Origin of the sequence: Chroococcidiopsis cubana SAG 39.79 (assembly GCF_003991895.1) — a bacterium.
Lineage (GTDB): Bacteria > Cyanobacteriota > Cyanobacteriia > Cyanobacteriales > Chroococcidiopsidaceae > Chroococcidiopsis > Chroococcidiopsis thermalis.
This window is the reverse complement of record NZ_RSCK01000018.1, coordinates 1-57,671: the sequence shown is the minus strand read 5'-3', so window position 1 is coordinate 57,671 and position 57,671 is coordinate 1. Positions and strand designations below refer to the sequence as shown.

Genomic DNA, 57,671 nt, shown 5'->3' with positions numbered 1-57,671 from the left:
GATGACTTGTGGCAACGGGATAAATTAGAGCATCACGTCAATCATCTCGCTAATTCTACAGAAGTTGGAGTTAGTTTCAGCCGTTCTGCTTTTATCGACGAAGCAGGTAAATTTTTAGGCTCGTATCAAACACCGAAACTTAAGGGAATTACCCCCTCATATCTAATGCGGTGTAATCCTGTAGGCAACGGTTCGGCTGCTGTCGTCAGACGGGAAGTCTTTGCCGCGATCGCATTTTCACCTCGCCAATATTCAGACAACCGACACGACACGCTAGACTGCTACTTTGACGAACAATTTCGTTATTCTGGCGGCGATGTCGATCTGTGGTTGCGAATCTTATTGCAAACCAAATGGCAAATTGAAGGAATTCCCGAAGCTTTAACTTTATATCGCGTTCACTCTAGCGGACTCTCAGCTCAATTAGATCGACAATTGGCAGCAGGAGAACAATTAATTGCCAAATTTCATACTTACGCAACCCAACTAGATAGGAATTGGGAGGCGGTGATGAGAGCGTATCACTTACGCTATCTAGCTCGGAGTGCGATTCGCTGGAAATCCGACGCGATCGCGATTCAATTGATGCATCAAGCCATAGCTTCCTATTGGCGGATCGTTCTAGAATCACCACGCCAAACTGTGATGACACTTATTGCGGCTTACCTGTTGTTACTCATTCCCCGCCGCTTGCGCGCTCATTTTGAGGTCATAGTCGGACAGCCAACAACAATTTTCCAAAAAGTAAGGACTAGGATAAGAATTCAGAATTAAGCGCTTGCTTGTAAGTTGTAAGTCGGAATTCCACTATCTCTAACTACTCTTTAGATAGAGAAACTCTTATTCTTATGGAGGTAGTGGCAATGTTGTGATTGGGTGTAATCTTTATTCTGTATTCAAACAGAAATACAGAGCCGTCCTATGTTTCCAGAATTCTCGCCACAACCTCGAATCCTGACTAGTCAAAAGCAACATTTACAAACTTGCTTTAATTTACCAACACATGATGAGCGCGTCGAACGAGTTTTTCGCGAAGTGAATAACTTGTTTGCTAGTCAAGAAATTCAGCAACGCTTATTAGAAAAAAGACAACGAGTCGAGCAAAAGAAAAGCCGTGGTTGATGCCAGACAACTTGGGGCTCGATCGAGAGATATAAAAGCGCTCGCGCCTACGAGAAGAACGATTAACGCGACTTGTGGCTAAATCTTCTCATGCCCAAAGCGAGCGCGCCTAAAAATAACATTCCCATTCCACCAGCGAGAGGATTGCGATCGATACCAGTTAACCATTCTGGGACGCGATCGTTATATTGCACCATTTGCCCAACATTAATTGCGTAATAAACCCAAATTAACCCAGCATGAAGACCAATTGGTAAACCCAAACGACCTTTGCCACAGCGTCTTGCCCATACAAGAGTTAAGCCTAACAACACCAAAGCTGGAAATTGCAGCAGGGTTCGCCGAATTTCTGCTAGTGGTTTAATAAAGTGCAGTGCGGCAAATATGCAAGCATTCGCCCAGAGTGCTGTCCGAGGATGGTAATCTCGCTGTAACTCATCTAACAGCCATCCCCGGAAAAGTAACTCTTCCGCAAAACCATAAGCTAGAGCAACGATTAACCCTTCAACGACAAATCTCCATAAAAAAGTAGAGGGTTGTCGCCACCATAGCAAACCCAACCAGCTTTCTAGCAAAAATAAGCTTAAAACACTAGCGACCCCAAGCCCCAAACCTATCAGTAGCTCTTGCCTATTCTGCCTAGTTGTAACCAAACCATATTCTTGTAACACGTGTGGCTGACGATAGATAGACTTTCCCCACAGCCGCAACAGGATAATAAATATCCCATATAGGAACGGCAAGGTGAGAATATTCACTAAGTTTTTGTCATCCACCCACCAATGAATCGGTGCAGCTACAGGCAACCATAGTAGCAGCAGTACTAAGATAAAAATGACCAGCCTCAAGGGAACTGGGTAGAGGGCTATTCTGGCAAAATTGAATTTTAACAATTAGCAAGTAGTGAGTAGTGAGCGGGGAGTAGTAAGTGGTAAAAGATTCTACACTTATGACTTCCTATTTACTCATCTGGCTCAATCGTACTGGTCAAACCATGATTTTTGAGGGTTTCACAGTAAAACTCAGCGTGTTCTTGAGCGCAGGTAATGACTAAAGCGATGCCATTTGTATGGGCTTCCATCATAATATCTACTGCTTGTGGCTGGGTGAGGCTGGGTACAGTCTGCATCAATACCTGCACCACATGCTCCATAGGATTAAAGTCATCATTATGAAGCAACACGCGATACCGAGGTGCGAGTTTACGAACTGTTGAACGCTGCTCCAGGGTTTCGACGGACACTGCTTACTCCTCTTGTTCTGACTAACGACTTTTGGTTTAAATCTCGATTGAAACTGATTAACTTATTAAATATTTATAGCATCGAAATCCAACGACCGTAGCGATCGCACATGACTGAAGAACTGGAGGCGAGCTGTGACGAACTCTTTATGTGACTTTCAACCGCGACAAATCGTTTGTACAACCCATCAAGCTACTCACCTATATGCTGAAGTCATTCAAGTAGTGGAATCGCGCCAAATTGGGTGGTTTCGACCTTTACTACTCGTGGAATTTTTTGACGATGAGCAGCTATCGATCTCACCAACACTACTCGACCTCCGTTCTGGAGCCGATCTTCTCTGTCCTCCCTCTTTATTCCGTCCGGCAATTGATACTGAGGTCATACCGTTGCTGATGCAATTGTCAGCTTGGGAACCGCCATTAGAGCACGATCCGGTTGCCTTCAAACGATTGCATCAATTCATTCAACAGGCTTTGCTGCTTGACGAGAAGTGAAGAGGTTGTTAGTTATTGGTTGTTGGAAACCGATCGCTGGTTGCCACTCGTTGCCTGCTGCTCAAAAACTTCTGATATTTCCATTTGAATTTCTGATGCAATCTATAGTAATTTCTAACGATTGATGGGAACTTGGTTGCTATCGTTAATTTCTCATGGCTTAGAATTGGCGATCGGCTGTTGCATAAGTCTTTTGCAAATCAGATCGAATTATCAGAATGCGATCTTTACGGTTAATAACATTCAGAATTCTGATGCTTCAGGATCGGAATTATCAAAAATTAATATGTATTTGAGGAACAAATTGTCTTGTTTTTCGGTCGCGGGGATTTAACCTTCAGACTAGTATCTACTGACAATTGACCGTTATGGATCTCAAGCTATCTATCTAGTGAGTTAGACTCAACTGTATACTCAGTCACACAAACTAGAAAAATCAAGTCAAACTGCTTGCTCTTCTCGGTTTCTACCATCTGGTAGATGTTGATGTATCATGCCAGTAGCGTAGAATCTAGAAATCATTTAACCTGGCTATGTACGAGAGATTGACCTCAATAAAAAGTCAGCAAAAGTTAGTCCTACTGCACGAGATCGCTTGGCAAAAGATTGTTTTCCACGTGAAATTGGTCGATCGGTAGGATGATTCCGCTGAGTGGTATTCTATTGGTACAAATTTCAATCGCTAATTTGAATCAATCGAGTACTATGTAAATAATTGATGAAGATGTTCTCGTTGGTATAGTTAAATACTTTTCTTTTAGAATAAACGCTGGTAGCTTGGAATCACAATGAATGATTTAATAAATATTTAAGATTTAAGTAACTAAAGAGCTAAATAGAAAAAGCAAGACAAAAGGAAAAATACTTCATATCATAGACCCATTTGATTTCATTAAATTTCGATTTCATCCTATTCAATTTAACCCCATTCGATTTCACCAATTTGCACGGAAGCGTTAATGATGCAAACAATGACTGCTCCTAGAGCTACAGTAATTCGCCCTAACGGTCACTTTAATGCAGCGAATGCCGCTGACTTTCAGCAATACCTGACCGCAGAAGTTACACAGGCAACACACGACTGTGTGGTCGTCAACCTAGAACAAGTAGAGTCGATGGATAGTGCCGGTTTGATGGTATTAGTTCATGGATTGAGAGTGGCACAATCGCTCGGAAAAAGTTTCCACCTTTGCTCTGTTGCACCTTCAATTCGGATTATCTTTGAGTTGACTCAACTAGATAGCGTATTTGAAATTTTAGATACACCTATAGAGGTTACAGCAGCTTAGCGGGAAGCTAGGTGTGAGCAATTTATGACTATTTGATATATGACTGTCTGATGTTTCGCAGCAGCAGGTACTGTTCTTCCAGCCGCGATCGCCGATTGATGCTAGCTTTAGAGTGATAAGTCAGGGATTGGCACGAGAGGCGCAAAGTGGCAGTTGCAGTAGAAACATTACTAACGGCTGAGATTCAACGTCCAGCTCGCTATTTAGGTAACGAGCTGGGAGCTATACGGAAGAATTGGCAATCGGCAGATGTACGCTGGGTACTGACATATCCTGAGTTGTATGAAGTTGGTGCATCTAATCTAGGGCACGTCATTCTATACAATATTTTGAATGCACAGCCCAGCCAAATGTGCGATCGCGCCTACCTCCCAGCGCCCGACCTAGCAGCAAAGCTACGCGAGACGCACACCCCCTTATTTGCTGTTGAATCGAGAAGATCGTTAACAGAATTTGATATTTTAGGCTTCAGCCTCAGTTACGAGTTAGGAGCTACCAATATTTTAGAAATGTTGGATTTAGCTGGTATTCCTCTAACTTGGCGTGAAAGAGCTGAGGGAGCTAAGAGAGATAAGAAAGCTGGGGGAGCTGAGGGAGAAAAACCAAGCGCCACTCACCACTCAAATACCAACTACCAATTACCAACTACCAATTACCAACTACCAATTACCAATTATCCACTCATTTTTGCAGGCGGGCAGACGGCAACATCAAACCCCGAACCCTATGCTGATTTTTTCGATTTTATTGCTTTAGGTGACGGGGAAGAACTGTTACCGGAAATTGGTTTAGTCGTTGCAGAAGGCAAGGCAGCAGGGTTAAATCGAGAAGAACTCTTACTAGATTTGGCGCAAATCCCAGGGGTCTACGTGCCGCGATTTTACGATCTGGCAGGGGACGGCTCCATTCACCCTAATCGTTCAGACGTTCCAGAGAAGATAATTCGGCGCGTTGCTACGCCCATCCCAGCGTATTCTACAGGCTTGGTTCCTTACGTCGAGACAGTCCACGATCGCCTCACGATCGAAATTCGGCGCGGTTGCACTCGCGGCTGTCGCTTTTGCCAACCAGGAATGCTCACCCGTCCCGCACGGGACGTAGAACCGGAGCAGGTTGTCGAGGCGATCGAAACGGGCATGAGGGCAACGGGATACAATGAATTTTCTCTGCTTTCCCTCAGTTGTTCCGACTATTTATCTCTTCCTGCCGTAGGAATGGAGATTAAAAACCGCCTGCAAAACGAAAATATTTCCCTTTCGCTTCCTAGTCAGCGAGTAGACCGTTTCGATGAAAATATCGCAAATATTTTGGGGGGTTATCGCCAAAGTGGGTTGACCTTTGCTCCAGAAGCTGGAACCCAACGGATGCGAGATATCGTAAATAAGGGCTTGACGAATGAAGAATTATTGCGAGGCGTAAAAACAGCTTGGGAACAAGGCTGGGACAAAATCAAGCTCTACTTCATGATTGGATTGCCTGGGGAAACAGATGTCGATGTGTTGGGGATCGCGGAAACCGTCGCATGGCTACAAAGGGAATGTCGCGCTCAAGGTAGAAAACCTTTGGCATTCAATTTAACAATTTCCAACTTTACACCTAAACCCCACACCCCGTTTCAATGGCATTCTGTTTCTACAGGCGAATTCCAGCGCAAGCAAGACTTATTACGCCAAGAGTTTCGGCGCATGAGAGGAGTCAAAGTTAATTTTACCGACGTGCGAATCTCGGCAATGGAAGACTTCATCGGACGAGGCGATCGCCGTTTATCTGCTGTATTACGTCGCGCTTGGGAACTGGGTGCGGGAATGGACTCGTGGTACGACAGCGTAGAGAGAGCGTATAACGCTTGGGGACAAGCGATCGCTGAATCCGGCTTAACCTGGAAGTATCGCCAAGTCGAGCAGGGTGAGTGGAATTTGATGCAAGGGAGAAGGGAGCAGGGTAAGAGAGCTGAGGGAGTTGAGGGGGCTGAGGGAGACGAGGAAACTATTCTAGTCACCAGCCACCAGCCACCAGCCACTTTCTTTCCCGACTCCCTAGATCGTCCTTTACCTTGGGATCGGATCGACACGGGGATCGAGAAAAAGTGGCTCAAGGAAGATCTGCAACGCGCTATGGAGGCTGCAACCGTCCCCGATTGCTCTTTTGATGGTTGTTCTCACTGCGGCGTTTGTGGAATCGATTTCGGTCACAACATTGTCATCGAACCACCACCAATTCCCCAATTTGCCGGACAGTACGTTCCTAACAATACCAAAGTTCAAAGACTGCGACTCCGGTTTGGCAAGCTGGGAGATATGGCGCTAGTGAGCCATCTCGACTTGATGCGCCTGTTCGATCGCGCCGTCCGACGAGCCGCATTGCCCGTATCCTTTACAGCCGGATTTAGCCCCAGCCCGAGGATTTCTGTAGCGCTGGCTCTGCCTTTAGGCGTAACGAGTAGTGGAGAGATTGTCGATTTTGAACTAACTCAAATCGTCGAGCCAGCAGTTTTTCGGCAACAACTGAGCAGTCAGTTACCAATAGACATACCTATATACGATGCGATCGCGCTCGATTTAAAAGCACCTGCGGCAATGAAGACTCTAACGGGAGCAGAGTACATCCTGACAATAACGGCAACTCAAACGACAACACCGACACAACGGCAGGAATGGATAGAAACTATTAAGAATTCAACCGAAATTTGGTGGGAGCAGACAACAAAATCTAAGAAAACTTATCAGGTGAACTTGCGCGATCGCCTATTTGAATTAGAATTAGTTCCACCACACAACCCAGATACAGGAGAACCAGACAATACCTTTAACTTGCGCTATACGGGTAGTTGCTCTCAAGACGGCAATCACCTGAAACCAGAACACGTCACGTTCATGCTAGAGCAAGTTGCCCGCCAAGAAATCCAACTGCTTCATATCCATCGCCAGCAACTCATTTTACAGTGACCAGTGAGCAGTAACCAGTGACCAGTTATCAGGGAGCAGGGAACAGGGAACAGTTCCTTACGAATTACGACTTACAACTTACGACTTCTCTAATTAATTGCTTTTTCTCAAGCATGAGTTAAAATTGAGCTAACAGAAGTTTTCTAGCGCTGCATTGGATTTCCGATTCGCTCTCCCAAATGGGACACTAGCGAGAATTATTGAGAAGCATCCACGATTCTTTTGCATAGCACTTGAAGCGGAGTGGTCGTCTCATTAGTCGCTAAGAGCGTTTCTTGAAGCCAATGACAGGCAAAACAGGCTTTTTAGGTGTCTGTGAATTAGGTGTCTGCGAACTAATATTGTGTTCCTGCCCGCAAATCAAGGATGGGAAACAAGATTAAAACTACAAAACATGCTCGGTTCTCAGAGCAGACTTATGTATGCAGCAGTTTTGAAAACATTTTGTTATGCTTTTAAACTGCCAGCATCTTTAGATTTAGTTGCGATCGAGCGTGGTGAGCGCCACTATTATTTCCAGCAGCGCCTACCTTCAGTCAATCGAAGCGAGAGAGGAGACCTCAAAGCTTCTGATGCTGCGAATTTTTGAGGGAATTGAATGCCAAAACAAATTATCATAGCAGAGCAGCATCACATTGCTGCTGTTTTTTCAGAAGATCAAATTCAAGAACTCGTCGTTGCTACCGGACGACATCAAGTTGGTGATATTTACCTCGGTGTCGTAGAAAACGTTTTACCAGGTATAGATGCAGCTTTCGTAAACATTGGCGATTCAGAACGAAACGGTTTTATCCACGTTACCGATCTCGGACCGTTAAAGCTAAAACGGACTGCGGCAGCCATTACAGAACTACTCGCACCGCAGCAAAAAGTCTTAGTCCAGGTTATGAAAGAGCCGACGGGCAATAAAGGACCCAGGCTCACGGGTAATATCACTTTACCCAGTCGCTACGTAGTTTTGATGCCGTTTGGACGGGGAGTTAACTTATCGCAACGGATCAGAAATGAAAACGAGCGCAACCGCTTGCGGGCTTTAGCAATTTTAATTAAACCTGCTGGCATGGGCTTGTTAATTCGTACCGAAGCCGAAGGCAAGCCAGAAGAAGCAATTATTGAAGACCTAGAGGCGATCCAAAAACAGTGGGAAGAGGTGTTATTGAAAGCGCAATCTACCCGCGCTCCCTCTTTACTTAACCGCGATGACGATTTTATTCAGCGCGTCTTGCGAGATATGTATGGCTCGGACGTAAATCGCATCGTGGTAGACTCTGCTACCGGACTCAAGCGGGTCAAGCAATACTTGATGAACTGGGGTGGCGGACAGCCGCCTCAAGGGTTGTTGATCGACCACCATCGCGATCGCATTCCCATTTTGGAATATTTCCGCATCAATGCCGCAATTCGCGAAGCCCTCAAACCGCGAGTTGAGTTGCCTTCTGGCGGTTATATCATTATTCAACCGACGGAAGCATTAACGGTCATTGACGTAAACTCTGGTTCCTTCACTCGTTCCGCTACAGCAAGAGAAACCGTACTGTGGACAAACTGCGAAGCGGCAACAGAAATTGCCCGACAGTTGCGCTTGCGTAACCTGGCAGGGGTGATCGTGGTAGATTTCATTGATATGGAATCGCGCCGCGACCAGTTACAAGTCTTAGAGCATTTTAATAAAGCCTTAAGAGCGGACAAAGCCAGACCGCAAATTGCCCAACTGTCAGAATTGGGTTTAGTCGAACTGACCCGCAAACGCCAAGGTCAAAATATTTACGAACTCTTTGGGCGCACCTGTCCTACATGCGGCGGCTTAGGACATGTCGTACACCTGCCAGGAGAATCGGAAGAACGAGAAGTATCAATGCCATCAGCAGCACGAGAACCCGAGTGGTCAGCCCCACAGCCAGCGCGGGACTCATACCGCGTCATGCCTAACCCTCGGTCAGTAGAACCCCGCGAAAGCAGTACTAGTAGTAGTAGTTGGGGATTGGAAGCAGAAAGTTTTAGTAACGATTTCGATAGCGATCGCCAAGACTTAATGCCGATCAACCATCCTAATTATCAAGAAATTGGCGACGCGGGAAATAATCGGCGGCGGCGGCGGCGGCGCATCGGCGAGGGGGGCTATAAAGAAGAAAATCCACGGGCAGCGACTAATTCGCTTACCCTGCTCAACGACCGAGATACAGAACCAGATGTAGAATCGGAAGGGGCAATTGCCACTGAAGTTTCCTATGGCGATCGCCGCGATGCTGCAGGCGGAACGCTAAGTCGCGACCATCGTGGCTGGGTAGAAAAACCAGAGCGGTCTAAACCCATAAAGCCGGAACCCGTCAAACTCGCGATCGATCCACCAGAAACAATTGTGGTGGAAATGACACCCGAGGAACAGGAAATTTACGCCGTCATGGGCGTATCGCCCCTAGTACGCTTAGACAGGGAAGTGAAAAATCCCAAATCTGCGATCGTGCAAGTCGTTTTGCCCGGGCAAGCACCTCCTTTGCCTCAAAGTGAAAATGGCACAACGTCCGATTCAGAAGTATCTACCATTAACACTGACAGCGTGGCTGCTGCCGATCCTCCGGTTATAGCTGCAATTTCTGAAAACACTGAATCGGAACTACCAGCGCTAGAAGACAGCGAAACCGATCGCAAAACTCCAGTCCGTCGCCGTCGCCGTCGTTCTTCGGCAGATGGTGACGAGTAGATTCTGTGTAAAGATCTCTCCAACCCCTCTTAAAAAGGGGGCTTGTGTATAGTGTAGGGTGGGCGATGCCCACCTACTTTTTTTGATTGACTATTATGCCTGAGTCATCGTCCATTCAAAAGCTGAAATCTAAAGTTCAAAAATCTAAAATTCAAAATGGCATTACCCAGGACTTTGACTCAGGGTTAAGCGATCGATACTCTATCCTCATAGCTGGAGTGGATGAAGTAGGCAGAGGTGCTTTATTTGGTCCAGTGGTAGCAGCGGCAGTAGTTTTACCTCCATCAGCCTTGAAGGAATTAGTAGCAGCCCAGATTAGAGATAGCAAAAAACTATCGCGCGATCGCCGTTTGAAATTAGCAGCCCATATTTGTCAGGTAGCACTTGATTGGCGGATTGGTTTTGCTACCTCTGCCGAAATCGATCGCATTAATATCTTGCAAGCATCGTTACTAGCCATGAAACGGGCAGTCCTGAAACTAAAAATTCAGCCCGAACTATGCTTAGTCGATGGCAGACAACCCATTAAAGATTTATTGATCCCGCAACAGGCGATCGTGAAAGGAGACGAGCAATCTTTGGCGATCGCTTCTGCTAGTATCGTCGCTAAAGTGTGGCGCGATGCCCTAATTACTCGCCTTGCAGTCAAATATCCCCAGTACGATTTAGTCACAAATAAAGGATACGGCACTCAGCGACACATCGAGGGATTGCAACAACACGGTCCCTGTCGCTTGCATCGGCTGACTTTTCGTCCCTGCCAACTGAAGAAAGTCGGGAGTCGGGAGCAGGGGAACAGAGGAGCAGAGGAGCAATTCACGCATTAGTTCCGAATTCCGAATTCCGAATTCCGAATTCTCCCCACGCACCACTCGCTTTAAGCCTCGCTTACTGGTAACTGGTAACTGGTGACTGGTAACTGATTCTGATTGTCGTTGACCCAGCTGCGATAGTCGGTTAAAAGTTGATGTAGCAATCGTTGCTTAATCGTCACCAACACGCTTTTGAGTAAGCCATTGCCAGTAGTCTCTACGATTGGTTGGGGTGTCATATTCAAAGGAAAGGGCAGTTCAACCTTTACCTCTAAATCTGCCTTACCTTTCAGTAGGGTAATATTCTGATGTTGATATGGAGATAAATGACCTTGAAGATTTAATTCAAAACGTTGGTTGATGTAATCTAATCCTAAAATTTCACAAGCAACCGATCGCAAATTCACCGTACCGTTCGGTTCCGTCCACACTTTCAAGTCTGCGGTTGGTTGAATGTTCAGGGTCATAAATGAGAGCGGACGGATCTTCAACCGAAAGCTTTCACAATCTAACTGCTCGATCCGGCTGGGGTCTACCAGAGCTTTTACCAAACGTTGGGGTTGACGCAGGTAGTGTTGGATCGGTACGGGTTGTTCTGGGACAACAATTTCTACAGACTGAGAGGCGGTGAACCGAGTATACATGGGTTGCAATGTTGCCTATAGAGAGAATTTATAGTTTCTTTAAGCCCATGAGTTCATCCTACTGGAATTCAGTCCAAAAGATGAACGAATCATGAAGGTAATCTTTACACTTGTTAATGATTATAAAGTACTATGAAGTTCTTTGCTCAAATCAGTTGTCAGTTATCAGTGGTGCGTGGTCACTGGTCACTGGTCACTGGTCACTGGTCACTGATAGCTGCTCCCTTACTCCCTGCTATATTGAGTTATGACTTTTAGCGGCGCTAGCAGGCGAACATGACCGTATCGATCGCCCATTTGGGACCCAGTGGCACTTATTCCGAACAAGCTGCGATCGCCTATCGCGATCGATTGCAACAGGAAGGACAAGAGACAGTCTTGCATCCCTACCCCAGCATTCCTCAAACTCTCAAGGCTGTGGCGCAAGGAGAAGCACAGATTGCTGTCGTACCAGTCGAGAATTCGATTGAGGGCAGTGTTGCCGTCACTTTAGATATGATGTGGCTGTTGGATACTCTACAAATTCAACTAGCTTTAGTCTTGCCAATTGCCCATGTTTTGCTTTCCCACGCTCAAAGTCTGGATACGCTGCAAGTCGTCTATTCTCATCCTCAAGCACTGGCACAGTGTCAGTTGTGGTTCACGCAATTTTTGCCACATGTCCAATTGATTCCGACAAATTCTACAACTGAGGCATTACAGCACTTAGAGCGGGAGAAAACTGCGGGGGCAATATCTTCTCTACGGGCAGCAAAACTTTATAACTTACCCGTGTTAGCTAGTGGTATCTCTGACTATCCCGATAATTGCACGCGGTTTTGGGTACTCAGTCGTCAGTCCTCAACCGTAGGCAGTCACACGTCTCTAGCTTTTAGTTTACCCGCCAACGTTCCAGGTGCATTGGTGAAACCGCTTCAGGTATTTGCCCAAAGAAATATCAATCTCAGCCGGATTGAGTCTCGTCCGACTAAGCGATCGCTAGGAGAATATCTCTATTTTATTGACTTGGAAGGTGACTCTCATAACAGTGCTGTGGAGTCAGCTTTAACAGAATTAACGGCACATACAGAAATCTTAAAGAATTTTGGCAGCTACAAAGTCGTGCTGCTCAACCAAAACAACTAGGCAGGATGAATAGAGAATAGCAATTTTTCACAAGTATGGCGATCGCTTTCATATTTGTGGCGATCGTATTGCAATACTTAGAAACATTAGCACTAGCGATCCACTGATATGAGATCCTAAAAAATAGAAAACGCGATTAATAATGATTTAAGAAAATGGCACAACAGCAATCGACCGTTGTTATTACAGGAACTTCTTCGGGTGTTGGTTTGTATGCAGCAAAAGCCTTCGCTAAACGAGGTTGGTATGTCGTTATGGGATGTCGGGATATACCCAAAACAAAAGCTGCGGCTCAGAGTGTCAGCATACCGGAAGATAGCTATACGGTCATCCATCTGGACTTAGCTAGTTTAGAGAGCGTGCGACAGTTTGTCAAAGACTTTCGGGCAACAGGCAGACGCCTAGATGCTCTGGTGTGCAATGCAGCAATCTATATGCCCTTACTCAAGGAGCCATTACGCAGCCCAGAAGGATATGAGTTAAACGTTGCCACCAATCACCTCGGTCATTTTCTCCTATGCAACCTCATGTTAGAGGATTTGAAGAATTCGCCAGCTACGGATAAAAGGCTCGTCATTTTGGGAACCGTAACCCACAATCCAGACGAACTGGGTGGGAAGATTCCACCGCGTCCAGATTTAGGGAATTTAGATGGTTTTGCAGCTGGATTTAAAGCACCAATTTCGATGATTGACGGCAAGAAATTTGAACCCGTCAAAGCTTACAAAGATAGTAAAGTGTGTAACGTGTTGACAATGCGGGAACTACACCGTCGCTATCATGACTCTACAGGAATTACTTTTACGTCTCTTTATCCTGGTTGTGTTGCCGATACACCACTGTTCCGCAACCACTATCCGCTGTTTCAAAAACTCTTCCCATTGTTTCAAAAACACATCACGGGAGGATATGTATCTCAGGAGTTGGCTGGCGAACGGGTAGCTGCTGTAGTTATCGATCCTGAGTACAAGCAATCTGGTGCTTATTGGAGTTGGGGAAATCGTCAGAAGAAAGAGGGCAAGTCATTCGTACAAAAAGTTTCGCCCCAAGCCCGCGATGATGAAAAGGCAAGAAAAATGTGGGATTTGAGCGAGAAACTAGTAGGAATTGGGGTTCCGGTGTAGGCTATAGCTTTCTAAAATTGAGCTAAATTTTAAATGCGATCGCCTGTCTTTTTTAGGATGGGCGATCGCATTTGCCACTAAACGAAGCATTAAAAGTGGCAGCTTTACGCTACAAGCTAATAAAGTAGCGATTACAGGTTTAGATTAGGATGAGGGGTATTGAAGATTTAATATGTCAACCACCATCCAAGAAATTTATACTCAAGTTATTCGCACTTTGTCACCAGCAGAGCGGTTACGCTTGGCAACACTGATTTTAAACGATCTCGTACAACACGATGCCGAGCTTGTTGACCAAAGCGATACATGGATAGAGCAAGATCGACTTGATTTAGTGGCTTTTTCCATGCAGTATGCTGAAACGAGCTATCCTGAAAGCGAGGAGTTAGCCTAGTGACATTCGATCCAGGTGATGTTGTCACTGTTGATTTTCCTGGTGTCACAGGTGTTAAACGTCGCCCTGCTGTCGTTTTGTCTTCAGCAACGTATCATGCAAATCGTCCTGATATAATAATTGGGCTGATTACAACACAAACGACTGGGATAGGTGTAACCGATTATGTACTTCAGGATTGGCAAGTAGCAGGTTTACGGGTTGCATCTATTTTTCGGAGTTTCATTGTGACGTTGCCTTCCTCTGCTAACTTAGTTTGTATCAGGCATTTATCACAGCGCGACTGGCAAGGCGTTCGAGCTTGTGTAAATATAGCTCTTGCAGAATTAGACAATTCAAATCTCTCGTCAGAGTCATAACCGTGAGTTTTGTTGTTACGGTCGCCTAAACTCAAAATTAAAGAAATTTAGAATATGCGATCGCTTTACCCAATATTTTGATTCAGTCTAATCCAGTAAATATAAGTTTTTTTGTTTGGTAAGAATAGTGCTTAAGACGGATCGCGTCTTGTACTTGTTCGAGCAGCTTTTTCGGACGCTGTTCCATAGGATGTTATACAGAAAAATTCCGTTTAAGACTCGCGATCGGGATGTTATACAGAAAAATTCTGTGTCACACCAAGAGATATACGGAAAAATTCTAGATAATCCTCTCGTGAAGGGTAGTTATACGGAAGAATTCGGTATAATCCTCGAATAGGGATGTAAAAAAGAAATTGTCCATATATTCAAACAAAAAGTAGCTGTAATGCTTGATATATCTCGATCTAGAAAAAGATTATATGGAAACTTTCCGTATAATCAATAGTTATGCGGCTTCGTTTCTGGGTTAGGGCGTAGCCGAAACTTGTCTGCGGGGTAGCTAAAATCAAGTGCTGCTAAGTTGATTACCGCAGCCTCAAACCCCATCGCTCATAATTCTGCTGTTATGCGGCGTGGAGATCGGATGCGAAATATCTGGGCGTTTGCTTGGGGAGCTTTAGTTGGGGTTCTTGGTGGACTCATTGGTTTGGGCGGTGCTGAATTTCGCCTTCCTGTTCTAGTAAGCATTTTCAACTACCGAACCCTACAAGCAATTATTATCAATCTCATTGTTAGCCTGGTCACAGTGACATTTTCATTTATATTTCGGAGCGGTGTTGTCGGTCTGGAAAATGTTGCTACAAACTGGGAAGTCATCATCAATATTTTGGCAGGCTCCCTGATCGGCTCGTATGTCGGCGTTCATTATGCAACTCGAATCAATGAGCGAGTACTAAATCGAGTGGTCGTAGTTTTTCTAACTTTTCTCAGCATTGTACTGATAGGGCATAATCTCATCTTTAGTCTAGGCAGTTTTCAACTGCCGAGCCTTGTGAAAATCAGCGTTGGATTCTTGGCGGGAATCATCATTGGTATCTTCAGTAGTATGTTGGGTGTGGCAGGTGGTGAATTAATCATCCCAACAATCATTTTGTTGTTTGCAGTAGATATTAAGTTGGCAGGAAGTTTAAGCCTTGCGATCAGCATTCCAACAATTGTGATGGGTCTATTCAAATACAGAAGCCAGCAAAGACTGAAGGAGGTTAAATCAGAGCAAGGTTTTATCGGGTCAATGGCATTCGGCTCAATTCTGGGTGCGTTTATCGGTAGTAGTCTTTTAAGGTATGTATCCAGTTCTTTGTTGTACTTAATCTTGGGTTTAATTTTGTTGTTGTCGGCGCTGAAGTTAGCGAAGCACAAGACAGCCGCATAACAACCCCCTTGGAGCAGACGGTCGAAAACTGTCGGTGCTGAGTTTGAGGTTACTTACCGCTGCTGAAGGGGAACGTTAAATCACTGAATTATCGATGAGAAAATGACGAAAGATTATCTATGAAATACGATCGCACCCCCAGTTTTAAAACAGAATGCGATCGCACTTATTATGAATAAGAAAAATACAGTTGAGCGACTTCACTAACTTCTGATGCGCTACACTTGATGTATCTTCAGGAGTGGTAACTTGTCAACGCAGAAATAGTTAGAAATTACAGTATTCCTTTGTCAGGTGCTTTCTAATTTCTACCAGCCAATTCAAGTTTTTCGTTACGATCGAAAGTTAAAAACGCTTTACATCCAGGCTGGAAGGACTGATGAAATTACGCTGATAATATAAGAGGATGGAAACTGGAATTTTGTACCATGATGCCAGACTTATACCAAACGACAAATGCTGAACTAAAGCAATATATTTCTGTACAATGAAGATGAAGCATTTCGAGCTGCTTTGGAAGTTTTAATGAGCCGTCGTAACCCTGCAAATCTTCAGCCTTATCCCTTTGACCTGCCCGATCCTGAAGCTGAAGTCACGGCTATTTTAATAGAGAAATTGAAACAGGCTGAGTAGAACAGTAATATAGTGCGATCGCCTCTCCTCACAAAAACAAGCGATCGCGCCATGCAATACAAGTTGCGTCGCTGACTGTAGCGATCGAAGATAAATATTTAGGTAGTGCGATCGCACCTCATGGCTCGATAGGATGTTATTGGAACCTATTGCCTGTTTTGATGTCAATGACCGAGCAACGCGATCGCGAATTGCCCTCGTCCGACCGAATCACACATGAGACAGTTAAAGAGTCTCAGAGTGACGGGATTCATGCTGTCTGGAACCAAACAACAGCAAAGATAATGCAACTTCTGCCTGTAGATCGAGCAGCACAAACGATAGTCAACTGGTTCAGCGTCAGCGATGAACGAGTAGCGGAGATTTTAGCAACGGTACGCGCCGAACTACCCACGACAGAAGCTTTACTCATTGGCAAACCCCAGGCGGGAAAAAGTTCGATCGTGCGCGGCTTAACCGGAGTTTCAGCCGAAATTGTCGGACAAGGATTTCGCCCTCATACGCAACATACCCAACGCTATGCCTATCCGACTAACGATCTGCCGCTACTCATTTTTACCGATACAGTGGGATTGGGAGATGTAAATCGAGAGACGCAAGCGATCGCCCAAGAACTGATTGGCGATCTGCAACAAGCTAGCCATTGCGCTAGAGTCTTGATTCTCACGGTAAAAATTAACGATTTTGCTACCGATAGCTTAAAACAAATTGCACAAACGTTGCGCCAGAAATATCCAGATATACCCTGCTTGCTAGCTGTCAGTTGCTTGCATGAAGTTTATCCTACAGGGACAGCGGATCACCCAGACTATCCACCTCAATTTGATGTCGTGACTCGCGCCTTTAGTGCCATTCAACAGAACTTTAGCGGCTTATACGATCGCGCCGTTCTTATCGACTTTACCTTAGAAGAAGATGACTATAACCCAGTGTTTTATGGTTTAGAAGCCTTGAGAGATACGTTAGCCGATTTGCTCCCAGAAGCCGAAGCCAGGGCAATCTATCAGTTATTGGATGAAAAAACAGGTCAGCAACTTGGCAACCTCTATCGGGACGTGGGACGGCGCTACATGCTTGCCTTTGCGATCGCCGCCGCTACTCTAGCAGCCGTACCTTTACCCTTTGCTACCATGCCCGTACTCACAGCCGTACAGGTGTCGATGGTCAGTCTCTTAGGGAAATTATACGGACAGACATTAACCCCGTCGCAAGCAGGGGGCGTAGTCAGCGCGATCGCAGGGGGTTTCTTGGCACAGGCAATCGGGCGAGAATTGATTAAATTCATTCCTGGCTTTGGTAGCGTCATCGCTGCTTCCTGGGCTGCTGCATATACATGGGCGCTAGGAGAGGGGGCTTGTGTCTACTTTGGTGACTTGATGGGAGGTAAAAAGCCCGATCCGCAGCAAATTCAAGCCGTGATGCGATCGGCGTTTCAATCAGCACAAGAACGATTTAAAGGAATTAAACGTTAAGAAACCAAAAATATTGCTAATTCTTCAGTAGAGCGGATGTTTGATGTACCGGTTCGGTGCAGCATAGATAGTATTATGCAATGCAGTAGTCTTTGAGGCAGAAGAGGATGGTATCTACTTTAAATGAAGCCCTAGAATTTATCGCAAATTACGTGCCACCGAAATCTCCCGATGGTCGTGTTGCTTATCCAATATTGGAAGACGGTCTGAGTTACGCAGAAATTAGGCAAAAGCTGAAAGATTTACCCTTTGACTTACCCACAGAAGTTTACGAATTATATCAATGGAGTGATGGCGGCTTTTTGGGCAACTTACCATATCCAAATCGAAGCGATCGCAGCGAATACGCTAAAATTGACAAATTTATCTCTTTAGGGAGAGCTGTATCCCTGGCGAAAGAGTGGGGGAACGGTGCTTTTCCTCTATTTGAATACGAAGATGGAGATATTTGTTTTACTGTTGGTTCTCAAGTCAAGCAAAGAGTTGCGCCTATCTTTTGTCGCCATAAATCTTCAGTTGCAGAGCAACCGAAATACGATAGCTTGACGACTATGATGGTGAAGCTGGTAGAAGGAATCCAATCGGAAACGAGTAGGAGATAAGCAAACTAATTTACTCTCTATCAATTGGAGTTTGAGCAGGTTTTACATTGTTGCAAAACTCCTATTAAGTTTTATTTTTAACTTAAAAAATCTACTGTAATATGAATTGCAACGCAGATAAAGATAGGTTTTTACGAAAAATATCCACTTAGCGAGCTTCTTTGCGTCTTTGCGTCTAACGCTGCGCTTCGCCTACGGCTGATGCGTGACATAAAACTGGATCTTCACTGAGTTTGAAAAATATTTTGTACCATTTTCTTATCCGTACTTGCCGCAGCGCGATCGAGTGCGATAACTTCACTAGCATCCAATCGCCAACCCAAAGCCCCCAAATTCTCCTTTGCCTGCGCTACTGTTTTCGCTCCAGGAATGGGAATAGTGCCTTTACACATACACCAATTAATTGCAACTTGAGACATAGTTTTATTTCTCGAACTTGCGATCTCTTGCAAGCATCCTAACAACGGACGCACTCCTGGTAATAGCTGCCGAAATAATAAACCGCGAATTCCTTTGGGAAATGAACTTTTCTCAGTATACTTTCCAGTCAAGATTCCCAACGCTAAAGGACTATAGGCAATTAATTTGATCCCCAATTCATCGCATACATCTTTAATACCTAATTCGGTAACGGGATAGGTAGATAGCAACGAATACTGAACTTGTAGTGTTGCGATCGCAACGCCGCGATCGCGCAACTTTTTATAGACTTGTTTCAGCCGTTGGGAACCATAATTTGATAAACCAACTCCCCTGACTAAACCTTGTTCGTACAAATCGGCAAGACCATCCAACAGCGCCCACTCCTGCCAAGGGGCATAATTAGCTGTAGACCAATGCATTTGCACCAAATCGACATTTCTACCCAAACGTTCAGCAGAAGCTTTACCAGCCTTAACCATCGATTGACGGGTCAATCTCCAGGGATAAGCAGCTAGTTTAGTGGCAATACAAATATTTTCTTTCCCAGTCCCCTGATATTCTCTCGCAAATCGCCCCAACAGCATTTCGCTGCGTCCGTTTAAGCGCCCAGTACCATAAGAATCACCTGTATCGAATAAAGTCACGCCATTGCTGACACAGAGATCGAATACTGCTTGTAACTGGTCGTCCATGCTTTCATCGTAGCCCCAGAGCAAGCGATTACCCCATGCCCACGTACCGCAGCCCATTTCTGGAAGGTAAAGTTGACGAGTTTGCATACTTTTCTACCCTCGTTTTAGATCCCCCTAAATCCCCCTTAAAAAGGGGGACTTTGAAATGCTGATTCTCTTCATAAAAAGGAGGACTTTGAAATGCTGATTCTCTTCATAAAAAGGAGGACTTTGAAATGCTTGTTCTTCCTTTTTCAAGGGAGGCTTTGAAATGTTTGTTCCCCCCTTTTTAAGGGGGGCTAGAGGGGATCTTCTTACTTCGCGATCGCCTCTTGCAATCGTTTTTTATCTAAATCTTTCTGATGCAAAATCAGCCACGATTCAACGAGATCGGGACCGTGTAAGTCACCAGTGAGGGCAGCACGGAGCGATCGCATCACCAAGCCTTTTTTGACGTTTTGCTCCTTCATCACCTGTTTAATAATCTCCTGGGTGCTGTCTGCGCTTAATTCAGCCCTGCCATCCAGAGCAGTGATAATTCCTTGAACCACATTATCAGCCCCCGCTTGCTTGAGTTGTTCGGTTGCTTCGGCGCTGAATTCTACAGATTTGACAAAGAATAACCGACACATATCCACAGCATCCGGTAGCCGCGTCAAACTCGCACCAACTAAGGCTGTAATTTTTTCCAACCAAGCGCGATCGCTTACCGGATCGAATTCGTATCCTGCCTCTTGCCAATAGGGTATCAGCAGATCGGTTAACTTATCTACGGGCATACTGTGCAGGTATTGACTGTTAATCCAATCTAGTTTTGCCCAGTCAAATTTTGCCCCAGCTTTATTCACGCGATCGAAACTAAAGAGCTTTGCAGCTTCTTCTAAGGTAAATATTTCTTGGGTAGAATCCGGTGGCGACCATCCTAATAATGTCATGTAATTGACGATCGCCTCTGCGACAAAACCCATTTTCTTAAAGTCAGAAATGGATGTCACCCCATCTCGCTTAGAAAGTTTCTGCCCTGTCATATTCAAAATTAAGGGCGTATGGGCAAATTCTGGCACGCTTGCGTTAAAAGCTTCGTAAAGTAGAATTTGCTTGGCTGTATTGGCGATGTGGTCTTCACCACGAATCACATGGGTAATGTTCATATCCATGTCATCCACGACAACGGCAAAGTTATATAAGGGCTGACCGATGTTACCATCCTCCGAGCGACGTGCAATAACCATATCGCCGCCCAAGTCAGTTCCTCGCCAGCGCATCTCTCCCCGTACCAAATCGTTCCAGACAATTTCGCGATCGTCGTCAATCTTAAATCGAATCACAGGATGACGACCTTCAGCCGTAAAAGCTGCTTCTTGTTCTGGGGTTAAATTTCGGTGGCGGTTATCGTAGCGGGGTGCTTCGTTTCTGGCTTTTTGCGCTGCCCGCATTTCTTCCAATTCTGCCTCGGTGGTATAACAGCGATATGCTAAGCCTTTATCGAGCAAGTCTTGTACTCGTTGCTTGTAGATATCTAGGCGATCTGATTGAAATATGGGACCTTCATCCCAGTGCATACCGAGCCAGTTTAAACCGTCGAGAATATTTTGAGTATATTCAGGGCGCGATCGCTCCGTATCCGTGTCCTCAACCCGTAAAATAAACTGTCCCCCATGATGGCGGGCAAACAGCCAATTAAATACTGCGGTTCTTGCTGTACCGATGTGTAAGTTACCAGTAGGACTGGGAGCAATACGAACGCGAATCATAGATCCAGGTGATTTAGGTTAAACCAATGTAGAGGCGTTACATTGAACGTCTCTACATCAATACATTTTAACGGGACTGACGGGGCTCGAACCCGCAACTTCCGCCGTGACAGGGCGGTGCTCTAACCAATTGAACTACAGTCCCTTAGTCGGACGATTTATCATCATGCCATGTCTATTCTAGCTTGTCAAGCACTGTAGTGAATTTTTTTCAGAGGGAGCGATCGCTTCAAGTACTTGTTTCACGATCTTAGGATGTAATACCCTGCCAGCATGGAAAGGAATTACAACCCTGGTATCTTCTTTAAAATAAATTCTGTGACTTCCTCTTGTCCTAAGCAAGATGAATCCAGCATCAAACAATAATTTTTCTGCTTCTTAGGCAGTCAATCGCGGTAACCTAGGCAACTTGTACCTCTAATGTCATTGTCGATATCTCTTTATTGAAAACATCCCGTTTTTCCTCGTCTGAGAGTGTTTCTAGGTAGAGTTCAACTGCTTCTTGAATATTTGCTTTTACTTCTTCCAATGAATCACCTTGAGTTTGGCAACCCTCTAAACCAGGAGAATAAGCATAGTAGCCATGCTCATCTTTTTCAATTACGATACTAACTTTGTAATGCATAACTACATTTCTTAATTAAATTTGTCTTCAGTCCGCAAAGGCGAACTTTGCCTGTGTATTTCCGCGAATTCTATTCGCCTATATTTTGTAATTGTACTATGTTTACATTAACTATTCATCTGCTGAACAATCTTCATTGTCTCTACGCTTACCGTACAGACTCTTGACAGTAAATCGATGACTTGGGCTTTATAATCTGCAAAGCGATAGGTATTGAATTTTTCGGCGATTGTTGGATCTTTAGGTTTCTTTTCTTTATATTGATCTAATATCCATTCTATGGCGGAACGGTTGCCTAAAAGATATTCCCAAGCAATTTTAGGTACGCCTTCTAAAGTTGTGTTTTCGTCTAAAATGATGCTTCCTTTAGTTTTGTCTACTTTCAATTTTGGTTTAGGTGTACGTGTATTATCTCCGCAGGGTATATCAATTTGTTTTAGAGGATAAGATTCGACGGTTTCATAATTGATATGTAAATCCATCAACTGTTTACCCCAGTTCACCCATTTATGAAAGTCTTCATAGAAGGGTAAGCGCGGAAATTCTCGTTTTAGGTTGAGTTCGTATTTTTTTCGATATTCGGGATTGTGTAATACAGCGTAGGTATAGTGAAAAATATCGAGTTTGGTAATTGCAGAGTCGTTGTAATGGTTTTGGAATTGTTCTAATCCCCAGTTGGTAATGTTGTCAATGCGGTTTCCTTCTTTGTCGTAGCGGTAGAGAGGAATACATTGAGAATCACCTGTTAGATGTAAATCAATTATTGTATTGCTAGCTAAACAGTGAAATGATTTGGTATTTCCGATTGCTGAAACAGCTATATATTTATTATCGGGATCATTTTTATTAAAAAGATCGAGCCATTGATAAGTCATTCCATTAAAATGCTTATCAAAGTAAAGACTCATTTTAACAAACGGTCTATATATGCTTCGCTTTATACTTTGAGTATCAAAGCTCTTACTTATACGTCGCTCTAAATATTTCGTAAGTTCTCTATCCCACTTAATATCTAATCTATCTTCGTTGAAGCCAGCAAGTTTATTTTTGTATACCTCTATAAAATAGTTCATCTTTTCAGTTAGCGTTTGAGATGAAAAGTCATATACCCATTCATCACGCTGAGTTTTTATACCTGATGAAAAGACTTGAAACACTGCTTGTTGAGCTTTTCCAGTTTTTACATCTTTATCAACTAAAGGTATTAAATTATCAAAATCATTCTCGACCTGGTTAATCCAGTTATGTTTTTTGTCTGGTGTAATATGCTCAAAATCAAGTTGAATAAATTTATTCGTAGATAAAAAATGTAACTTAGCTTCGGCTGTATCAAATTCTGAACAGCGACTATAAAAGATTTTACAGGAATTTAGAGACGCGCTATAGCGCGTCTCTAAATTTTTTTTCACCATAAAGCATATAGCAACACCTGTTTGAATTCCAAAAACATTATGTGTAGTACCTGAGAGTTTGGGATTCTTTCTTACATCCCCACCTAAATCAATGAGATAAATTTCGCTAAACTCATCAGCAACTATTTTTCTAAATCCATCAAAAGTTCTACCATTGATAAAAGACGAATTTGTAATAAATGATACAACGCCATTCTTACCTAAACGATCCGATGCCCAACGTAAAAATCGAGTATACATATCATATACAACGATTCTGTTCTGAGCTTTGCTCTCTCTAATATATGTATCTTTAATTCTTTTGTCTATCGCTGTGTACGTGCGATTAGCATTATTCTCATTAAAATTCCCTTGTTTAGCATTATATGGAGGATTACCAATAATTACGGAAATGGTTTTGTCATTCTGGCGCTTAATCCTCGCAGTATTTTCCACAGATAGTGCAAACATATCTAGTTGCTTTTCATGAAAACTGGTATGTTCAAGCGTATCGACAAAACAAATATTGTCGAACTCTTGATACTCACCCATTTTTTGTTTATAGGTAAACTCAATATTCAAATTTGCAATGTAATACGGCAGAATCGCCAACTCATGGCAGTGAATTTCATTCTTATATTTATACTCAAGCTTATTTTTAGGTAAATACTCAATTAACTCAGTAATAAAAGTTCCCGTACCTGTAGCCGGATCTAAAATTTCCACATCTTTATCAGCTAAAATCTTACCAAAATGTTTATGGGTTAAATAATCTACACTTTCAATCATGAACCGAACGATTTCATTCGGCGTGTAGACAATTCCTAACCTGTCAGCCGCCTTCGGATTATATGCTTTGTAAAAATTCTCGTAAACGGCTTTTAAAAACTTCTGCTTCTCATGATGGTTGTAAATATTCGCCGCAGTTCTTCTAATCACTCCATAATAACGCTCAATTGTACCGAGCAAGTTTTTCTTCGTACCACCTGTAAAGAAGGTATCGATAACTCGCTGTAATTCCCGTGCAATATTATTTTCTCTATGAAACTGCGATTCATTAAATATATTAATAAAAATATCTTCGGTCAAAATATGCTGAATCATCATTTCCCGCACATCTAACAACGTGACTTCAGGATTGATTGATTTTTTGCAAATCTCCCAAAAGTTGTTTCTACACTCTCTAAATGCTGCATTACTTTCATTTTGCCGCTCAATTGTATCTCGTAGCGCATCTAGAATTTTTGGTAAATCTTGTTTAAAAGCTCCAATTGCAGTCCGAAAATCTTTGACTTCGGGACGAACGTAATTAATAAAGGTGGAAATAACTTTATCTAACGCATCCCCATCGCGCATAGGAACGCGCAAAATTTCATTGCTACTCTGAATTAAAACTGCTGTCTGGGAATCTTCAAATAGAATGTTGCTGTCAGGATAGCCTTTCTTCAGCTTTTTATCGATTTCTTCGTCTAGATTATCAAATTGATCTTTACTTTCCCAATACCCCTAGTCTAAGCGCAAAGCGTCTTTTACTGTACCGTCAGGATAGACAAGTTTACCATTTCTAGTTTTGTAGTCTAATTCGGGAATTAGGTAAAATTCTCTCGGTTTGCAATATTCGTTCAGTAAGTTTTGAAAAGCCACCCGAATAGAAGTTTCTTTGCGCGAACCACCGTATTGAATTACTTTATCTACTTCAGCATGATATTGACTAATTAGTAGCCTAGACATAATTCAATTTATGAATTTTTCATGTCCAAGCTAGCCTGATGAAGATGAGGTAAGCTTCAGAAGGTTTGCCGATTTTTGTTATAGAGGTAGACAATAAATATTGATGTGATAGTTCAATATCTCAGTAATAATGCGCTTGAAAATTTGATGGCATTAGACAAAAGTTTGAATTGACTTCAACTCAGTAATTTTAACTACGCAAAAATTCAGGATGCATAGCTATACACCCTATAGGTTGATGCACTATGTTGCTGTAATATTCTGGCGATCGCTCTCTACAACTCGTACTGTATCGATATAAGATCGTAGGATTGCGATCGCTCATTTTTACTAATGACTTAGCAATAGAACTTGTCAGGGTTTCATAACCCAAACTCTATTGTTATATGAGAGTTAAGTCAATCAATATTGAAACCCAAGTTTAGAATTTTTACTATAGAAATTAATCTATATTCAAGCAAGAAATAACCTATTTGTTAAGTTATAAAATTGTTTATTAAGTTGTGAAAAATGCTAATGACTTTTGCAACAATAAAGTCAACAATTGTTTTAGAGGAAACTAGTTTCGTCCTATCTCACCGGAGGATAAAATAATGAGCCTTGTTGCCCAAGTTATAGCTCAGTCTGATGAAGCAGATCGCTTTCTTAGCCGCACGGAATTAGATAAACTACAAGATTTTTTTAAAACTGGAGAGACGCGACTTAAAGTAGCGCAAATCCTATCGAAAAACGAGCAAAAAATTGTCCAAGAGGGTAGCCAAAGATTTTGGAAGGTGATACCAAATACTCCTAGCAACAGCGGCGATCCGAAAAAAACTGCCTTATGTCAAAGAGATCAAGCCTGGTATCTCCGACTTATTACATATGCCGTATTAGCTGGGAACATGAAACCCTTAGATGATATCGGCATAAATGGAATGCGGGAAATGTATGTATCCCTGGGTGTTCCTGTCAGTAACATTGGCAGTTGTATGCGCTCTTTAAAAGAGGTTGCTACAGGTTTAATGAGTCGCGAAGAAGCCGATCTTGTCAAACCTTATTTCGATTATTTAATCCGAGCCATGTATTAAGTTTTGGTGAGGTAATTGGAGTTTGCCCTTGTTAAGGTTTAGACAACTCAAAACATCAAACTTTCAGCACATAAATTCTGCAATTAAAAACGAAGCAATCAGCTGGAGAAAAAATTATGCAAGACACGATTACTTCTGTTATCAATCCTGCGGATCGACAAGGTAAATATCTCGATACACCTGAGTTGGAAAAGTTGAGAAAATATTTCCAAACAGGAGAGTTGCGCGTCAAAGCAGCTGCTACTATCAGTGAAAATGCCTCTAGTATTGTTAGCCAAGCGGTAGCAAATTCGCTCCTATATGGAGATATCACCTGTCCTGGGGGTAATATGTATCCCACTCGTCGCTATGCAGCCTGCATTCGCGATTTAACCCTATTCTTGCGTTATGCTACCTACGCTATGTTAGCTGACGATCCTTCCATTATTGAAGAGCGGGTTCTTTTTGGGTTGAAGGAAACTTTCAGTACTCTGGGTGTTCCGATTCAACCCACCGTGCAAGCAATTCAAGCATTAAAGGAAGTCACGACTCGTTTAGTTGGTGCGGAAGCTGGGCAAGAAGTTGGGACGCATTTAGACCACATTTGTAGTGGTTTAAGTCAGTGACTGGTAGCTAGTTACCAGGTCGTTTAGATCCCGCCAACCCCCCTTAACAAGGGGGGCTTTTAGTTACCCCCAACCCCCCTAATAAGGGGGTCGTTTAGATCCCGCCAACCCCCCTTAACAAGGGGGGCTTTTAGATCCTGTATCTTGCCACCAGTCACCAGCCATCGATAACTGATAACTTTGTAAAGACGTTACATGTAACGTCTTTACACTGATAACTGTTAACCCCCATACAACTTGCTAGATTTTTGTTTTTGGTAAGTAGTCTCGTAAAGATTCTGAGGCATGGGTGAGGGGTATTCTAATTTCGATTTTCCCTCACGACTAGAGCTTTCGTAAAAAGTCTTTTCTTCGTCATTGGGATAGTTGAATTGGTAAAGCACTTGTCGATGATTGGGCTGTAATTTTGTCCTTGTGGATGCAACTGAATTTGAAGAAGGTTCGTAAAGATAGTTCAAAGATTTTTGAGCAGATTCTTGGTAAGCAAAAGCTGGCTGAAGCTCAACTTGAGGAGATTCATAGAATGTATTCCAATTGGGTTGAGGCTGGTGGTTGAAGGCTCGCTGATATGCTAAATTTGCAGTTCTAATTTCCGAGAAAGCTGCTTTCCAAGATTGTAGAACGGGTTCAAAGTAGCCAGATGCCAATCCAAAATGCCAAAGGGAACCTTGAAGAGTGAAGAACGATAGGTAAAAGTAGGTATTTGCCAACCAAACGCGAGTTGTAGGTTCTAATTGGTTTGGGTCAAAGTAGTGCGGTAATAAGGACGATTTGAGGCTTAAGGGCGCACCATAAAACTCAACTGGGTAGGCGAGGGTATTAAATCCGCAAAAGTAAGAGCCAGCAAATCCTGTCAAAGCAAGACTAAATAGAGAGTAAGAAAGAATGGCGTTACCAGAGAAGAGAAAACGTCGTTTGACCCAATCCCACGGTTCGCTAATCATGTGCCATATTCCTGCCACAATTAACAGCGCACCAACATAAATGTGACCGCCAACAACATCTTCGAGATTGTTGACATCAAAAAGATGACCGATGCGGTCTATAATTATTCCAGGACTTAAAGTGGGTTCAGTAACGACGCGCACTTGTCCGATATTAGCATCGTAAAGTCCGCCAAAAAACATGGCTTTTGCTACTAACAACAAAGCCCCTATTCCTAAGAAAATCAAGTGATTTCCTAAAATAAAACTCAATTTTTTGGGGTCGTCCCAACTAAAATGATATTGCCGCGCTAGAGGATTTTTGGACTCTTCTAAGCTTGCCGGAACTTGCCAGCGGTGAAATAAAGTGCCTGCTGTAAAAACTGCGGCGGAAACAAGCAGTACAACTCCAAAAGCAAAAAAGGGATAAGTGTCAGTCACTTGACCGTCAGAAACCTGACTCCAACCTTGTGTAGCTAGTCGAGGTAAGAGAAATAACCCTTGTTCTGACATCGGACGGTCGGGAGAATATCGATTAATTTCTAACAGTATCAGCGCACCAATACTAAAGGATACGATCGCAGCATGGGCAATATGAGCAGTCAAAAATGTGCCTGATAAATTAGTTAGGCGCGCATTACCAGCCCACCAAGGATATTGGGCTTTGTGATCGCTTGCAGTTTCGATCATTATTTATTGTCCTCACTTTCAAATCGGTCTACTGAAAGTCGAGATAGCTTGTGAAAAAGCTTCTGTTACAAAACTTCAAATTAAGCGCTCAAAAATGAAAGAACGATCTTGACTTCCAAGCCAAATTCGGACGTGAAACAGCGCTGCAAAGATGGGGATTCCCTCTTTACCAATTTCGATCGCTTCAATGGAGAAAACTGTTACGATGAGCCTGCCAAGTCATGCAACAACAGTTTCAAGCAGATGCGATCGCAGTGAATGGAAATTTTAATTATTTTCATCTTTCATTATTTCGGAACTTGCAAACCATTCGCAATCACAAGAATTATTTCGTAATATTTATATATATCCTTTAATTTGCTTTTGCTAAGATTTATTAGCGATCGCGCAAAATGAAGACTAGATCGCGCGAAACGAACGCTCTTTATCGTTAAAGTAGAAACTCTAACTCCTTTCGTTCCTATGGTTGCTCTATCTCCTAGCTTGCAAGCTAGACTCTCAACACCTCTTAAAATCGGCTCGTTTGAAGTTAATAGTCGAGTCTTACAATCACCGCTATCGGGTGTAACTGACTTAGTGTTTCGCCGTTTGGTGCGCCGCTATGCTCCAGAGTCAATGATGTACACCGAAATGGTGAATGCTACAGGGCTGCACTATGTCAAAGAGCTGCCTAAAATTATGGAGGTAGAACCGCAGGAAAAACCGATTAGCATTCAATTATTTGACTGTCGCCCTGACTTTTTGGCAGAAGCAGCCATCAAAGCTGTTGAAGAGGGGGCAGATACAGTTGATATTAATATGGGTTGCCCGGTCAATAAAATTACCAAAAATGGTGGTGGTTCTTCACTGTTGCGACAACCAGAAGTTGCGGAAGCGATTGTCCGTTCTGTAGTGCAAGCCGTCGATGTACCAGTGACGGTAAAAACTCGCATTGGTTGGACGGATAAAGAAATAACCATCCTAGACTTTGCCAAGCGGATGGAAGATGCGGGGGCGCAAATGATTACCGTTCACGGGCGTACCCGCGCCCAAGGTTACAACGGTGCGGCAAAGTGGGAATGGATTGCACGGGTAAAGGAAGTGCTGTCGATTCCTGTAATTGGCAATGGCGATATTTTTTCGGTAGCAGCAGCAGTGAAGTGTTTGGAACAGACAGGTGCAGATGGGGTGATGTGTTCGCGAGGGACGCTTGGATATCCGTTTTTAGTTGGAGAAGTAGATTACTTTCTCAAGACAGGGCGAGAATTACCGTCTCCTACACCAGTCGAACTCTTGCAATGTGCTAGAGAACATCTTCAAGCGCTGTGGGAATACAAGGGCGATCGCGGTGTGCGTCAAGCCCGCAAACACATGACGTGGTATGCTAAAGGTTTTAACGGTGCAGCTGAATTACGGGGACAACTCAGCGTTATTGAATCTGTGAGTGAGGGGTTAGAACTACTCGATCGCGCGATCGAACAACTCGACCGTCAGTTATCAGTTGTCAGTTAACAGTGACTAGTGACTGGTGGCTAGTGGTAAGTGGGGTATGGGGTGTTGGGTGTTGGGTGTAGGTGTAGGGTATGGAGAGGGATTGTAAATTTCTTTCTCCCTCATCTGGGCGACTCTCCCTTGTCTCCCCCTTCTCCCTTGTCTCCCTTGTCCCTCCACTCCCAACTCCTATACGGGCAGGTTTAGAAACTCGCCCCTACCGACTCCCAATAAAACAAGGCAAGAGACAACTCGATCCCTTGCCAATTTGGATCGCGCCTAACTCTTGAGAGTTTGACGCTTAAAAAGTTTTGTCGATGAAATCTTTAGCTTTATCTTTAACATCTTCTTGAGCGTGCATTGTGGCTGCATCCTCTTGTTTTGCTTGTCCTTCCAACTTATCTTTGGGATCGCCTGTCAGCTCGCTCATCGCTTCTTGAACTTTGCCTTCAACGTTCTTAGCAACTGCTTCAACTCTTTTTTCGATGCTCATATCAATCTCCTACTAAAACTACTGGTAATGTCTGCTATAAGCAGGATGTAAAGTATTTATACGTATAGCTTGTGGGATGAACGAGAGATCTAACATCGCTCGTCAGTCAGATTTTCGAGGTGGCGATCGCCTATCTTAAGACCGATATCTGTGAGTCTTTAGAAAGATTTGAGTGTCAGTGCAAGAAAACAAAAAGCAGAACACTGAAGACTTACAGCTTTAAAATCGCCTTTTTCAACTATGTAATTACTATTACCAGGCTGTACCAGCATTGTTAATCGATGCACAATAGACCTCCTGCGTGAATACTTGAATTGTCATCCACACGCGAAGCGAAACATCTGGGAGATTCTTCACTACACTGCGTTGCGTACCCTTCGGGAAGGCTTCGCCAACAGAATGACATCCATGATTTTTTGATTCATGCAGGAGGTCTAATGTATAGCTAGAGACAGCAACAATATCACCTCTCGTTATAAGCCGTACAGCAAATTTTAGGTAATTAACTGTACTAATCGATAAAATTATTTTTTAACTCTAATAAGAACAACTAATAACTTGCCGATCGAAGTTAATCACTACTCGATTTCAACCCTCGCAAACATAAAGAAATTATAAATTTATGACTGTCAGCAACTAGGAATAGATAACTCTCTTCTTGTAAAACTATCTCAAAAACCGTTCTGCTGAAGCTACCGCTACTAAAGGGGTTCAGGATTAAATCTCTATGAAGATAATCGGATTTAGCATCCGACTTTTCCGTAATTAGTAGCTGATTTCTAGTCGAACAATCGTTTTTGCAGTCCGTGGAAGTTCCGTATTTCGTTAAATCGGCATTTTCACTGAATCGACTCGCAAATTTTTCTTAAAGTTCAGCTTGTTTTTAACTATTGCCCGTAAAAATACTGTGGTTCCAATAATGAATCTAATATATATTTTTTAAGGATTTTGAAAAACTTAAAAAAAACCTGAAAGTTTTTTGACAGTTGTTGAGTATTGACGCGATATAAGAGTGCGAAGATTTTATGTAAAACAGTCAATTTATTTGATAGCAGAAATAATAAATATAGCTGAATTCACTAGGCTATAAAACAACAAAAAAAGTCTGGTTGTAAAATTTCAATTTTAAAGGAGCGAGTTTATGTATTTAATGATGGTGTTAGTTGCCGCATTTGCTTATACCTTGGGTGGCATGTATATGAAACTTTCCAAGGGACTATCTGAACTCGTGCCTAGTTTGCTAGTTTATTTCTTTTTAATTGCCGGGGCTAGTATTGAAGCCATAGCCATGAACGACTCTAGTTTAGGAGTCACCTATCTTTTCGTGGTTGGGTTAGAATTTATTTTGGCATTTTTAGTTGGAGCTTTGCTTTTTCGCGAAAGCTATTCTCATGGCAACCTATTTGGTGTATCTTTGATTGTTGCCGGAATTATTCTTTTGAGTGCAGGAGAATGCTAAGCAGATGCTTCAGCGATCGCTTCATCTAAATTAAGTACCATAAAAAATTTTGACAGGGCAGTAAAATTAAACGTGTTTTCCCGATCGCCACTACAGCCACCAGTCAAAGCGCGATCGTACCTAAACAACTTCAATCAAACTTTTAAAAGAGATCTATGGGTCGTTCATTGTTGTTTCAAGACCTTAAACGTGCTATAAAAATCGGAATTTACGCCAAAAAAAATCATCTCTCCATCAGTCAGGGCATCGAACAGATAGCTCAGATGCAAGCCAGCGCTGCTCAATCCACGGTACGGGAAAGAGAAACCCAACTAACGGGAACGGCTTTGGGTAACGTAGCGATGCAGCTAGAGCGCTCTTACGTCTCGCCTCAGGGGGAGCGAGATGTCAAAATTGGGATTGTAGGCGCGGGATTAGCAGGTTTAGCTTGTGGCTACGAACTAAAACAGCAAGGCATCTCTGCCACAATTTACGAAGCGAGCGATCGCGTCGGCGGACGTTGCTATTCGCTGGGTAAAACATTCCCTGGAGCCGCGAAATTTCCTCACCAAGTCATCGAACGGGGTGGAGAACTGATCGACAGCCAAAACAAAACTATCCTGCGCTGGGCGCGACAACTTCAACTCACGCTGGAAGACGTGTCTCAACAGCCAGGAGAATTTGCTTGCTATTTCAACGGACAGCATTACACTGAATCGGCGATTTTAGAGGAGTATCAAGCGTTTCTAGCTGAAATAACACGAGATTTACAAGAAATATCCGCCATGCCAACTGTAGATTGCTTTACGTCGGCGGACGCACGGTTTGACAAAATCAATTTATTGGAATATCTAGAAAAACACCAAGTAGGAGATACAATTAAGGCTGCGATGAATGCAGCCTATATGGCAGAATATGGGCTGGAGTTGGAAGATCAAAGCTGTCTGAATTTTTTGTTGGTGGTACGAGACATTGAAACATCACAAGCTTCTCCCTTTCAAATTTTTAGTGACGAGCGTTATCACATCGTTGAGGGTAACGAGCAAATCGTCCGAGGATTAAGCCAAGAACTCCAAGGACAGATTGAGTTGGGGATGAGACTGGTGAGGGTACGCAAGAATTCAACAAACCGCATAGAAGTCACTTTCGACAACGGCGATCGCACGATTGATGTCGCATACGATGCCGTAGTGTTAGCAATTCCTTTTGCATTACTGCGTCAAGTCGAACTAGACGCAAACTTAGAACTACCAGATTGGAAGCAAGAAGCAATTCATAAACTCGATCAAGCAACTCACGCCAAAATGATGCTGGGTTTTAACGGTCGTCCTTGGGCAGATCGTGGCAGTAGCGGTGCATCGTACTCTAATTTGTCCCACCATCAAACCACTTGGGAAACAAACCCTACTGGAGCAAGTGGCGATCGCGCCATATTAGTAGACTTTTCTAGTGGTAGAAGGGGAGCGACGCTCGATCCCAATCGCGTGCAAACAGAAGCGCACCTATTTTTGAAAGATTTGGAAAAAGTTTATCCAGGGGCGATCGCCCAAGCAACACGCGATCGCGCTGGCGATTTACTCGTACATCTAGAAAACTGGACTGCTAACCCCCTCGCCCAAGGTAGCTACTCCTGTTACAAGCCAGGGCAATTTACCACGATCTGCGGTAACGAAGGCAAGCCAGTTGACAACCTGTTTTTTGCAGGGGAACACACAAATTCTTTCTATGAATGGCAAGGCTACATGGAAGGAGCAGCCCTATCTGGGATTAAAGCCGCTAGCGACATTTTGCAACATCTCAAGCTGACCATCTTGCGATGCTGAAAATTTCCATAGCTAAAGTTTGCTAGCTAAATTTTGCATAAACCAACAAACACTCTAACAGGCGGTGATACTACCGTTTTCGGGAAGAACAATTTTTTGTAAAGAAAGAGATTAGCCCTATGGAAAAGCGATTCGATTTTTACGGTCGGCATTTGCTGCTGAATTTTTCTGGTTGTGAAGCTGACATGGACGATCTAGAACAGATCGAACGCGATATGGTCAGAGCAGTTAGTGCAGTAGGAGCTACCATTGTGGCGCATCTCAAGCACAAATTTGAACCTTGCGGTGTTTCGGTTGTGTTAATGCTTTCCGAGTCTCACGCCAGCATTCACACATATCCAGAATACCGAGCTTGTTTCTTAGACATATTTACCTGTGGCGATTTAGATGTCGTACCCTTTGGTGAAGTATTAGAAACACTCTGGCGACCGAAATGGGTGTCCAAGCAATTGCACGAAAGATTCGATCCGGCGATCGTTCAAGCCTCGCAGTTGCCTTTAATGCTGAGAAAGTGAGGTAGAAATGGTAGTGACGCACAGCCGTGCGCCACTACCAAAATAGACATCAGGAATCCATCAAATATGAGCTTAGAATTTAGTAGCTGGCTGAGCGATCAGACAACCTCAGAGGAAATTCGCCTGTTGCGGCGAGTCGGAGGTATGGAGGCTAAATCGACTCAGTTTCAAGCGATGGAATTTGCCAAAACAGCAGCTTACGGTGACGTGCTGGTGTTGGATGATACGATTCAATCGGCTGAGGTCGATGAGTATCTGTATCATGAGGCGTTGGTACAGCCAGCAATGATGACTCATCCCAATCCGCAACGAGTGTTAATTATTGGTGGTGGGGAAGGTGCAACACCGCGAGAAGTTTTGAAGCATCCCAATGTCAAATCTTTGGTGATGGTGGATTTAGATCGGGAATTGGTGGAATTTTGCCAGCAAAAACTCCCTTCTTGGCATCAAGGTGCTTTTAGCGATCCGCGATTGGAATTGTTACATACTGATGGTCGCGCATATTTGGCGCAGCAAGAAGCTCAGTTTGATGTCATTATCCTCGATATTACTGATGCTTTAGAAGAGGGACCCGCGATCGCGCTTTATACCAAACAGTTTTATTCCCTTTGTCAGCAGCGACTCTCAGAGTCGGGGGTAATGGTAGTCCAAGGGTTTTCTCTTTCGCCTCTGAAGTGGACGGAACACGCTACAATTCGGCGGACTATTCATAGTGTTTTTCCTGTCGTCCGCAGCTATTCTATCTTTATTCCCTCTTTTGCTTGTACGTGGGGATTTATTATTGCAACTAATAATATTGACCCTGCTAATTTGAGTGGAAGTGCAATCGAGCAGAGGATAGGCGATCGCAATTTAGTAGATAAACTTAAAGCATACGATGCAGTGAGTCATGCAGGTATGTTTGGCTTACCAAAAGATTTGCGGCTTAAATTAGCACAGCCAGGAAATATTCTTGAGGATGGTAAACCTCTAGTTTTTGAGTAGAAAGAAATCGTTGGCTAACACTTTATGTTAGTAAGAATTTCATCACGATCGTAGATGAAAATATGTATAAATGTAGGAGTACCTGTAACGATTGCTACTCCGTTTTTCCAGAACTAACTGAGATATTTTTTATACTCGATTGGCAATCCGTGCAGAGATTTGCAGTAATTATTTTTTCTAACTAAAATTTAAGCAATTGTTCGTGCAAAGAAGGGTAAAATTAAGCTTTTCTATATGGCACTTAGCGCGATCGCCGATGCATAATAACTACTTAAACCTCCAACAGCAGCTACGCAGTACTAATTCTCGACTATTTTTTGCTTCAGGTTTTTGATTTTCGATTCAAACAAGGATTCATTTTAAAAAATCTCAAGTTTGACTACACGATCGAACATTTTCTTTACAAATTGCAATTATTAGTAGTGCGATCCGCTTTAGATGAAATAGCATTGGTTGAATCGAGCTTGACGACGTGTTTTTAATCGAATTTAATGAAGAGGCATCAGGTAGCTATTGAAGTTAAAATTTCCAAGTCAACAGCAAAAATTAAAAACCATGTACTTTTTTATTACTTTTTTCAGTTGATGCTAGAGGCTAGGGTTATGTTGCAATTTACTGGGAAGAGAAAATGAGTACTAGAAAAATATCGCTCTTGCAGTCAGTAGCAACCATTTTAGCCGTACAGTCTCGCTCATCTCGTCAGCAGCAAACTCAACCTCACTGCTCGCAAGTCGTGCAGAAGCGAGGTGAGATCGTTAAATTGCTTGCCAAATCCAGTCAACTATTGCTGCTAATGCCATCTTATGACGCTGCGTAAAAAGACATTAATCATTACTGGCATGACGCTATTCAGTCTATTTGTAGCGCTGTATAGCACTTCCAAAACAATTTTATTGGATGGGTTTATCCAAGTGGAAGAACAGGATGCCGATCGAAATGTCCGCCGCATCGTGCAAGCATACAATGATGAGCTGAACAAATTAAACATCATGAATGGCGACGAAGCAGAGTGGGACGGCACTTATACCGATATTGAAACTGGCAATCTTAAATATTTTCAAAACGCATTTAACTATGCTTCGCTCGTAAGATCGAATTTCGATCTAATTATGTATATCCGTCGCCGCGATCGACGCATAGTTTATAATGGCTTCATAACGCCTTATGCAAAACAGGCTTTACCAGTACCGAAAAGCCTACAAAAATACTTCCAACAACCAGAATTTCTACTACAACCAGATAATGAAGAGCGACAGCAAATGGGGCTGTTGCAGCTACCTGAAGGACTGATGTTGATTGCCGTGCGGCAAATTTTAACCAGTGAAGGCAAAGGTCCCAATCGCGGCATTCTCGTCATGGGACGCTATCTGGATGTCAAGCAGCTAGCAGCAAAAACTCACTTTGATATTGCCTTAGAGCGATTAGACCATCCGCCCATACCCTTAGACTTTCAAAGAGCAGAGCAAACTTTAATTAAAAACGAGCAAGTCTTCGTGCGATCGCTAAATGAAAGTACGATTGCTGGCTACGCGATGCTGCGAAATATGCAAGGGAATCCGGCTGCAATCTTGCGCGTAAATTTACCAAGGCAGATCTACCAACGCGGACAACTCAGCGTTCGTTATCTGGTGTGGTTATTGTTGTTGGTTGGTTTGGTCTTTAGCGTCACGACTTTACTACTATTAGAAAAATTAGTCCTGTCGCGCATAGCGCGTTTAAGCAGCGATGTCAGCCGAATCGGTGCTAGTAGCGACCTGCGTTCCCGCGTTGAAATACCTGGTAACGACGAATTAGCCTGTCTAGCCAGTACGATTAATTGGATGCTAACTCAGCTGAACCAATCTCAGGCAGCACTCCTGAAAAGTGAAGAACGCTATCGCGTATTTCTCGCCCAAAGCTCCGAAGGTATTTGGCGTTGCGAATTAGAGCGACCAGTAGCAATTCAAGCTGCTCTAGAGATCCAAGTCAATGACTTTTACCAACACGGCTATCTCGCAGAATGCAACGAAGTCTTGGCACGTATGTTCGGTTACGCCAGTGTAGGTGAGATGCTAGGAGCGAGGATCGGTGAATTTTTACCCAAGTCCATTCCCGCTAATATAGAGTTTTTTCGCGCCTTCATCAGTTCTGGCTATCGCCTGGTAGATGCTGAATTGTGCGAGTTCGATCGCCACGGTAATCTCCACTACTTTCTCAACAATCTCATCGGTATTGTCGAAAATGGCTATCTAGTGCGAGTTTGGGGCGTACAACACGACATCACTGCCCGCAAACAAGCAGAAGAAGCCCTCGTCAGGGCAAAAATTGCTGAAGCTGCCAACTTAGAACTAACGCGAGAAATTAACGAGCGCAAGCGGATCGAACTTGCTCTTTCGCGTGAAAAAGAACTAGCACAAGTGACATTACACTCAATTGGCGATGCCGTCATTACCACAGATGCAGAGGGTTACGTTCAATCGCTCAATCCCGTAGCAGAAAAACTCACCCGTTGGGATGGCGAACAAGCTAGAGGACTACCCCTCGATTGTGTCTTCAAGATCGTCAATGAAATTACGCGGGAGACATTAGACAATCCCGTAGAGCGAGTTTTAGATGAAAGTCGGATTGTCAAATCCTCATACAACACCTTGTTAATCGGACGGGATGGGACGGAATTTGCGATCGATCACTCAGCTGCACCGATTTATGCTAGCGATCGCCAACTGATCGGTAGCATTTTAGTGTTTCGCGACATCACTCAAGCCAACACGATGGCGAGACAACTGGCATGGCAAGCCAGCCACGACCCCTTAACCGAACTCTACAACCGACGAGAATTTGAGAAACGCTTGGCAACTGCCGTCCACAGCGCCCAAAATGGTAGCATTCAGCACGTCCTCTGTTACCTCGATCTCGATCAATTCAAAATTATCAACGATACTTGCGGACATGCAGCCGGAGATATGCTACTGCGTCATATTAGCAGCTTGCTACCGACTCAATTACGTAAAACCGATACTCTAGCCCGCTTAGGCGGAGATGAATTCGGCATCCTGCTCTATTCGTGTCCTTTAGAACAAGCGACTCAAATTGCTAACGTGCTGCGGCAGCAAATCAACGACTATCGCTTTGTTTGGCAAGACAAAACCTTTACCGTTGGTGTCAGCATTGGTCTAGTAGAAATTAATATTACCACTCCTAGTGTTGCTAGCGTCTTAAGTGCTGCTGATGCTGCTTGCTATGTTGCCAAAAACAAAGGGCGTAACCGCGTCCACATCTACCAACTTGACGACACCGAACTTGCCATTCAACAAGGAGAAATGCAATGGGTGACGCGCCTACCTCAAGCATTGGAAGACAACCGCTTTCGGCTATTCTATCAACCCATCGCCGCGATCGCTCCGACCAGCGTTGGTTCGCCGCATCACTGTGAAGTGTTGCTGCGGCTGGAGGATGAGACGGGAAAATTAGTCTCGCCGATGGCATTTATTCCTGCTGCCGAACGCTACCACCTGATGCACCGGATCGATCGCTGGGTGATTCAAACTTTGTTTCGTCACTTAATGCTGTCCTCAACGGCTCGTCTGCCTCATGTTTATGCAGTTAATTTATCTGGTGCAACTCTAAATGACGAACAGTTTATTTCTTTTGTTCAAGAGCAATTTGCTCTCACAGAGATTTGTCCCCAGTTAATTTGCTTTGAAGTGACGGAAACTGTAGCCATTACGAATTTAGCGAAAGCCGCAGCCGTGATGCGCCAACTCAAAGCGCTAGGCTGTAGTTTTGCCCTAGACGACTTTGGTAGCGGCATGTCTAGCTTTGCCTATCTGAAAAATTTACCTGTAGATTATTTAAAGATCGATGGGGTATTTGTACGGGAAATTGTCTCCGATCCGATCGCCGCTGAAATGGTAGCAGCGATCGCTAAAATTGCTAGCGTTATGGGTATTCAGACCATCGCTGAATTTGTTGAAGATGAGTTTATTTTGGACAAGCTGCGTCAATTAGGAGTTGATTACGCTCAAGGTTATGGCATTTCTCAACCGAAAGCGCTTACGCTCAATCGCCCTGTGACACGGCTGCATAGTCAGTTGGGGTATTGCAGTTAAATAATATCGAAGGCTCGAAATGGGATAGGGGTTGAACCGGATGTTGCGCCAACCACCGCTGAAAAGAGCGCCCACCTTGCTCGATATATGATTCAAGGACGTTCAAACAACTGCGACGATAGAAACCGCACAAAGGCTCCCAGCCTTTAGGATGGCGCGGAAGCAGAGCGATCGCCTCCTTCGGCATTTCTACCAGTTCGCGCGTCCAATCTTGCAACACTTCCAACCGCAAGCAAGGCAAATCGCACGCCAGTAACAGCACCCACTCCGTTTGTACGTGAATTAATCCTTGGGCAAAGCCTGTTAAAGGGCTATTGGTAATTGGTGAGTTGCTGGCGGCTAGTGACTGGTGACTAGAATTGCTTCCTTGTCCCCCTTGTCCCCCTTCGCCCCCTAATCCCCACTCCCTTCGGTCGCGGGGACCCCGAGTTCCCCCTTGTCCCCTTGTCCCCCTGTCCCCCTGCTCCCTGCTCCCCGCGCCCTGCTCCCTAATAAACTCACACCCAACGGGAAGCAAATGCTCATAGCGCTCTTGCCAAGGAGTCACGACGTAAACGCGATCGCATAATCCAATTGCTACCTCACACACTTTTTGCAACAACGGTACGCCATCAACTGAAAGTAGAGCTTTATCCCGTCCCATCCGCGAACTTTTACCCCCCGCTAGAACGATGCTAGAAAGGGAAGTCGGGAGTGGGAGTGGGAGATTGGGAGTCGGCAATTTACCTTTTAACTTTTGACTTTTAACTTTTGACTTTTAACTTTTGACTTGCACTCATATTGCCAAATAGCGCCGTAAAAAACTCTCTAGGTTTTCCATTTTTAGATGATAGATTTCCTCTAACTGAGTAATTTCTTCGCGAGTGCAGAAAAATTCGTTGTCTAGTAAAGTGCGGAAAGTGCCTAAAGCTTTTTGCAACGACGGGTTAAACAAACCCGTTACAGTTCTAAATCCGTCTACTGCAAGTAAGGGAGGATTAATAATAATTGGCTCGATATTGAAAATCCTCCCGAGAATGTGCGGTACATCTTGCCGTTGTAATATTTCACCCCCTCCAACGGAGAAAGTTCGATTACGCGCCTCTGGAAGCATGAATGAGTTAACAATTATTTGTGCTAAATCGTCAGTACTAACAATAGAAGTGCGGTTTTTGCCATCACCAACTAGTAAATAAAGTCCTGTTTGCCGAAATCTTTCTGCTAATGGTAGGAGGTTAGAAGCAAGTCCGGCTGGACGCAAAATTGTATAATTAATTCCGCTTGCTTGCAAATACTTTTCTACAGCACGCTTTGCTTTGAATACGGGTGCATCTTCATAACCGCGATCTGCGCCTAAGACAGAGATAAAAACAAAGTGCTGTACTTTCTGTTCTTTAGCTCGGTCGATCAACTCAATATTGGCATGGTAGTCTAGGGCGAAGGCATTGCCATCGGAACCGTGAGCGCTAACAATGTACTGTACTCCCTGACAAGCTTTTTGAATATCTCGATCAACTTGCAGATCGCCGATAAAGGTTTCTGCGCCTCGATGTTCTAACTCACTATAGCGAGACAGCAGACGCACAAAAGCACGCACGGGCATTCCCCGTTCTCGGAGCGATCGCACCACCCTCCTGCCAATTCCTCCTGTTGCTCCCGTAACCAAAAACATGTTGCTAACTCCCTAGAGGATAAAATGTACGCTTGAGGCAAGTCACAAATTCTCTAGTACCTCATTCATGTTAATCACTACAACAGGAATTAGGGGGAAATTTATTCTTTCGGGTAAAAGCTTTCCGTTCGAGCAATTTAACCAATTTATTTTATAGCTGATGTCAGCAAGTCAAAAGTTTCATCTGGGCGGGTTTATTGTTAAAGAGCGCATAACTCAGGTGAGATTTATTGTTGAAATATGCGATCGCACAACCAATGAGTTTAATTGGATTAACTCAAGCATTTGACTCAGCGACCGCAATAAATAGCAAAAAACGGGCGATCGCAACTCACCCGTTATCAGTTGTCAGTGAAGAGTAACAGGTGACTAGACCAAAACTAAGAATCTAGTTCTACCAGCCACCAGCCACTAACCACTCATGACTTACTCTATTGGCTATTCACCGATAATTTCTGGTTGAGTCAACTCGTCAGACATCTCAATGATGGCGCGGATGACTGGTTTCATCATCGGATCGTCTACATTATCAAAATCTTCATAACGGCGACGCTTAGCGCGGTTGGCGACTTGGACGGTAATTCGATAGCGGTTCGATGCTGCGTCGATCAGCTCCTCCGCACGGTGCATAATTTGAGATTGGGTTGTCTCGAACTTAGAACGCTTCAGCATGGTGATTGGTCGTTGAAGATAACTCCCATTGTAAGTCACTTAACCAAAGCAACCGCTCACACATTCTTTGGTAAGGTCTTGCTTGAGGCTGTTGAAAATATCTTCTCTCGTATCGTACTGCTATGGCAATAACTTAATTTGTAATTGAGGACCGGATTTAGCCAGTCGAATCACCGTACCATTTATGACTGAAATCGATTCTGTAATTGGTTGACCATCTATATATGTGCCATTAGCGCCTAAATTCACTAACTGCCATTGCCCCCTTGTCGCATGTAATTCGGCATGGTAGCGAGAAACAACAGCACTGTATAGAATTACCTGATTGTCTGTTGCCCGTCCAACGCGGACAACAGATTCAGTTTCAAACGTCCAATTTTGGACGGGAGTACCGTTTTGAGGATGTAGCAGAGTAATTGTAATCACTTTAGCCAGGTCGAGAATAAGCTACAAGTAGCTATGAAAGTTGAAACAGAAAAGTTACTAAGTCTCCCTTACCTAAAGCAATGCGATCGCCCATCCGCAAACGGTGACGATTACCTGGTAAAAGGGGCATATTGTTGATGTAAGTTCCGTTGGAACTGCCCACATCTTCTATGTAGTAAGCATCTCCTTCAATGCGAATGTCGGCATGAATCCGCGAGACGATTTCGGAATTAGGAAACCCAGCCACGTCAACATCTGGAGGAATGCGATCGTTAGGCTTACCAATATGCACCACAGAAAGAGTTGGTGGTAGCTCGATGAGAGTATTGGTCTGGACGTGAAAGAGCTTGGCAATCTGCTGCTGCAATTGGGTTTTGGAACTCGAAACCACGGGCATTGCTGGCATGGGAGTGGGTGGGGATACTGCTGGCGGTGGTGGTGGTGTTGGTGTTGGCGGTGTGAATGGTGCTGGCGGGGGAGGAGGGTTAATACTGCTACTCTTACGAGATTCTGCGATTGGTTCTGGCTCTGGAGTCGGCGCTGGTGCTATTATCGGTTCTGGCTCTGGAGTCGCTGATAGGTCGCGATGAATGATTTCCACTACAGGTGCAGGTGTTTCTAGCTCTATAGCTGGCTCGACTCTGGGTTCCTCGACTCTGGGTTCCTCGACTCTGGGTTCCTCGACTCTAGGTTCTGGAACAGCCAAGCTTGGTTGAGTCGGTGGTAGGTCACCAAGATCTAGCGGCGTTCCTTCGGCGACAGTTGCTAAGTCAGCACTGAGATCGTAGCCACATTGTCCGCAGAACCTTGCATCAGTTTGTACGGGTGCGCCACAGTTAGGACAACTAGTAGTAGCTGGTAGAGGTGTGTAGCAAGCTTCGCAGGCTTGCGCCCCTTCTGGGTTGAGGTGATTGCAATTAGGGCAAACGATCATGAAGTCAATCCCTGTGAACAGTTTTTGATTTTAAGCGCTACTCTTCGGGTAATTGCAAGCCTTGTCCGGCTGCTCGATCCAACAACCACCAAAGTTCTCCTTGGGGTTGAACGAACCGTGCAGGATAGGTATAATCGTCCGCTACGGATGCAAATACCTGTGCTAACGCCGCTTGCTTGTTCGCACCAGAGACTAAAAATATGGTGCAACGAGCTTGGTTGATAGTAGGGATAGTAAATGTGATCCGAGGCTGTCCATCTTTGTTCCCAACTGTAACTATGCGATCGCATACTTGTAAAGCCGCAGTATGAGGAAATAAGGACGCTGTATGTCCGTCGTCTCCCATCCCCAATAAATTTACATCTAAAGCGGGAAATTCACCCGATTTTAGTTGAAAAAACTCTTTAAGATGGGTTTCGTATTGAAGGGCAGCGTCAGCAGGATCGGCTGCACTGGTGGGCATGGGGTGGATATTCTCGGCAGGAATCTCGACTTTATCTAACCAAGCTTGTCGTGCCATCCGCTGATTGCTATCTGGGCTATCGGGAGAAACGTATCGTTCGTCACCCCAAAAAACGTGAACTTTCTCCCAAGGTAATGCTTGGGCAGCGATCGCTTCATAGAGAGGTTTAGGCGTGCTACCACCCGATAGGGCAATGGTACACAGTCCCCGTGCTTGAATGGCGTTGTGCATTTGGGCGAGGGTGAGTTCGAGCGATCGCTGGACTAGCGCCGCTAGATCTGGTAGGACTTCAACTTTTTTGTGCATTGTTATAGCAGTGTTATAGCAGTGCAATTTATACTCTCAGTTAAAATGTACCGAAGCTGTTACATTTTACAAGGGGCTAGGGGCTAGGGGCTAGGGGCTGGAGGAAGAGAGAGTCGCCCAGCGATCGGGAGCAGGGACGAGCAGGGAGCAGGGGGACAAGGGGGACAAGGGGGACAAGGGAGAGAAGAGAGAGTCGCGGAGCGATCGGGAACTGAGGGAGCTGGGGAAGCTGGGGGAGAAAAACTACCAACTACCAATTCCCCATACCCTGTTCGCTGACAACTGATAACTGATAACTGTAAAGTTTTGTTTTGTGAACGCTACTAGAATTATCCGAGAAAGTTTAATTATTTTCACCCGCTACCCTGAACCAGGGAAGACAAAAACAAGACTGATCCCAGCTTTAGGTGCGGAAAAAGCAGCTTTATTACATCGCCAGATGACCGAGCATACCCTGACGCAGGTGAAGCGACTGCAAGCACAACGTTCTGTCAGGGTAGAAGTTTGTTTTGCTGGTGGAAACTCAAATTTGATGATGCGGTGGTTGGGAAATGACTTAATTTATACAGTCCAAGGAGAGGGAGATCTCGGGACTCGCATGGCGCGATCGCTTGCCACTACATTTCATGATGGTGCTGACTGTGCTGTAATTATCGGCACTGATTGTCCTGGGTTAAATGTAGAGATACTAGCAGAAGCTTTTAACCAGTTACAGTGGGCTAACGATCTCGTTCTTGGTCCGGCTGTCGATGGCGGTTACTATCTACTCGGTCTGCGTCGTTTTATTCCAGAGTTATTTGTCAGGATTAATTGGGGATCGCCTGAAGTCTTGCCTCAAACAGTTGCGATCGCCAAACGGTTAAATTTATCTGTTGCTTACTTACCCCAACTACCAGATGTCGATCGCCCTGAAGATCTGTATATTTGGGAGCAGAGATCGTGAGGGGAGACAAGGGAGAGGGGGGAGACAAGGGAGACAAGGAAGAAAGAATTTCGATTATTATTCCAGCGGTGAATGAAGCACGCCCAATTGAAAAAACTTTAGCTAGCACGCAAACAGGGACAAATGTAGAAGTTATCGTCGCGGATGGTGGCAGCCAAGATGATACTGTGGCGATCGCATCTGGTTGGGGCGCAAAAGTGTTGTCTATTCCTAAAGGACGTGCTAAACAAATGAATCTGGGTGCAGCCACAGCAACAGGGGAAATTCTCCTGTTTCTCCATGCCGATACGCTTCTACCACTTGGGTTTGATGTGATGGTACGGGCTGCACTGGTTAAACCTCACGCGATCGCGGGAGCTTTTCGCTTACAAATTGATTCGCCTTTAAGTAGCTTGCGGTTGATTGAATGGGGAGTCAATTGGCGATCGCGACTTCTGCAAATGCCTTACGGCGATCAAGCTATTTTTTTAAGATCGTCTTTATTTCATCAGTTGGGTCAATTCCCCGATTTACCAATGATGGAAGATTTTGAACTGGTGCGACGCTTAAAACGCAATGGACGCATCGTTATTCTGCCTGCACCCGTCATTACCTCTCCCCGTCGCTGGCTCAAACAAGGTGTTTGCCAAACTACACTCAAAAATCAAATTGCAATTATTGCTTATTTGTTAGGCGTTTCACCTAAAAAGATTGCCGCTTGGTATCGTGGAAAAGTTAGTAGTTGACAGTTGACAGTTGACAGGTGACTGTCAACTAATTACACAGTTGTCACCGCGTATTTAGCTAACTGAAGCAACCGTTGTCGCAGGGTTTCCAAACCCAAACGGTTTTCGGCGGAAATAAAGACAGCTTGAGGAAATTCAGATTGCGCCAGCGCTAGAGTATCGCTATCGGCTTGGTCAATTTTATTCAGTGCCAATAAAATTGGACCTGGAGTAACGGGCATTTCTGACAAGATGCCCATCACGGCACGGATTTGACTTTGCCAAGCTGGATGGGATAAGTCCACGACGTGGAGTAAAGCATCGGCTTCCGTCACTTCTTCTAATGTTGCCCGAAAAGCATCCATTAGCGATGCGGGTAGTTCGTGAATGAATCCTACTGTATCTGTCAGGACAATCTCTTGCGGCGTACCTGTATCCGCATCCGTAATGACTAGACGGCGTGTCGTCGGGTCGAGGGTAGCAAATAGCTGGTCGGCAGTATAGACTTCAGCATTTGTTAAAGCATTTAACAATGTCGATTTACCAGCATTGGTATAACCAACTAAGGCGATTGAGGGGACTTCTTGGTGTTGGCGCTGTTGACGCAGTCGCGATCGATGAGCTTGGAGTTGGTTGACTTCTTGTTGCAGTCGTGATATACGACGACTAATTGCCCGTCGTTCAGTTTCTAATTTTGTTTCCCCAGGACCGCGAGTTCCAATCCCACCACCCAATCGAGACATGGCTTGACCTCTACCCGTCAGACGGGGCAGCATGTATTCTAATTGGGCGAGTTCGACTTGCAATTTACCCGCTCGTGACTGGGCGCGTTGGGCAAAGATATCTAAGATAACTTCAGTGCGATCGACGACTCTAATCCCAATTTGGATTTCCAAGTTACGCACTTGGGCGGGAGAAAGAGCGCGATCGAATACAATCAAGTTGGCTCCCAAAGTTTGGGCTGTGAGGGCAATTTCTTGCACTTTTCCCGCACCCACCACTGTTTGAGGATGAATGTGAGGGCGTTTTTGTTGTACTACCTGCAACACTTCACCACCAGCCGTTTCTACTAAGCGTCCCAATTCCGCCAAACGGTCTTGAAATTCTCGTGCCGCAGCATTATCTGTTACTACTCCAACTAATAACACGCGATCGCGGTCTGTATCGACTTGCTGACCGACAAATTCTCGTCCGAACTCCGCTTCTAATCCTTCTACCAAGTCGAGAAAATCTTGTTTGGTGAGGCTGTCTAAACTTAGAGGTGGGGATATGCTCCAAGCGGTTTGGAGAGTCGGTAGGGGCGCACCGCTGTGTGCCCGTACGGAGTCAGTAGGGGCGGGTTTAGAATCCCGCCCGTACGGGAGTGGAGATTCTATACTGGTGCTGGGTACTAAATGTGACAAATAAGCTTCTTTCACGTATCCCGTGACTCCGCCACCCCGCTTTTCAAAGCCAGCACTGGTAATGTTGAGCGTTACTAATGCATCTAGTCTTTGCAGCGCCATTGATGTTAGCGCGGCTTCGTTTGGTGGCTCTGGCTTAAGCTGTGTGGCAATGCAGCGAATACCACTGAGTCTTTCTGCACCGTAGCGGGGCAATTCTAAAGGCGGGATTTGAGTTTGTCTGGGTGTCCCTACTCCGACTCTGATCGCTTGTCCGCGACGGTTAATATAAACACAGACTGGCTGGTTAATATCGCTACTAATTGCCGCTAGCCTTTGGGCAAATTCAGGCGTAGTGAGGCAATCGCCTGGTAAGCGTTGGTGGTAAAGTTTAGCTAGTTGCTTCAGTTGGCTAGACTTTAGACCCTGTAAGTTGCCATAGATAGTCTCGATAGGCTTTTTTATCCTCTAAGTGCTTCATTACTATTCTACAAAAAAGGGAGCAGGGGAGAAGAGAGCTGAGGAAGTGAAGAGAGCTGAGAGAGCTGAGGGAGCTGAGGGAGCTGAGGGAATGAAGAGAACTGAGGAAGAAAATGCCTCTTGCCTCTCGCCTCAGATCGCGCACCACTCACCACCCAACAACCAACTACCAACTACCACTTACCAACTACCAATTACCCTTTCCTAATACGTCGCCATTGTCTCACAGCCATTTGCAACTGTGGTGTCAGCCAGTTGTCATATTGAGAATATACAGGTAGTCGCGGTACGAGTTGCCATCCGGCGGGTTCTAGAATTTTGATTAATTTTGGTGCAGAAAGATGAGGATAATCGGGGTTAACTTCATCTTTAGGACTAATTCCGCCTAAATCTCTAGCACCAGCTTCTATACAGGCTAATAACCATTGCGGATCTAGTACTAAATTCGGGGGAATTTGAATCGTAATATCTGAAGGTAAAATTTCTCTGGCTTGAGTAATAACTTCTGGCAGTTGATGCGGGTTAAAAGCTGGTGCGTCGAAGCTTTGCTGACTCCCAGGACTGTGAGGCTGCAAAATGACTTCTTGAATGTGTCCCCAACGTTGGTGTAATGATGCGATCGCCTCTAATGTATCCCACCAATCTGTTTTGGTTTCTCCTATTCCTAGTAATAACCCAGTCGTAAACGGAATCTGTAATTTTCCCGCCCATTCTAATTGTTGCAATCTCAATTGGGGCATTTTACTAGGTGCATGTTGATGTACCGTTTTTAACAATTCTGGTGTCAATTGTTCCAACATCAATCCCATCGAAACATTCACGCTTTTGAGGCGTTCCATTTCCGCAAAACTTAATGGTCCAGCATTGGTATGGGGTAAAAAACCCAGCTTCAAAGCAAGTTCGCACAACTGGTAAATTCTTTCAAACCAAGCATCTCGACGGGGCGATCGCGGATGTACTTCACCGCTTAAAATCAAGATCTCGCATACGCCTTGCTTTTGCAGTCCCCTCAGAATCTTTGCTGCTGATTCTAATGCCATCCAAGGACTTTGACCGGGAGCGGTACGAAAGTTGCAGTAACTACAGCGATTAAAGCATTCGTAAGTTGGAACTAAGGTATAAGCAGGGCTATAGGTGACAGTACCAGTCATAATCAGGGAGTAGGGAGTAGGGAGTAGGCAGCAGTTATCAGTCAGCCAACAACTAATAACCAACTACCAATTTGTAATTAACATTTCTTCATTAAATTATTTATACTCATTTTTATATTTAGATACAATCAATCCGGAGAACTTGATGTAAAGAAGAATTAAAAATTCTTCAGTCGATTAAATATAAATTTACAAAAATTGTAGCTATTACTGTAATTTGCCATTCTCGCTCTTTCATTGCCGAAAAAACAAAAATTAAACTAAAAAACCTTTACAAAAATCAATTCCTAACGTTAATCTTCAATACAGGTGGTAAACATACTGCCTAAAATTTAATTATCAGTTCATTAACAGTTCAAACCAGCAATTATAGAACTATGACAACCACATTACAGCGCGAGCGCAGCTCCAGCCTGTGGGATCGGTTCTGCAACTGGATCACCAGCACTGAAAACCGCATTTATGTAGGTTGGTTCGGTGTATTGATGATTCCTACGTTGCTATCCGCTACCATCTGCTTCATCATTGCTTTCGTTGCTGCTCCTCCAGTAGACATTGATGGCATCCGCGAACCCGTTGCAGGTTCATTAATTTACGGCAACAACATCATCTCTGGTGCAGTTGTGCCTTCTTCTAACGCGATCGGTTTACACTTCTATCCGATCTGGGAAGCTGCTTCTTTAGATGAGTGGCTATACAACGGTGGTCCTTACCAACTGGTAATCTTCCACTTCTTGATCGGTTGTTTCTGCTACATGGGTCGTCAGTGGGAGTTGTCCTACCGCCTGGGTATGCGCCCTTGGATCTGCGTCGCTTACAGCGCTCCTTTAGCTTCTGCTACCGCAGTTTTCTTAATCTACCCACTCGGACAAGGTTCCTTCTCTGATGGAATGCCTCTGGGGATCTCTGGAACTTTCAACTTCATGTTGGTGTTCCAAGCCGAACACAACATCCTGATGCACCCCTTCCACCAGTTAGGTGTAGCAGCTGTATTTGGTGGTTCTCTATTCTGTGCAATGCACGGTTCTCTCGTTACCTCTTCTCTGGTACGCGAAACTACCGAAACCGAATCTCAAAACTACGGTTACAAATTCGGTCAAGAAGGAGAAACCTACAACATCGTTGCCGCACACGGCTACTTCGGTCGTCTGATCTTCCAATATGCTTCCTTCAATAACAGCCGTTCCTTACACTTCTTCTTAGGTGCTTGGCCCGTCGTCGGTATCTGGTTCACTGCATTAGGGATCAGCACCATGGCGTTCAACCTCAACGGCTTCAACTTCAACCAATCTGTGCTTGATTCCCAAGGTCGCGTAGTTAACACCTGGGCTGACGTACTCAACCGCGCTAACCTGGGTATGGAAGTGATGCACGAGCGTAACGCTCATAACTTCCCACTCGACTTGGCTAGTGGTGAAGCTACTCCAGTTGCCTTAACCGCTCCTGTTATCAACGGTTAATTCAATAGCTAATAGCCGAGATGCGATCGCTCGTGTCTCTCCATAAATGTAAAGAGCGCCTTTCAGAGTTGAGGGGTGCTTTTTATTTGTATAGCAGGGAGTAGGGAGCGCACGAGCAGGCGATTTTTATTTCCTCAAACTCCAGTTGTGCGGTTGTTTTAGTGCTTCTACTTTACCTTGGGCAATCAGCCAGCTAGCGGTTCGAGTTCTGAAGCGTGCGACAAATATATCTTCTCCAGGTTTGGCATAGACTCCTTGAAATTCATCTACTTTAACTCTGGCGGGTTTACTAGCACAGTAAGTCATCTCTCCCTCAATGCTGACGACAACAGCATTGTCTATCTCATAGTCATCAGGGAGTACAAAAATAGCATAGACTTGATGCCGACCTTTCCAGGGTCTGACGACGACTTTTTCGGGATGTATGCGATCGCTCTTAGTATCAGATCTCGTCAAGGCTTCGCGCGGACATCGCGATACCTCGTCAGGCTTTCTGGGTAGAATCGAGCCGTTCAATAGGGCTATTGCAGCTGCGATAAAAGTTAATGCTGCTAGAGAAAGAATAATTCGCTTCACTGTCGCTAAATCTGGCGCTGAGATGTAATGCTTCGTTCTTTTAAGTTACCGTTACCAGACGGCGATAAATTGTGGCTAACGCATCGGTATTGCCAACATTCCCAGGAAATAAAACTACAGGTAGATTAGGAAATTGTGGATGATCGACTGGTGTGCGTACCATCGAGCAACCAGCTAAAATTTGCCCCAATAATCGCGCAGAAGTCAGGGCGAGTCCGTCACTTAAAACATCGTTGGAAGTGATTCCACCCTTGCTAATTAAAAACCCAATGTCTGACGGTAAACCTTTGACTATATCCATCAACAGAGCTGAAACATCCGCGCCAAATTGCAGGCGAGTTTGCATATCTGGAAAGACTAATTCTTTACGGCTAGTATAAACAACTGGAGTTTTTCCAGAGTTGTGAACGGAGTTAATCTTTTCTAAAGTGCGATCGCGTAATTGGTGTTTTTGAGTTGTCGAATCTTCTAACAAATGAGCTACATCGACTTCAATACCGACAATATCCGGTTCTTGCAGCAACCTTTCTAACTGTTGAGTTGTTTTCTTGACATGAGAACCAACGATGACTGCACCTGGCTTTCCACCCCGTACATATCGAGACATCGCTTCAGCAGGAACCGGTTGAGTTGGTAGAGCCGCTAAAGCCGTCAATAAGCTAGCTGCACTGCGAAACAAAAAGCGCTTTCCCTGGCTAGCGGCGTTGAGGACGTTGGTAGCAAAGCGATTGAGATCGTCTTGCGTCTCTGCATCAACGACAACGCATCGATTTCCCTGGAGCTGCATTAATCTTTCTAAAGTGGAGAAATTATTCGTAATATCTGTACCACTGCGAATCTCTGAGAGTAAAAACCTTTCTACTGAAAGTGTGGGAATGCGTCCTTTGGTTTTCTCTTCCACATAGTCAGGTAAATAACTGTATGTATAACCAAAGACAGAATCGCGCGCAAATTCGGTTTCATGAACTGGAGTGGGAACGCCATCCACAATTAAGTAATGCACGCTATCGCGGGTGACTCGTCCGCCTTCAAAAAAAGCTGGAACTAGAAAATGCGCGTCAAAAGGTCCCAGTTCGTCAGCGATCGCGTCAGTTTCAATCGGGTAATGTCCCCGTAATGTAGAATCAGAACGACTGACGATGAGAAAATCTACAATTTCCTCCGCTGCCAAAGCTAGTTTTAAATTGTGGCAGACTTCCTTAGTCACAGTTGCAGCTTTATCAGGAGGTAGCGATCGCGTATTTGTCAGCACGAAGAAAATTGGTGCGTCATCTTGCAACCCCAGCCGCAAAGTATCGACATCCCACCGCGTTAGCAACAAGCAACTGTGGACGGTTTGAGAGCCTGTAGGATCGTCATCGAGAACAATAATTTTCGGTTTGGTTGCCATGTTTGACATTGAGCACTGCCCTTGTTATTGTCTCATTTTTTGAGGGAGCGCACGAGTAGGGAGCAGGGACAAGGGGACGAGGGGACAAGGGGGACAAGGGGGACAAGGGGGACAAGGGAGACAAGGGGGACAAGGGAGAATTCACGCATTCACGCATTCACGCATTCACACCCCTTCTTCACGCACCACGCAACTACCAACTACCAATTACCCATTACCCATTACCACCAAAACCAAATTCCGATTGAATCTGCCACTTTTTGCCGTCGTGTCGCAGTAGCGTTAAACAGCTAGCTGTAAACTCAAAGTAGAGTTGTCGCGGCTGAAATTCTTGCCATGCTAAGCGAAAGTTTTGTCTGCTTAAGTCTTTAAACCCTACCGTCATGTGGGGTGCAAAGGGGCGGGTTTTGGATACGCGATCGACAATTCCTAATTTTGCTGCTAATTGTGCCATCAAATCGGCTTGTAAAGCCAGTAATTCAGCCGATCGCACCACGTCTATATAGATTACGCGCGGAGGGAACGCTGCAAAACCATTGAGCGTAATTGGAATTGAGGCGCGATCGCGAGCAAACTCTTGCAAACACTCTTCTAAAGCGGAAGCGGGTGTATTCGCATTTAACCACCTAAACGGAGGTTGCAAAGTTATGTGGGGTGGAGATTTTAGGGCGGCGCGGCTGTGATACTGCGTGGCAAAATATTGTTTAATCTGGGTGGCATAGTCTTGAATATCTAGTGGAGGTAGTAGAGCAACAAAGAATAAACTGGTTTCGGTATTCAAGGTTGTTTGAAATGTACTTTAAAGTTATGTGAAGTTAAAATTTTGGCGATCGCAGATGAAAATACTAAATGTTACATATTCATATTTAAGTTTAGAAGTTTAGAGGATGAGCGTGAATGCCTTGGTTTGTCAAGATTGAAAAAGGCATAGTTGACAAAACTATTTTTGACCAACACGTACCCGCCCATAAAGCTTACGTTCGCGATTTAATTGATCGAGGACACCAAGCCAAAACTGGTTATTGGGGGTGTTTGGGTGGCGGAATGATGCTGTTTCAGGCAAACTCCATGACTGAGGCTGAAGCAATTGTGGCTCAAGACCCACTCGTAAAATCTAGTTGTGTTAAATACGAACTATACGAATGGCGGATTGTCGTTGAATGATAATCGGTAGTTGGTAGTTGGTAATGGGTAATGGGTAATTGGCAAGAGGTATTTTCACGTACCACGACACGACTTAATTGCGGAGGGAACCTCTGCAACCGCCCACTTCACCACTTACCACTCACCACGCACTAAAAACTGCTATGATGAAAAAGACTCGGATCTACGCGATCTCAACGCCCAAACCTTGTCAGAACCGGAAGGTAGCAGCAATACGGGATGCTTGTGATAGGCGTGGTCTCCGAGTCGCCTAGTTTATGGGAGCAATTGCAGCCATGCCTGGTTTAGGGGATATCGTGCAAAAAGCGTTTTATCTCGGCGTTGGATTAGCTTCTTATGCCAGCGAGAAGGCGACAGGTAAGCTAGCAGAACTGCGATCGCAGGCTCAAAAACTGGCAGATGAGCTAGTAGCGAAGGGTGAGATGACCGCTGATGAAGCAAAGCGGTACGTGGATGACTTGATGAGGCAAGCTCAACAGCCACCAACTGAAGTAGATGGGAGTAAAGCTTCTAGCGAACCGCGTCGGATTGAAATTCTGTCCGATGATGAAGAAAATCCCACAACCCCAACGACTCAAACTGCTGGCGATGATAATGTAGATCGGTTACGCGAGCAGGTACAAAAACTGCAAGATGAACTCAGACGACTGCAACGGGAATAGATAGATTAGATTATATGACCCACGAGTTTGTCGGTCGTTAATTAATATTTATTTCGATTCAACTGCGATCGCCTTGAATAACCGTTCAAAATAGAATTTTTAGATCTATAAGTAAATAGATTGCGAAATAGATTGGACAGTTAAGTGCTATCCAACTTTATTCAAACATCAAGATTGAGACTGCAACTAGAGTGGATCGCCCCCATAAAACTATGGAAAAGTGGCAAAAAGATTTCTTGGAATTGATCGAAACGGCAGTGGACGAAGTAGAACGGTTGTTTCTGGAAGTGACGACAACTGTGGAAACTCTGTTTGAGCTATCGGGAGAGTTTTCCGAGCATCTCCACAATACGATCGTTACCGAGGTCGAGCAATATCTAGCCGATTTAAATGACGATGTGGATCTCGATTCATATTGGCATCTGGATGACTTGATGGACGATTCGGAAATCTCTTTTCCTTATTCAGTCGAACCTACTCCACAACAACATCCCGCTTGTATGGGTTGCCAGCATTACCACGGACAAGTTTATGGTGGCAATCTCATGGTCTGTGCCATGCATCCCTACGGTTGGGACGATAGCAATTGCCCGGATTGGGAAGCAGAAGAGTTTGAGTTTTAAGTGTAATATTGTATTACAAAGAACCCAAAATTTGAGTCAATCTTGAAACCTTCCCCCGATCTCACATCACAGTCAGCAGCAGAAATGTCAGTAGAGGAAATCAAGTACGGTGAACGCCAGATTGCTGAGGGAAAGCTAATTACATTTCCCAACCCACGGATTGGACGACGGTACGAGATCCACATTACTCTGCCGGAATTTACCTGTAAGTGTCCTTTTTCTGGCTATCCTGATTTTGCCACGATTAACATTACATACGTCCCTGACGAACGGGTAGTGGAGCTAAAAGCTATTAAACTTTATATTAATAGCTATCGCGATCGCTACATTTCTCACGAAGAGAGCGTCAATCAGATTCTCGATGACTTTGTAGCAGCTTGCGATCCTTTAGAAGCCCATATCAAAGGTGATTTTGCCCCCCGTGGTAACGTACATACAGTTATTGAGGTACACCACCAAAAGTCTGCTTAATTACCAGATAGAGCCTGGAGTAGATCTAATCCGCATTCTGACTTCTGGCTCCTGCAAGAAAAATCTTTCCGCAGAATCGAGAAAATAAAGTTAAATAATGTTACTTTTGATGCAGTTCTGTAACTGACTCATTTAGCTTGCCATGCGTGGATTTCGGTATTTTCTGGGAATAGCGATCGCCTTACTTGTCTTTGTCACCTTGCCTTTACCTGCTCAAGCTGCCAGTTCCGCAGCCATCCGAGCCTACGATGACGTGCAAGTTCAGACTAAAGATTATTCCGGTCAAAATTTAGTCAGAGCAGAGTTTAATAATACTAAGCTTGCAGAGGCTAATTTTAGTAGCGCTGACTTGCGAGGGGCGGTTTTTAATAGTGCGGTTTTGCGCAAAGCTAACTTGCACGGCGTTGACTTCAGCTATGGTATTGCCTATCTCAGCGATTTATCAGCAGCAGACCTGAGCGATGCAATTTTGACATCAGCCATGATGTTGCGATCGAACTTTAAGGGAGCAAAAGTGACGGGTGCAGATTTTAGCGAAGCCGTACTAGATCGAGAACAAGTGGTGCAGTTGTGCGAGTACGCTAGTGGGGTTAATCCCGTTACCGGAGTTGATACCCGCGAATCTCTGGGATGTTCCTAAGAAGTTTGTAGAGATTTTCTATCAAACTTCTCTACAATTTAATCTCCTGTTTTTGGGTGAGTTGGTCTAGAATTTCTAGCATTTCTCGTTCAAAAGCCACCTGCGCTCGATTGGTTCTGCCACCAACGTAAAAATGACCGTCTTTTTCTAAAGCCCAAATTTGCGAGTGGGAAACATAACTCATCACAACTCCCAACATCAACAAGCCAAAACCTGCATAGACAATGGGGATTCCAGGGTCAGCTTTAATTTGTAAGCCCGTACTGCCAACCACCTCGACAATTCTCAGCGTCACACCGTTGACAGTGGTAGCCATTCCCGCCCGCAGGGTATCAACTAACTGACCTTTGGCATCATAAATCAATAGCGTTCCCTGTAAATCTTTTGCTAGCAGAGAAACGCCCTCACTCAAATCTGTTTTCGTAGGAATCCATGTTCCCCACAAACGACCGTTACCATTGGTATTTAAAGCTGCCATTGGTAACTGCAAGGTTGGGCTGTTATTAAACCGAATCCGAATTGCTGCAATTCCCCAGTCGGTTTGATAAAAAGTTACGCCTCGGTAGCGAAAAGGTTGGTTGACAAATATAGTCTTGCGTTTGACTTCTTGCCCCTGGCGATCGAGTGCAGATATATCGGAATAAAATTGGTCGATACTACCAGTCGGAGTGTAATCGATCCAAAAGCGATTGACTTTTAAAGCTAAATCTTTGGGAATTTGCGGTGCTGCTAGTGGACCAGCATCAATGATGTTACGTATTTGAAAGCTTTCACCACTAGGAACCATTTCTTGAGCGACAAAACCCGTCATCGCTCCCCAAATTGCCCCAGCTAAAATGATGACAATACCAATGTGAACGATAATTGGACCAATTCTTCCTGCAATACCTTTACGGGCATATAAGTTGTTTTGTTCGCCTTGAAAGACACGGTAGCGCTTTTGTTGTAACAATTGAGTGAGAGAAGAAAGAGAAGCGTTGTCAAGTTCTGCACTCAAAGCCAATTTCTGAAACTGGCGGGGTTGGTCGTATAATTTCCAATTACGAGCAGCTTTAAGAGCGGGTAACTGGCGGGTAAAGCTACAGGCTGTGAGGCTGGTAGCAAATAGAATCAGTAACGATAAAAACCACCACGTACGATATACGTGGTCTAAGCCTATAGTTAAGATAACTTTCCAACTCAGGAAACCAAATAAAGCTGGGTCTGTAGGATAGTTAGCTTTGTAAAACTCGATTGATTGTCCTTGTTCTATTACCGTACCGCTAGCGCTAAAGAAGGCGATCGCTAATAATAAGACGATCGCCAACCGTAAATCTGTGAGGATGGGTAAGAGTTCTGCACGCAGAAATTTACCTAAATGCGATCGCGGTGTTGAATTAGTCGCAGAATTATCTAAAGTCATTTGTCGTTTGTCATTTGTTATTTGTCATTTGTCATTTGTCATTTGTCACAATTAACAAACAACTATTAACTCAGTGGAATTCGAGATAAGAGCGAAAACACTCCAAATCCTACCAGTAACGCCCCACTCACAGGGGTAATCCACCCCGACCACTGCCGCAACTCTAACAACTTCTTAATGCTAGCGGTGAACGTACCAGCTAAGATCAGCGGTGTTACGTAGCCTGCGGTGTATGCCAGTAACAACGCTGCTCCCAGAATGGTATTTTGGGTAGTTGTGACCCAGGCAAGGAGCGTTGCTAGCACTGGGGTGCTACAGGGAGAGGCGACTAAACCAAAGGTCAGACCGATGAGATAGGAGCGTACAGCTGGGGGAAAATCTTTAGAAATCCAATCCATCCCCCCAAACGATGGTAGTTGTATGGGTAAGGCTTCTAATAAATTCAGCCCCATCAAAATTGCGATGATGCTAACAATAATTGGCAGACCAATCCCAACTTGACCGTAAACTTTGCCTACGAGTGCCGCAACTATTCCCAAGGCTGCTAAAGTTGTGGCTAATCCCAACGCAAACCATGTTGATTGAGCTGCGGCTTGCCAGCGACTTTTAGCTTCATAACCACCAATGTAACCGATGGTGATGGGCAGCATGGAAAGCATACAGGGTGTGAGACTAGTCAGCAACCCTGCTGTAAAGATAATACCTATGCTGACCCAGCCCAAATGCGATAACTGCTCGGCGACTAAGAGATCGGCAAATTGTTCGAGTTTGTAGAGCTGAGTTTGAATGGTTTCCAGCATGGACAGCTACGTGATGGAATGCTGACTATGCTTGCATTTTAGCTTAATTCATGTCTTTTCCTGGCGCTAGAGGCGATCGCCCGACTGGAAAAAACGCTAGCGTACCACAATTTTTGCAATTATTTAGATTATCGTTAGATTGTTTTTGCAGTTTTGATGCATCTAGTTACAACAGTCAGAATCTTTTGCTATTTTGCTGAATAATTGACCTGATTTATTTTATTTTACGAATTGTAATTAAATCTAAATACTTCCTTAGCGGGACTTAAACAAGTTCTAAGCCCAAATAAAGCCTAAACTCTGCTTGTAAGCAGCAAATACGTCCTTGTTATGATTTAG

The 57,671-nt window shown here is 44.3% G+C and carries 59 protein-coding genes, 1 tRNA gene, 1 other RNA gene and 2 pseudogenes (1 of these 63 running past the window's edge); 37 read left to right on the top strand and 26 right to left on the bottom strand.

Annotation, left to right across the window (positions count from 1 at the left end; all coding sequences use genetic code 11):
* Positions 1–774, top strand: partial view of a glycosyltransferase family 2 protein gene (locus DSM107010_RS13720; RefSeq protein WP_106168071.1) — the 3' portion only. The gene continues 264 nt to the left of window position 1, outside the view; the window shows 774 of its 1,038 coding nt (coding positions 265–1,038); the start codon falls outside the window, past its left edge; it ends in the stop codon at positions 772–774.
* 147 nt (positions 775–921) lie between these two features.
* Positions 922–1,122, top strand: a complete 201-nt coding sequence (locus DSM107010_RS13715) for a hypothetical protein (RefSeq protein WP_015156317.1) — start codon at positions 922–924, stop codon at positions 1,120–1,122.
* 62 nt (positions 1,123–1,184) lie between these two features.
* Here DSM107010_RS13715 and DSM107010_RS13710 read toward each other — a convergent pair whose 3' ends face one another.
* Positions 1,185–2,015: a CPBP family intramembrane glutamic endopeptidase gene (locus tag DSM107010_RS13710; protein WP_106168070.1), complete on the bottom strand. Its 831-nt coding sequence runs from the start codon at positions 2,013–2,015 to the stop codon at positions 1,185–1,187.
* A gap of 68 nt (positions 2,016–2,083) precedes the next feature.
* Positions 2,084–2,365 carry an ATP-dependent Clp protease adapter ClpS gene (gene clpS / locus DSM107010_RS13705; protein ID WP_015156315.1) on the bottom strand — a complete coding sequence of 94 codons (282 nt, stop codon included), beginning with the start codon at positions 2,363–2,365 and terminating at the stop codon, positions 2,084–2,086.
* Positions 2,366–2,500: 135 nt separating this feature from the next.
* Between clpS and DSM107010_RS13700 the strand changes: the two genes are divergently transcribed.
* The 6 genes from DSM107010_RS13700 (at position 2,501) to DSM107010_RS13680 (ending at position 10,625) form a co-directional block, all read left to right on the top strand.
* On the top strand, positions 2,501–2,863 hold the full coding sequence (locus tag DSM107010_RS13700; protein ID WP_015156314.1) for a hypothetical protein: 363 nt from the start codon (positions 2,501–2,503) through the stop codon (positions 2,861–2,863).
* Positions 2,864–3,822: 959 nt separating this feature from the next.
* Positions 3,823–4,152, top strand: a complete 330-nt coding sequence (locus tag DSM107010_RS13695; protein WP_015156313.1) for an STAS domain-containing protein — start codon at positions 3,823–3,825, stop codon at positions 4,150–4,152.
* A 146-nt stretch (positions 4,153–4,298) separates the two neighbouring features.
* Positions 4,299–7,097, top strand: a complete 2,799-nt coding sequence (locus tag DSM107010_RS13690; RefSeq protein ID WP_106168068.1) for a TIGR03936 family radical SAM-associated protein — start codon at positions 4,299–4,301, stop codon at positions 7,095–7,097.
* 418 nt (positions 7,098–7,515) lie between these two features.
* A complete protein-coding gene (locus DSM107010_RS38415; protein WP_015156311.1) occupies positions 7,516–7,686 on the top strand; it encodes a hypothetical protein in 171 nt (56 codons plus the stop codon).
* 9 nt (positions 7,687–7,695) lie between these two features.
* Entirely contained in the window at positions 7,696–9,798 is a 2,103-nt protein-coding gene (rne, locus tag DSM107010_RS13685) for a ribonuclease E (protein ID WP_127023148.1), read from the top strand.
* 95 nt (positions 9,799–9,893) lie between these two features.
* Positions 9,894–10,625, top strand: a complete 732-nt coding sequence (locus tag DSM107010_RS13680) for a ribonuclease HII (RefSeq protein ID WP_106168808.1) — start codon at positions 9,894–9,896, stop codon at positions 10,623–10,625.
* A gap of 50 nt (positions 10,626–10,675) precedes the next feature.
* On the opposite strand, the gene DSM107010_RS13675 is transcribed toward DSM107010_RS13680, so the two are convergent.
* A complete protein-coding gene (locus tag DSM107010_RS13675) occupies positions 10,676–11,254 on the bottom strand; it encodes a DUF1997 domain-containing protein (protein ID WP_106168807.1) in 579 nt (192 codons plus the stop codon).
* 276 nt (positions 11,255–11,530) lie between these two features.
* On the opposite strand from DSM107010_RS13675, the gene pheA reads away from it, so the two are divergent.
* From pheA to DSM107010_RS13635, 8 genes are all read left to right on the top strand, one after another.
* A complete protein-coding gene (gene pheA / locus DSM107010_RS13670; RefSeq protein WP_106168806.1) occupies positions 11,531–12,379 on the top strand; it encodes a prephenate dehydratase in 849 nt (282 codons plus the stop codon).
* Between the two features lie 155 nt (positions 12,380–12,534).
* Complete coding sequence (locus DSM107010_RS13665) at positions 12,535–13,503, top strand: protochlorophyllide reductase (RefSeq protein ID WP_106168805.1); 969 nt, start codon at positions 12,535–12,537, stop codon at positions 13,501–13,503.
* A 172-nt stretch (positions 13,504–13,675) separates the two neighbouring features.
* Positions 13,676–13,897: a hypothetical protein gene (locus tag DSM107010_RS13660; protein WP_106168804.1), complete on the top strand. Its 222-nt coding sequence runs from the start codon at positions 13,676–13,678 to the stop codon at positions 13,895–13,897.
* Complete coding sequence (locus DSM107010_RS13655) at positions 13,897–14,256, top strand: type II toxin-antitoxin system PemK/MazF family toxin (RefSeq protein ID WP_015156304.1); 360 nt, start codon at positions 13,897–13,899, stop codon at positions 14,254–14,256. Before DSM107010_RS13660 ends, DSM107010_RS13655 begins: the two co-directional genes overlap by 1 nt.
* 568 nt (positions 14,257–14,824) lie before the next feature.
* Positions 14,825–15,631: a sulfite exporter TauE/SafE family protein gene (locus DSM107010_RS13650; protein ID WP_106168803.1), complete on the top strand. Its 807-nt coding sequence runs from the start codon at positions 14,825–14,827 to the stop codon at positions 15,629–15,631.
* Between the two features lie 273 nt (positions 15,632–15,904).
* Entirely contained in the window at positions 15,905–16,033 is a 129-nt protein-coding gene (locus DSM107010_RS42940) for a DUF6888 family protein (protein ID WP_371933981.1), read from the top strand.
* Positions 16,034–16,431: 398 nt separating this feature from the next.
* Entirely contained in the window at positions 16,432–17,736 is a 1,305-nt protein-coding gene (locus DSM107010_RS13640) for a GTPase family protein (RefSeq protein ID WP_015156300.1), read from the top strand.
* Between the two features lie 107 nt (positions 17,737–17,843).
* On the top strand, positions 17,844–18,338 hold the full coding sequence (locus DSM107010_RS13635) for a hypothetical protein (RefSeq protein ID WP_127023145.1): 495 nt from the start codon (positions 17,844–17,846) through the stop codon (positions 18,336–18,338).
* Between the two features lie 224 nt (positions 18,339–18,562).
* Here the strand turns inward: DSM107010_RS13635 and DSM107010_RS13630 are convergent, their stop codons facing one another.
* From DSM107010_RS13630 to DSM107010_RS13605, 6 genes and pseudogenes are all read right to left on the bottom strand, one after another.
* Positions 18,563–19,540 carry an aldo/keto reductase gene (locus DSM107010_RS13630; RefSeq protein WP_015156298.1) on the bottom strand — a complete coding sequence of 326 codons (978 nt, stop codon included), beginning with the start codon at positions 19,538–19,540 and terminating at the stop codon, positions 18,563–18,565.
* Positions 19,541–19,746: 206 nt separating this feature from the next.
* Positions 19,747–21,186: a glutamate--tRNA ligase gene (gene gltX / locus DSM107010_RS13625; RefSeq protein WP_106166759.1), complete on the bottom strand. Its 1,440-nt coding sequence runs from the start codon at positions 21,184–21,186 to the stop codon at positions 19,747–19,749.
* A 71-nt stretch (positions 21,187–21,257) separates the two neighbouring features.
* Positions 21,258–21,331: transfer RNA gene (locus DSM107010_RS13620), tRNA-Asp, on the bottom strand.
* 35 nt (positions 21,332–21,366) lie between these two features.
* A pseudogene (locus DSM107010_RS42935) lies at positions 21,367–21,594 on the bottom strand (type II toxin-antitoxin system HicA family toxin).
* Positions 21,587–21,811 carry a type II toxin-antitoxin system HicB family antitoxin gene (locus DSM107010_RS13610; RefSeq protein WP_015156295.1) on the bottom strand — a complete coding sequence of 75 codons (225 nt, stop codon included), beginning with the start codon at positions 21,809–21,811 and terminating at the stop codon, positions 21,587–21,589. Before DSM107010_RS13610 ends, DSM107010_RS42935 begins: the two are co-directional and overlap by 8 nt.
* A 107-nt stretch (positions 21,812–21,918) precedes the next feature.
* Positions 21,919–24,933, bottom strand: a pseudogene (locus DSM107010_RS13605) (type ISP restriction/modification enzyme).
* Between the two features lie 593 nt (positions 24,934–25,526).
* Between DSM107010_RS13605 and apcD the strand changes: the two are divergent.
* A complete protein-coding gene (gene apcD, locus DSM107010_RS13600) occupies positions 25,527–26,003 on the top strand; it encodes an allophycocyanin subunit alpha-B (RefSeq protein WP_015156293.1) in 477 nt (158 codons plus the stop codon).
* A 116-nt stretch (positions 26,004–26,119) separates the two neighbouring features.
* Entirely contained in the window at positions 26,120–26,608 is a 489-nt protein-coding gene (locus DSM107010_RS13595) for an allophycocyanin subunit beta (protein WP_015156292.1), read from the top strand.
* Positions 26,609–26,829: 221 nt separating this feature from the next.
* Here DSM107010_RS13595 and DSM107010_RS13590 read toward each other — a convergent pair whose 3' ends face one another.
* Positions 26,830–28,221, bottom strand: a complete 1,392-nt coding sequence (locus DSM107010_RS13590) for a chlorophyll a/b binding light-harvesting protein (protein ID WP_199755538.1) — start codon at positions 28,219–28,221, stop codon at positions 26,830–26,832.
* Positions 28,222–28,329: 108 nt separating this feature from the next.
* On the opposite strand from DSM107010_RS13590, the gene DSM107010_RS38410 reads away from it, so the two are divergent.
* Positions 28,330–28,479, top strand: a complete 150-nt coding sequence (locus tag DSM107010_RS38410; protein ID WP_158631782.1) for a hypothetical protein — start codon at positions 28,330–28,332, stop codon at positions 28,477–28,479.
* 204 nt (positions 28,480–28,683) lie between these two features.
* Positions 28,684–29,712 (top strand): tRNA dihydrouridine synthase DusB, encoded by a 1,029-nt coding sequence (gene dusB / locus DSM107010_RS13585; protein WP_015156290.1) that lies wholly within the window; start codon positions 28,684–28,686, stop codon positions 29,710–29,712.
* A 6-nt stretch (positions 29,713–29,718) separates the two neighbouring features.
* Here dusB and DSM107010_RS38405 read toward each other — a convergent pair whose 3' ends face one another.
* A complete protein-coding gene (locus DSM107010_RS38405; protein WP_158266011.1) occupies positions 29,719–29,871 on the bottom strand; it encodes a hypothetical protein in 153 nt (50 codons plus the stop codon).
* 121 nt (positions 29,872–29,992) lie between these two features.
* Positions 29,993–30,184 carry a CsbD family protein gene (locus DSM107010_RS13580; protein ID WP_015156289.1) on the bottom strand — a complete coding sequence of 64 codons (192 nt, stop codon included), beginning with the start codon at positions 30,182–30,184 and terminating at the stop codon, positions 29,993–29,995.
* A 1,141-nt stretch (positions 30,185–31,325) separates the two neighbouring features.
* On the opposite strand from DSM107010_RS13580, the gene DSM107010_RS13575 reads away from it, so the two are divergent.
* Positions 31,326–31,643 carry a DMT family transporter gene (locus DSM107010_RS13575; RefSeq protein ID WP_015156288.1) on the top strand — a complete coding sequence of 106 codons (318 nt, stop codon included), beginning with the start codon at positions 31,326–31,328 and terminating at the stop codon, positions 31,641–31,643.
* Here the strand turns inward: DSM107010_RS13575 and DSM107010_RS38400 are convergent.
* The gene (locus DSM107010_RS38400; RefSeq protein ID WP_158266012.1) at positions 31,640–31,777 is read right to left on the bottom strand and encodes a hypothetical protein; all 138 of its coding nucleotides are present in this window, start codon (positions 31,775–31,777) and stop codon (positions 31,640–31,642) included. The two genes, DSM107010_RS13575 and DSM107010_RS38400, sit on opposite strands and share 4 nt — an antisense overlap.
* A gap of 21 nt (positions 31,778–31,798) precedes the next feature.
* On the opposite strand from DSM107010_RS38400, the gene DSM107010_RS13570 reads away from it, so the two are divergent.
* The 5 genes from DSM107010_RS13570 (at position 31,799) to DSM107010_RS13550 (ending at position 39,032) form a co-directional block, all read left to right on the top strand.
* On the top strand, positions 31,799–33,445 hold the full coding sequence (locus DSM107010_RS13570) for a flavin monoamine oxidase family protein (RefSeq protein ID WP_106166757.1): 1,647 nt from the start codon (positions 31,799–31,801) through the stop codon (positions 33,443–33,445).
* Positions 33,446–33,564: 119 nt separating this feature from the next.
* A complete protein-coding gene (speD, locus tag DSM107010_RS13565; protein ID WP_015156286.1) occupies positions 33,565–33,960 on the top strand; it encodes an adenosylmethionine decarboxylase in 396 nt (131 codons plus the stop codon).
* Positions 33,961–34,026: 66 nt separating this feature from the next.
* Positions 34,027–34,944: a fused MFS/spermidine synthase gene (locus DSM107010_RS13560; protein WP_106166756.1), complete on the top strand. Its 918-nt coding sequence runs from the start codon at positions 34,027–34,029 to the stop codon at positions 34,942–34,944.
* A 628-nt stretch (positions 34,945–35,572) separates the two neighbouring features.
* Positions 35,573–35,761, top strand: a complete 189-nt coding sequence (locus DSM107010_RS13555) for a hypothetical protein (RefSeq protein WP_106166755.1) — start codon at positions 35,573–35,575, stop codon at positions 35,759–35,761.
* Positions 35,748–39,032 carry an EAL domain-containing protein gene (locus DSM107010_RS13550; RefSeq protein ID WP_106166754.1) on the top strand — a complete coding sequence of 1,095 codons (3,285 nt, stop codon included), beginning with the start codon at positions 35,748–35,750 and terminating at the stop codon, positions 39,030–39,032. The genes DSM107010_RS13555 and DSM107010_RS13550 overlap by 14 nt, the downstream gene beginning before the upstream one ends.
* Here DSM107010_RS13550 and DSM107010_RS13545 read toward each other — a convergent pair.
* From DSM107010_RS13545 to pgl, 6 genes are all read right to left on the bottom strand, one after another.
* Entirely contained in the window at positions 38,983–39,753 is a 771-nt protein-coding gene (locus DSM107010_RS13545) for a molybdenum cofactor guanylyltransferase (RefSeq protein ID WP_015156282.1), read from the bottom strand. The genes DSM107010_RS13550 and DSM107010_RS13545 overlap by 50 nt on opposite strands.
* Before the next feature lie 54 nt (positions 39,754–39,807).
* Complete coding sequence (locus DSM107010_RS13540) at positions 39,808–40,683, bottom strand: SDR family oxidoreductase (protein ID WP_106170522.1); 876 nt, start codon at positions 40,681–40,683, stop codon at positions 39,808–39,810.
* A gap of 438 nt (positions 40,684–41,121) precedes the next feature.
* Positions 41,122–41,355 carry a DNA-directed RNA polymerase subunit omega gene (locus DSM107010_RS13535; RefSeq protein ID WP_015156280.1) on the bottom strand — a complete coding sequence of 78 codons (234 nt, stop codon included), beginning with the start codon at positions 41,353–41,355 and terminating at the stop codon, positions 41,122–41,124.
* Positions 41,356–41,475: 120 nt separating this feature from the next.
* Positions 41,476–41,781 (bottom strand): FHA domain-containing protein, encoded by a 306-nt coding sequence (locus DSM107010_RS13530; protein WP_015156279.1) that lies wholly within the window; start codon positions 41,779–41,781, stop codon positions 41,476–41,478.
* Between the two features lie 31 nt (positions 41,782–41,812).
* Positions 41,813–42,715 carry an FHA domain-containing protein gene (locus DSM107010_RS13525; protein ID WP_106170519.1) on the bottom strand — a complete coding sequence of 301 codons (903 nt, stop codon included), beginning with the start codon at positions 42,713–42,715 and terminating at the stop codon, positions 41,813–41,815.
* A gap of 37 nt (positions 42,716–42,752) precedes the next feature.
* Entirely contained in the window at positions 42,753–43,484 is a 732-nt protein-coding gene (gene pgl / locus DSM107010_RS13520; protein WP_015156277.1) for a 6-phosphogluconolactonase, read from the bottom strand.
* A gap of 313 nt (positions 43,485–43,797) precedes the next feature.
* Between pgl and DSM107010_RS13515 the strand changes: the two genes are divergently transcribed.
* On the top strand, positions 43,798–44,427 hold the full coding sequence (locus tag DSM107010_RS13515; RefSeq protein ID WP_106166396.1) for a TIGR04282 family arsenosugar biosynthesis glycosyltransferase: 630 nt from the start codon (positions 43,798–43,800) through the stop codon (positions 44,425–44,427).
* A complete protein-coding gene (locus tag DSM107010_RS13510) occupies positions 44,424–45,152 on the top strand; it encodes a TIGR04283 family arsenosugar biosynthesis glycosyltransferase (RefSeq protein WP_181246291.1) in 729 nt (242 codons plus the stop codon). Before DSM107010_RS13515 ends, DSM107010_RS13510 begins: the two co-directional genes overlap by 4 nt.
* 32 nt (positions 45,153–45,184) lie before the next feature.
* Here DSM107010_RS13510 and hflX read toward each other — a convergent pair whose 3' ends face one another.
* Positions 45,185–46,966 (bottom strand): GTPase HflX, encoded by a 1,782-nt coding sequence (gene hflX / locus DSM107010_RS13505; protein WP_106166395.1) that lies wholly within the window; start codon positions 46,964–46,966, stop codon positions 45,185–45,187.
* A 73-nt stretch (positions 46,967–47,039) separates the two neighbouring features.
* Here hflX and DSM107010_RS38395 point away from each other — a divergent pair, with 73 nt between their 5' ends.
* Positions 47,040–47,201: a hypothetical protein gene (locus DSM107010_RS38395; protein WP_158631781.1), complete on the top strand. Its 162-nt coding sequence runs from the start codon at positions 47,040–47,042 to the stop codon at positions 47,199–47,201.
* Here the strand turns inward: DSM107010_RS38395 and cofG are convergent.
* On the bottom strand, positions 47,188–48,144 hold the full coding sequence (gene cofG, locus DSM107010_RS13500) for a 7,8-didemethyl-8-hydroxy-5-deazariboflavin synthase subunit CofG (RefSeq protein ID WP_106166394.1): 957 nt from the start codon (positions 48,142–48,144) through the stop codon (positions 47,188–47,190). The genes DSM107010_RS38395 and cofG overlap by 14 nt on opposite strands.
* A 377-nt stretch (positions 48,145–48,521) precedes the next feature.
* Here cofG and psbA point away from each other — a divergent pair, with 377 nt between their 5' ends.
* A complete protein-coding gene (psbA, locus tag DSM107010_RS13495) occupies positions 48,522–49,604 on the top strand; it encodes a photosystem II q(b) protein (protein ID WP_015156271.1) in 1,083 nt (360 codons plus the stop codon).
* Positions 49,605–49,730: 126 nt separating this feature from the next.
* On the opposite strand, the gene DSM107010_RS13490 is transcribed toward psbA, so the two are convergent.
* Positions 49,731–50,180 carry a hypothetical protein gene (locus tag DSM107010_RS13490; RefSeq protein ID WP_015156270.1) on the bottom strand — a complete coding sequence of 150 codons (450 nt, stop codon included), beginning with the start codon at positions 50,178–50,180 and terminating at the stop codon, positions 49,731–49,733.
* Positions 50,181–50,220: 40 nt separating this feature from the next.
* Entirely contained in the window at positions 50,221–51,570 is a 1,350-nt protein-coding gene (locus tag DSM107010_RS13485) for a four-carbon acid sugar kinase family protein (RefSeq protein WP_106166393.1), read from the bottom strand.
* A 21-nt stretch (positions 51,571–51,591) separates the two neighbouring features.
* Between DSM107010_RS13485 and DSM107010_RS13480 the strand changes: the two genes are divergently transcribed.
* Positions 51,592–51,864: a hypothetical protein gene (locus DSM107010_RS13480; RefSeq protein ID WP_127023142.1), complete on the top strand. Its 273-nt coding sequence runs from the start codon at positions 51,592–51,594 to the stop codon at positions 51,862–51,864.
* Here the strand turns inward: DSM107010_RS13480 and DSM107010_RS13475 are convergent.
* Entirely contained in the window at positions 51,785–52,351 is a 567-nt protein-coding gene (locus DSM107010_RS13475) for a 2'-5' RNA ligase family protein (RefSeq protein ID WP_106170391.1), read from the bottom strand. The genes DSM107010_RS13480 and DSM107010_RS13475 overlap by 80 nt on opposite strands.
* Before the next feature lie 116 nt (positions 52,352–52,467).
* Here DSM107010_RS13475 and DSM107010_RS13470 point away from each other — a divergent pair, with 116 nt between their 5' ends.
* From DSM107010_RS13470 to DSM107010_RS13445, 6 genes are all read left to right on the top strand, one after another.
* Positions 52,468–52,734: a YciI family protein gene (locus DSM107010_RS13470; RefSeq protein WP_015156267.1), complete on the top strand. Its 267-nt coding sequence runs from the start codon at positions 52,468–52,470 to the stop codon at positions 52,732–52,734.
* A 154-nt stretch (positions 52,735–52,888) separates the two neighbouring features.
* Positions 52,889–52,985, top strand: an RNA gene (gene ffs / locus DSM107010_RS13465) — signal recognition particle sRNA small type.
* A gap of 24 nt (positions 52,986–53,009) precedes the next feature.
* Positions 53,010–53,396: a phasin family protein gene (locus DSM107010_RS13460; RefSeq protein WP_041463380.1), complete on the top strand. Its 387-nt coding sequence runs from the start codon at positions 53,010–53,012 to the stop codon at positions 53,394–53,396.
* A gap of 212 nt (positions 53,397–53,608) precedes the next feature.
* A complete protein-coding gene (locus DSM107010_RS13455) occupies positions 53,609–54,019 on the top strand; it encodes a hypothetical protein (RefSeq protein WP_015156265.1) in 411 nt (136 codons plus the stop codon).
* 84 nt (positions 54,020–54,103) lie between these two features.
* A complete protein-coding gene (gene queF / locus DSM107010_RS13450; protein WP_051033287.1) occupies positions 54,104–54,490 on the top strand; it encodes a preQ(1) synthase in 387 nt (128 codons plus the stop codon).
* Positions 54,491–54,632: 142 nt separating this feature from the next.
* Entirely contained in the window at positions 54,633–55,130 is a 498-nt protein-coding gene (locus tag DSM107010_RS13445; protein WP_015156263.1) for a pentapeptide repeat-containing protein, read from the top strand.
* A 31-nt stretch (positions 55,131–55,161) separates the two neighbouring features.
* On the opposite strand, the gene DSM107010_RS13440 is transcribed toward DSM107010_RS13445, so the two are convergent.
* Both DSM107010_RS13440 and DSM107010_RS13435 read right to left on the bottom strand, forming a co-directional pair.
* Positions 55,162–56,532, bottom strand: a complete 1,371-nt coding sequence (locus tag DSM107010_RS13440) for a cytochrome c biogenesis protein (protein ID WP_127023139.1) — start codon at positions 56,530–56,532, stop codon at positions 55,162–55,164.
* Between the two features lie 65 nt (positions 56,533–56,597).
* The gene (locus DSM107010_RS13435) at positions 56,598–57,332 is read right to left on the bottom strand and encodes a cytochrome c biogenesis protein CcdA (RefSeq protein WP_015156261.1); all 735 of its coding nucleotides are present in this window, start codon (positions 57,330–57,332) and stop codon (positions 56,598–56,600) included.
* Positions 57,333–57,671 lie beyond the last annotated feature (339 nt).

Bases quoted from the DNA above. Each gene is read 5' to 3' on its own strand.
- DSM107010_RS13715 (WP_015156317.1), top strand. From the start codon at position 922: ATGTTTCCAGAATTCTCGCCACAACCTCGAATCCTGACTAGTCAAAAG.
- DSM107010_RS13695 (WP_015156313.1), top strand. From the start codon at position 3,823: ATGATGCAAACAATGACTGCTCCTAGAGCTACAGTAATTCGCCCTAAC.
- DSM107010_RS38415 (WP_015156311.1), top strand. From the start codon at position 7,516: ATGTATGCAGCAGTTTTGAAAACATTTTGTTATGCTTTTAAACTGCCA.
- rne (WP_127023148.1), top strand. From the start codon at position 7,696: ATGCCAAAACAAATTATCATAGCAGAGCAGCATCACATTGCTGCTGTT.
- DSM107010_RS13680 (WP_106168808.1), top strand. From the start codon at position 9,894: ATGCCTGAGTCATCGTCCATTCAAAAGCTGAAATCTAAAGTTCAAAAA.
- DSM107010_RS13675 (WP_106168807.1), bottom strand. From the start codon at position 11,254: ATGTATACTCGGTTCACCGCCTCTCAGTCTGTAGAAATTGTTGTCCCA.
- pheA (WP_106168806.1), top strand. From the start codon at position 11,531: ATGACCGTATCGATCGCCCATTTGGGACCCAGTGGCACTTATTCCGAA.
- DSM107010_RS13665 (WP_106168805.1), top strand. From the start codon at position 12,535: ATGGCACAACAGCAATCGACCGTTGTTATTACAGGAACTTCTTCGGGT.
- DSM107010_RS13660 (WP_106168804.1), top strand. From the start codon at position 13,676: ATGTCAACCACCATCCAAGAAATTTATACTCAAGTTATTCGCACTTTG.
- DSM107010_RS13650 (WP_106168803.1), top strand. From the start codon at position 14,825: ATGCGGCGTGGAGATCGGATGCGAAATATCTGGGCGTTTGCTTGGGGA.
- DSM107010_RS13640 (WP_015156300.1), top strand. From the start codon at position 16,432: ATGACCGAGCAACGCGATCGCGAATTGCCCTCGTCCGACCGAATCACA.
- DSM107010_RS13635 (WP_127023145.1), top strand. From the start codon at position 17,844: ATGGTATCTACTTTAAATGAAGCCCTAGAATTTATCGCAAATTACGTG.
- DSM107010_RS13630 (WP_015156298.1), bottom strand. From the start codon at position 19,540: ATGCAAACTCGTCAACTTTACCTTCCAGAAATGGGCTGCGGTACGTGG.
- gltX (WP_106166759.1), bottom strand. From the start codon at position 21,186: ATGATTCGCGTTCGTATTGCTCCCAGTCCTACTGGTAACTTACACATC.
- DSM107010_RS13610 (WP_015156295.1), bottom strand. From the start codon at position 21,811: ATGCATTACAAAGTTAGTATCGTAATTGAAAAAGATGAGCATGGCTAC.
- apcD (WP_015156293.1), top strand. From the start codon at position 25,527: ATGAGCCTTGTTGCCCAAGTTATAGCTCAGTCTGATGAAGCAGATCGC.
- DSM107010_RS13595 (WP_015156292.1), top strand. From the start codon at position 26,120: ATGCAAGACACGATTACTTCTGTTATCAATCCTGCGGATCGACAAGGT.
- DSM107010_RS13590 (WP_199755538.1), bottom strand. From the start codon at position 28,221: ATGATCGAAACTGCAAGCGATCACAAAGCCCAATATCCTTGGTGGGCT.
- dusB (WP_015156290.1), top strand. From the start codon at position 28,684: ATGGTTGCTCTATCTCCTAGCTTGCAAGCTAGACTCTCAACACCTCTT.
- DSM107010_RS13580 (WP_015156289.1), bottom strand. From the start codon at position 30,184: ATGAGCATCGAAAAAAGAGTTGAAGCAGTTGCTAAGAACGTTGAAGGC.
- DSM107010_RS13575 (WP_015156288.1), top strand. From the start codon at position 31,326: ATGTATTTAATGATGGTGTTAGTTGCCGCATTTGCTTATACCTTGGGT.
- DSM107010_RS13570 (WP_106166757.1), top strand. From the start codon at position 31,799: ATGGGTCGTTCATTGTTGTTTCAAGACCTTAAACGTGCTATAAAAATC.
- speD (WP_015156286.1), top strand. From the start codon at position 33,565: ATGGAAAAGCGATTCGATTTTTACGGTCGGCATTTGCTGCTGAATTTT.
- DSM107010_RS13560 (WP_106166756.1), top strand. From the start codon at position 34,027: ATGAGCTTAGAATTTAGTAGCTGGCTGAGCGATCAGACAACCTCAGAG.
- DSM107010_RS13555 (WP_106166755.1), top strand. From the start codon at position 35,573: ATGAGTACTAGAAAAATATCGCTCTTGCAGTCAGTAGCAACCATTTTA.
- DSM107010_RS13550 (WP_106166754.1), top strand. From the start codon at position 35,748: ATGACGCTGCGTAAAAAGACATTAATCATTACTGGCATGACGCTATTC.
- DSM107010_RS13540 (WP_106170522.1), bottom strand. From the start codon at position 40,683: ATGTTTTTGGTTACGGGAGCAACAGGAGGAATTGGCAGGAGGGTGGTG.
- DSM107010_RS13535 (WP_015156280.1), bottom strand. From the start codon at position 41,355: ATGCTGAAGCGTTCTAAGTTCGAGACAACCCAATCTCAAATTATGCAC.
- DSM107010_RS13525 (WP_106170519.1), bottom strand. From the start codon at position 42,715: ATGATCGTTTGCCCTAATTGCAATCACCTCAACCCAGAAGGGGCGCAA.
- pgl (WP_015156277.1), bottom strand. From the start codon at position 43,484: ATGCACAAAAAAGTTGAAGTCCTACCAGATCTAGCGGCGCTAGTCCAG.
- cofG (WP_106166394.1), bottom strand. From the start codon at position 48,144: ATGACTGGTACTGTCACCTATAGCCCTGCTTATACCTTAGTTCCAACT.
- psbA (WP_015156271.1), top strand. From the start codon at position 48,522: ATGACAACCACATTACAGCGCGAGCGCAGCTCCAGCCTGTGGGATCGG.
- DSM107010_RS13485 (WP_106166393.1), bottom strand. From the start codon at position 51,570: ATGGCAACCAAACCGAAAATTATTGTTCTCGATGACGATCCTACAGGC.
- DSM107010_RS13470 (WP_015156267.1), top strand. From the start codon at position 52,468: ATGCCTTGGTTTGTCAAGATTGAAAAAGGCATAGTTGACAAAACTATT.
- DSM107010_RS13460 (WP_041463380.1), top strand. From the start codon at position 53,010: ATGCCTGGTTTAGGGGATATCGTGCAAAAAGCGTTTTATCTCGGCGTT.
- DSM107010_RS13455 (WP_015156265.1), top strand. From the start codon at position 53,609: ATGGAAAAGTGGCAAAAAGATTTCTTGGAATTGATCGAAACGGCAGTG.
- queF (WP_051033287.1), top strand. From the start codon at position 54,104: ATGTCAGTAGAGGAAATCAAGTACGGTGAACGCCAGATTGCTGAGGGA.
- DSM107010_RS13445 (WP_015156263.1), top strand. From the start codon at position 54,633: ATGCGTGGATTTCGGTATTTTCTGGGAATAGCGATCGCCTTACTTGTC.
- DSM107010_RS13440 (WP_127023139.1), bottom strand. From the start codon at position 56,532: ATGACTTTAGATAATTCTGCGACTAATTCAACACCGCGATCGCATTTA.
- DSM107010_RS13435 (WP_015156261.1), bottom strand. From the start codon at position 57,332: ATGCTGGAAACCATTCAAACTCAGCTCTACAAACTCGAACAATTTGCC.